This is a genomic window from uncultured Stenotrophomonas sp. (genome assembly GCF_963519925.1).
GTDB classification, from domain to species: domain Bacteria; phylum Pseudomonadota; class Gammaproteobacteria; order Xanthomonadales; family Xanthomonadaceae; genus Stenotrophomonas; species Stenotrophomonas maltophilia_AE.
The window spans coordinates 1-51973 of the sequence record NZ_CAUQPH010000017.1 but is presented as its reverse complement, the minus strand read 5'-3'; the positions used below and the strand labels follow the sequence as shown (position 1 = coordinate 51973).

The 51973-nt window shown below is 64.8% G+C and carries 62 protein-coding genes; 45 read left to right on the top strand and 17 right to left on the bottom strand.

All coding sequences use genetic code 11. From position 1 onward, the window contains the following. The coding region (locus RWO33_RS05725) for an HTH domain-containing protein (protein WP_314103071.1) at positions 1-386 on the bottom strand (386 nt) is incomplete at its 3' end. Positions 387-508: 122 nt separating this feature from the next. On the opposite strand from RWO33_RS05725, the gene RWO33_RS05720 reads away from it, so the two are divergent. Both RWO33_RS05720 and RWO33_RS05715 read left to right on the top strand, forming a co-directional pair. Then, positions 509-784 carry a hypothetical protein gene (locus RWO33_RS05720; RefSeq protein ID WP_145481017.1) on the top strand — a complete coding sequence of 92 codons (276 nt, stop codon included), beginning with the start codon at positions 509-511 and terminating at the stop codon, positions 782-784. Next, positions 751-1548 carry a zinc-dependent peptidase gene (locus RWO33_RS05715; protein ID WP_314103068.1) on the top strand — a complete coding sequence of 266 codons (798 nt, stop codon included), beginning with the start codon at positions 751-753 and terminating at the stop codon, positions 1546-1548. Before RWO33_RS05720 ends, RWO33_RS05715 begins: the two co-directional genes overlap by 34 nt. A 168-nt stretch (positions 1549-1716) precedes the next feature. Here the strand turns inward: RWO33_RS05715 and RWO33_RS05710 are convergent, their stop codons facing one another. The 4 genes from RWO33_RS05710 to dusA form a co-directional block, all read right to left on the bottom strand. Further along, positions 1717-3141 carry a sensor histidine kinase gene (locus RWO33_RS05710; protein ID WP_145481013.1) on the bottom strand — a complete coding sequence of 475 codons (1425 nt, stop codon included), beginning with the start codon at positions 3139-3141 and terminating at the stop codon, positions 1717-1719. A gap of 23 nt (positions 3142-3164) precedes the next feature. Next, on the bottom strand, positions 3165-3848 hold the full coding sequence (locus tag RWO33_RS05705) for a response regulator transcription factor (protein WP_004136763.1): 684 nt from the start codon (positions 3846-3848) through the stop codon (positions 3165-3167). A gap of 72 nt (positions 3849-3920) precedes the next feature. Beyond that, positions 3921-4289 (bottom strand): hypothetical protein, encoded by a 369-nt coding sequence (locus RWO33_RS05700; protein WP_314103004.1) that lies wholly within the window; start codon positions 4287-4289, stop codon positions 3921-3923. A gap of 214 nt (positions 4290-4503) precedes the next feature. Next, the gene (gene dusA, locus RWO33_RS05695; RefSeq protein WP_314103001.1) at positions 4504-5499 is read right to left on the bottom strand and encodes a tRNA dihydrouridine(20/20a) synthase DusA; all 996 of its coding nucleotides are present in this window, start codon (positions 5497-5499) and stop codon (positions 4504-4506) included. Between the two features lie 124 nt (positions 5500-5623). On the opposite strand from dusA, the gene RWO33_RS05690 reads away from it, so the two are divergent. From RWO33_RS05690 to RWO33_RS05675, 4 genes are all read left to right on the top strand, one after another. After that, positions 5624-6691: a site-specific integrase gene (locus tag RWO33_RS05690; protein ID WP_314102999.1), complete on the top strand. Its 1068-nt coding sequence runs from the start codon at positions 5624-5626 to the stop codon at positions 6689-6691. A 27-nt stretch (positions 6692-6718) separates the two neighbouring features. Next, a complete protein-coding gene (locus tag RWO33_RS05685; RefSeq protein ID WP_314102995.1) occupies positions 6719-7306 on the top strand; it encodes a hypothetical protein in 588 nt (195 codons plus the stop codon). Between the two features lie 1119 nt (positions 7307-8425). After that, positions 8426-9391 (top strand): DNA-processing protein DprA, encoded by a 966-nt coding sequence (locus RWO33_RS05680; protein ID WP_314102993.1) that lies wholly within the window; start codon positions 8426-8428, stop codon positions 9389-9391. 10 nt (positions 9392-9401) lie between these two features. Continuing rightward, positions 9402-10622, top strand: a complete 1221-nt coding sequence (locus tag RWO33_RS05675) for a phosphoribosyltransferase family protein (RefSeq protein WP_314102990.1) — start codon at positions 9402-9404, stop codon at positions 10620-10622. Positions 10623-10741: 119 nt separating this feature from the next. Here the strand turns inward: RWO33_RS05675 and RWO33_RS05670 are convergent, their stop codons facing one another. From RWO33_RS05670 to RWO33_RS05655, 4 genes are read right to left on the bottom strand one after another with little or no spacing between them, the layout of a single operon-like run. Further along, a complete protein-coding gene (locus tag RWO33_RS05670; RefSeq protein ID WP_314102988.1) occupies positions 10742-11455 on the bottom strand; it encodes a site-specific DNA-methyltransferase in 714 nt (237 codons plus the stop codon). Continuing rightward, positions 11373-11615: a Com family DNA-binding transcriptional regulator gene (locus RWO33_RS05665; RefSeq protein WP_314102986.1), complete on the bottom strand. Its 243-nt coding sequence runs from the start codon at positions 11613-11615 to the stop codon at positions 11373-11375. The genes RWO33_RS05670 and RWO33_RS05665 overlap by 83 nt, the downstream gene beginning before the upstream one ends. Further along, complete coding sequence (locus RWO33_RS05660) at positions 11612-12625, bottom strand: phage portal protein (protein WP_314102984.1); 1014 nt, start codon at positions 12623-12625, stop codon at positions 11612-11614. The genes RWO33_RS05665 and RWO33_RS05660 overlap by 4 nt, the downstream gene beginning before the upstream one ends. Then, positions 12625-14382 (bottom strand): terminase ATPase subunit family protein, encoded by a 1758-nt coding sequence (locus RWO33_RS05655; RefSeq protein ID WP_314102982.1) that lies wholly within the window; start codon positions 14380-14382, stop codon positions 12625-12627. Before RWO33_RS05655 ends, RWO33_RS05660 begins: the two co-directional genes overlap by 1 nt. 155 nt (positions 14383-14537) lie before the next feature. Here RWO33_RS05655 and RWO33_RS05650 point away from each other — a divergent pair, with 155 nt between their 5' ends. The 24 genes from RWO33_RS05650 (at position 14538) to RWO33_RS05535 (ending at position 32656) form a co-directional block, all read left to right on the top strand. Then, complete coding sequence (locus tag RWO33_RS05650) at positions 14538-15407, top strand: GPO family capsid scaffolding protein (RefSeq protein ID WP_314102980.1); 870 nt, start codon at positions 14538-14540, stop codon at positions 15405-15407. 37 nt (positions 15408-15444) lie between these two features. Further along, the gene (locus RWO33_RS05645) at positions 15445-16458 is read left to right on the top strand and encodes a phage major capsid protein, P2 family (protein ID WP_314102978.1); all 1014 of its coding nucleotides are present in this window, start codon (positions 15445-15447) and stop codon (positions 16456-16458) included. Positions 16459-16462: 4 nt separating this feature from the next. Continuing rightward, the gene (gene gpM / locus RWO33_RS05640) at positions 16463-17170 is read left to right on the top strand and encodes a phage terminase small subunit (RefSeq protein ID WP_314102976.1); all 708 of its coding nucleotides are present in this window, start codon (positions 16463-16465) and stop codon (positions 17168-17170) included. A gap of 104 nt (positions 17171-17274) precedes the next feature. Next, positions 17275-17742, top strand: a complete 468-nt coding sequence (locus RWO33_RS05635) for a head completion/stabilization protein (RefSeq protein WP_249833576.1) — start codon at positions 17275-17277, stop codon at positions 17740-17742. Next, positions 17742-17957 carry a tail protein X gene (locus RWO33_RS05630; protein WP_249833575.1) on the top strand — a complete coding sequence of 72 codons (216 nt, stop codon included), beginning with the start codon at positions 17742-17744 and terminating at the stop codon, positions 17955-17957. Before RWO33_RS05635 ends, RWO33_RS05630 begins: the two co-directional genes overlap by 1 nt. 2 nt (positions 17958-17959) lie before the next feature. Next, positions 17960-18313 (top strand): putative holin, encoded by a 354-nt coding sequence (locus tag RWO33_RS05625; protein ID WP_249833574.1) that lies wholly within the window; start codon positions 17960-17962, stop codon positions 18311-18313. After that, positions 18306-18581, top strand: a complete 276-nt coding sequence (locus RWO33_RS05620) for a phage holin family protein (protein WP_282244850.1) — start codon at positions 18306-18308, stop codon at positions 18579-18581. Before RWO33_RS05625 ends, RWO33_RS05620 begins: the two co-directional genes overlap by 8 nt. Positions 18582-18583: 2 nt before the next feature. Further along, the gene (locus RWO33_RS05615) at positions 18584-19219 is read left to right on the top strand and encodes a glycoside hydrolase family 19 protein (RefSeq protein ID WP_314102969.1); all 636 of its coding nucleotides are present in this window, start codon (positions 18584-18586) and stop codon (positions 19217-19219) included. Then, positions 19219-19740 carry a hypothetical protein gene (locus tag RWO33_RS05610; protein WP_314102967.1) on the top strand — a complete coding sequence of 174 codons (522 nt, stop codon included), beginning with the start codon at positions 19219-19221 and terminating at the stop codon, positions 19738-19740. Before RWO33_RS05615 ends, RWO33_RS05610 begins: the two co-directional genes overlap by 1 nt. Further along, positions 19737-20222, top strand: a complete 486-nt coding sequence (locus tag RWO33_RS05605) for a phage tail protein (protein WP_314102965.1) — start codon at positions 19737-19739, stop codon at positions 20220-20222. The genes RWO33_RS05610 and RWO33_RS05605 overlap by 4 nt, the downstream gene beginning before the upstream one ends. Then, positions 20219-20680: a phage virion morphogenesis protein gene (locus RWO33_RS05600; RefSeq protein ID WP_314102962.1), complete on the top strand. Its 462-nt coding sequence runs from the start codon at positions 20219-20221 to the stop codon at positions 20678-20680. Before RWO33_RS05605 ends, RWO33_RS05600 begins: the two co-directional genes overlap by 4 nt. A gap of 86 nt (positions 20681-20766) precedes the next feature. After that, entirely contained in the window at positions 20767-21657 is an 891-nt protein-coding gene (locus tag RWO33_RS05595; protein WP_314102960.1) for a baseplate J/gp47 family protein, read from the top strand. After that, complete coding sequence (locus tag RWO33_RS05590) at positions 21650-22207, top strand: phage tail protein I (protein ID WP_314102957.1); 558 nt, start codon at positions 21650-21652, stop codon at positions 22205-22207. Before RWO33_RS05595 ends, RWO33_RS05590 begins: the two co-directional genes overlap by 8 nt. 10 nt (positions 22208-22217) lie before the next feature. Further along, positions 22218-24173, top strand: a complete 1956-nt coding sequence (locus RWO33_RS05585) for a hypothetical protein (RefSeq protein ID WP_314102955.1) — start codon at positions 22218-22220, stop codon at positions 24171-24173. A 181-nt stretch (positions 24174-24354) separates the two neighbouring features. Continuing rightward, positions 24355-24831 carry a hypothetical protein gene (locus RWO33_RS05580; protein WP_314102952.1) on the top strand — a complete coding sequence of 159 codons (477 nt, stop codon included), beginning with the start codon at positions 24355-24357 and terminating at the stop codon, positions 24829-24831. Positions 24832-24905: 74 nt separating this feature from the next. After that, entirely contained in the window at positions 24906-25472 is a 567-nt protein-coding gene (locus tag RWO33_RS05575; RefSeq protein ID WP_314102951.1) for a phage baseplate assembly protein V, read from the top strand. Then, positions 25469-25828 carry a GPW/gp25 family protein gene (locus RWO33_RS05570; RefSeq protein WP_314102948.1) on the top strand — a complete coding sequence of 120 codons (360 nt, stop codon included), beginning with the start codon at positions 25469-25471 and terminating at the stop codon, positions 25826-25828. The genes RWO33_RS05575 and RWO33_RS05570 overlap by 4 nt, the downstream gene beginning before the upstream one ends. 14 nt (positions 25829-25842) lie before the next feature. Then, a complete protein-coding gene (locus tag RWO33_RS05565) occupies positions 25843-27012 on the top strand; it encodes a phage tail sheath protein (protein WP_314102946.1) in 1170 nt (389 codons plus the stop codon). 23 nt (positions 27013-27035) lie between these two features. After that, complete coding sequence (locus RWO33_RS05560) at positions 27036-27545, top strand: phage major tail tube protein (RefSeq protein WP_314102943.1); 510 nt, start codon at positions 27036-27038, stop codon at positions 27543-27545. A 219-nt stretch (positions 27546-27764) separates the two neighbouring features. Next, a complete protein-coding gene (locus RWO33_RS05555) occupies positions 27765-28058 on the top strand; it encodes a phage tail assembly protein (RefSeq protein ID WP_314103073.1) in 294 nt (97 codons plus the stop codon). An 8-nt stretch (positions 28059-28066) separates the two neighbouring features. Then, positions 28067-28270: a GpE family phage tail protein gene (locus tag RWO33_RS05550; RefSeq protein ID WP_314102940.1), complete on the top strand. Its 204-nt coding sequence runs from the start codon at positions 28067-28069 to the stop codon at positions 28268-28270. 84 nt (positions 28271-28354) lie between these two features. Further along, positions 28355-31219 carry a phage tail tape measure protein gene (locus tag RWO33_RS05545; RefSeq protein WP_314102937.1) on the top strand — a complete coding sequence of 955 codons (2865 nt, stop codon included), beginning with the start codon at positions 28355-28357 and terminating at the stop codon, positions 31217-31219. Between the two features lie 10 nt (positions 31220-31229). Next, positions 31230-31628, top strand: coding sequence for a phage tail protein (locus tag RWO33_RS05540; RefSeq protein WP_314102934.1), 399 nt, complete (start codon positions 31230-31232; stop codon positions 31626-31628). Continuing rightward, positions 31625-32656 carry a phage late control D family protein gene (locus RWO33_RS05535; protein ID WP_314102932.1) on the top strand — a complete coding sequence of 344 codons (1032 nt, stop codon included), beginning with the start codon at positions 31625-31627 and terminating at the stop codon, positions 32654-32656. Before RWO33_RS05540 ends, RWO33_RS05535 begins: the two co-directional genes overlap by 4 nt. A 386-nt stretch (positions 32657-33042) precedes the next feature. Here the strand turns inward: RWO33_RS05535 and RWO33_RS05530 are convergent, their stop codons facing one another. After that, complete coding sequence (locus tag RWO33_RS05530; protein WP_314102930.1) at positions 33043-33411, bottom strand: XRE family transcriptional regulator; 369 nt, start codon at positions 33409-33411, stop codon at positions 33043-33045. A gap of 130 nt (positions 33412-33541) precedes the next feature. On the opposite strand from RWO33_RS05530, the gene RWO33_RS05525 reads away from it, so the two are divergent. From RWO33_RS05525 to RWO33_RS05470, 12 genes are all read left to right on the top strand, one after another. Continuing rightward, positions 33542-33799, top strand: coding sequence for a DNA-binding protein (locus tag RWO33_RS05525; protein ID WP_314102928.1), 258 nt, complete (start codon positions 33542-33544; stop codon positions 33797-33799). Then, positions 33796-34137 carry an ogr/Delta-like zinc finger family protein gene (locus RWO33_RS05520; protein ID WP_314102926.1) on the top strand — a complete coding sequence of 114 codons (342 nt, stop codon included), beginning with the start codon at positions 33796-33798 and terminating at the stop codon, positions 34135-34137. Before RWO33_RS05525 ends, RWO33_RS05520 begins: the two co-directional genes overlap by 4 nt. Positions 34138-34203: 66 nt before the next feature. After that, positions 34204-34410: a hypothetical protein gene (locus tag RWO33_RS05515; protein ID WP_314102923.1), complete on the top strand. Its 207-nt coding sequence runs from the start codon at positions 34204-34206 to the stop codon at positions 34408-34410. Positions 34411-34754: 344 nt separating this feature from the next. Continuing rightward, a complete protein-coding gene (locus RWO33_RS05510) occupies positions 34755-34994 on the top strand; it encodes a hypothetical protein (protein WP_314102920.1) in 240 nt (79 codons plus the stop codon). Continuing rightward, positions 34994-35287 (top strand): hypothetical protein, encoded by a 294-nt coding sequence (locus RWO33_RS05505; protein WP_314102918.1) that lies wholly within the window; start codon positions 34994-34996, stop codon positions 35285-35287. Before RWO33_RS05510 ends, RWO33_RS05505 begins: the two co-directional genes overlap by 1 nt. Next, the gene (locus RWO33_RS05500) at positions 35287-35550 is read left to right on the top strand and encodes a hypothetical protein (RefSeq protein WP_314102916.1); all 264 of its coding nucleotides are present in this window, start codon (positions 35287-35289) and stop codon (positions 35548-35550) included. The genes RWO33_RS05505 and RWO33_RS05500 overlap by 1 nt, the downstream gene beginning before the upstream one ends. Before the next feature lie 121 nt (positions 35551-35671). Next, on the top strand, positions 35672-38374 hold the full coding sequence (locus RWO33_RS05495) for a toprim domain-containing protein (RefSeq protein ID WP_314102913.1): 2703 nt from the start codon (positions 35672-35674) through the stop codon (positions 38372-38374). Between the two features lie 84 nt (positions 38375-38458). After that, entirely contained in the window at positions 38459-38884 is a 426-nt protein-coding gene (locus RWO33_RS05490; protein ID WP_314102911.1) for a hypothetical protein, read from the top strand. Beyond that, complete coding sequence (locus RWO33_RS05485) at positions 38877-39149, top strand: AAA family ATPase (protein WP_314102909.1); 273 nt, start codon at positions 38877-38879, stop codon at positions 39147-39149. Before RWO33_RS05490 ends, RWO33_RS05485 begins: the two co-directional genes overlap by 8 nt. After that, positions 39142-39321: a hypothetical protein gene (locus tag RWO33_RS05480; RefSeq protein ID WP_314102906.1), complete on the top strand. Its 180-nt coding sequence runs from the start codon at positions 39142-39144 to the stop codon at positions 39319-39321. The genes RWO33_RS05485 and RWO33_RS05480 overlap by 8 nt, the downstream gene beginning before the upstream one ends. Then, complete coding sequence (locus RWO33_RS05475; protein WP_314102904.1) at positions 39318-39542, top strand: hypothetical protein; 225 nt, start codon at positions 39318-39320, stop codon at positions 39540-39542. Before RWO33_RS05480 ends, RWO33_RS05475 begins: the two co-directional genes overlap by 4 nt. A 265-nt stretch (positions 39543-39807) precedes the next feature. Further along, positions 39808-40047: a hypothetical protein gene (locus tag RWO33_RS05470; RefSeq protein ID WP_314102902.1), complete on the top strand. Its 240-nt coding sequence runs from the start codon at positions 39808-39810 to the stop codon at positions 40045-40047. Between the two features lie 69 nt (positions 40048-40116). Here RWO33_RS05470 and RWO33_RS05465 read toward each other — a convergent pair whose 3' ends face one another. Continuing rightward, positions 40117-41595 (bottom strand): SulP family inorganic anion transporter, encoded by a 1479-nt coding sequence (locus RWO33_RS05465; protein WP_314102900.1) that lies wholly within the window; start codon positions 41593-41595, stop codon positions 40117-40119. Positions 41596-42328: 733 nt separating this feature from the next. Between RWO33_RS05465 and RWO33_RS05460 the strand changes: the two genes are divergently transcribed. Beyond that, positions 42329-43285, top strand: a complete 957-nt coding sequence (locus tag RWO33_RS05460) for a cation transporter (protein ID WP_314102897.1) — start codon at positions 42329-42331, stop codon at positions 43283-43285. A gap of 12 nt (positions 43286-43297) precedes the next feature. Here the strand turns inward: RWO33_RS05460 and RWO33_RS05455 are convergent, their stop codons facing one another. Continuing rightward, positions 43298-44128, bottom strand: coding sequence for an AraC family transcriptional regulator (locus tag RWO33_RS05455; RefSeq protein ID WP_314102894.1), 831 nt, complete (start codon positions 44126-44128; stop codon positions 43298-43300). Between the two features lie 111 nt (positions 44129-44239). On the opposite strand from RWO33_RS05455, the gene RWO33_RS05450 reads away from it, so the two are divergent. Further along, a complete protein-coding gene (locus tag RWO33_RS05450) occupies positions 44240-44665 on the top strand; it encodes an organic hydroperoxide resistance protein (RefSeq protein WP_314102891.1) in 426 nt (141 codons plus the stop codon). 195 nt (positions 44666-44860) lie between these two features. Here the strand turns inward: RWO33_RS05450 and mmsB are convergent, their stop codons facing one another. From mmsB to RWO33_RS05425, 5 genes are read right to left on the bottom strand one after another with little or no spacing between them, the layout of a single operon-like run. Then, positions 44861-45751 (bottom strand): 3-hydroxyisobutyrate dehydrogenase, encoded by an 891-nt coding sequence (gene mmsB / locus RWO33_RS05445; protein WP_314102888.1) that lies wholly within the window; start codon positions 45749-45751, stop codon positions 44861-44863. After that, positions 45748-46923 (bottom strand): enoyl-CoA hydratase/isomerase family protein, encoded by a 1176-nt coding sequence (locus RWO33_RS05440; RefSeq protein WP_314102885.1) that lies wholly within the window; start codon positions 46921-46923, stop codon positions 45748-45750. Before RWO33_RS05440 ends, mmsB begins: the two co-directional genes overlap by 4 nt. Next, positions 46920-47720 carry an enoyl-CoA hydratase gene (locus RWO33_RS05435; protein WP_314102882.1) on the bottom strand — a complete coding sequence of 267 codons (801 nt, stop codon included), beginning with the start codon at positions 47718-47720 and terminating at the stop codon, positions 46920-46922. The genes RWO33_RS05440 and RWO33_RS05435 overlap by 4 nt, the downstream gene beginning before the upstream one ends. Further along, on the bottom strand, positions 47717-48883 hold the full coding sequence (locus RWO33_RS05430; protein ID WP_314102879.1) for an acyl-CoA dehydrogenase family protein: 1167 nt from the start codon (positions 48881-48883) through the stop codon (positions 47717-47719). The genes RWO33_RS05435 and RWO33_RS05430 overlap by 4 nt, the downstream gene beginning before the upstream one ends. Positions 48884-48908: 25 nt before the next feature. Continuing rightward, positions 48909-50414: a CoA-acylating methylmalonate-semialdehyde dehydrogenase gene (locus tag RWO33_RS05425; protein ID WP_314102876.1), complete on the bottom strand. Its 1506-nt coding sequence runs from the start codon at positions 50412-50414 to the stop codon at positions 48909-48911. 113 nt (positions 50415-50527) lie between these two features. Here RWO33_RS05425 and RWO33_RS05420 point away from each other — a divergent pair, with 113 nt between their 5' ends. Next, entirely contained in the window at positions 50528-51898 is a 1371-nt protein-coding gene (locus RWO33_RS05420) for a short-chain fatty acyl-CoA regulator family protein (RefSeq protein ID WP_314102873.1), read from the top strand. The last annotated feature ends 75 nt before the right edge of the window (positions 51899-51973 follow it).

Sequence of the window (51973 nt, the reverse complement as noted above, 5' to 3'; positions counted from 1 at the left end):
GCCCACGCCCGTCCACGGCGACCGCGGCCGCCGGTCTGGCGCTCCGCCAGCAGCACCCGGGCACCGCGCTCGGGCGCGCTGCAGCGCAGCAATTCAGAGTTGGTCGAGCCTACGCTCCAGGCCACTTCGAGGCTGTCCAGGCGCTCCGCCAGCGGCGCCGGCAGCGCCCCCAGGATGGACGCAGAGTCCAGCAGTTCCATCCGCTGCTGCAGCTGGTAGCCGTCACCGGCGCGGCCGTCGATCTCCACGCCGGCCGCCCTAAGTCCTTGAATCCGCTTCCAAATGGCGGCGCGGGTCTGGCCGAGCTCACGCGCCAGCGCGTCGCCGGACAGGCGCCCGGCGCCCAGTTTGGCCAGCAGTTGGCGGTCGTCCACGGCAGCTTCCATCGGTTGATGGACAAAATTATGCGGGAAAGCGACCGGGCGCGCTTTGGGGAGGGGTTCCAATTGAGGCCGTGAATCGGGCTAGAATCGAAGATTGACCCCTTTCGCCCTTCCGGATGTTGACGATGCGCCCGTTCGCCCATTGCCTGATCCTGTTGATGGCCCCCCTTGCCGCGCACGCTTCCGATGCGCTGGCCAGCGCGGGCCGGGGCGGCTGCGTGTATTCTGCGGCCGAGAGCGAACGTACGACGCAGACCACCGCGCCGGCGGCCCCTGCCCCGACCACGGTCAAGCCCAGTGCCACGGCACCCGGCAGCACCGGCGGTGGCGGCGACGATGACGTGCTGCCGCGCCTGCGCGCGCCGAAATGGCACAGCTTCCTGCCAGGCATGTTCCGCTGATCCAGTCGTTGTTGCGCTGGCTGCGGTCGGCACCGCGCCCGATTCCCGATACCGCTTGGCAACGCACCTGCCAGCGCAGCGCGTGGCTGCGTGGCGTCCCGCCTGTTCGCCAGCAACGCCTGCGCGAGCTGGCGGCGGCGTTCCTGCACGGCAAGACCATCACGCCGATCGGCGGTCTGCAGCTGGGCGACGATGACGCGGTGCTGATTGCCGCGCTGTGCTGCCTGCCGTTGCTGGAACTGGGCGAGGTGGGACTTCGCGGCTGGTCGCAGGTGCTGGTGTACCCCGAAGGCTTCATCGTGCCGCAGAGCGAGATGGACGAAGATGGCGTGCTGCACGAGTGGGAAGAAGAAGCGATCGGCCAGGTCTCGCACAATGGTCCGTTGCTGCTGTCCTGGCATGACGTGCAGGCCGAGCTGAAGTATCCGCACGAAGGCGCGTGTGTGGTGGTGCATGAGATGGCGCATCGCATCGATGTGCTCGACGGCGTGCTCGATGGCACGCCACCGCTGCCGCGTGACTGGCAGAAGCAGTGGGCGGCGGATTTCCAGCAGGCGTATGACGCGCTGTGCGCGCAGGTGGATGACGGGCAGGAAACGGTGATTGATCCGTATGCCAGCGAAGGGCCGGATGAGTTCTTTGCGGTGGCGACCGAATATCACTTCTCGGCGCCGGATGTGCTTGAAACGGAGATGCCGGTGGTTGCGGGGCATCTGCGGCGGTTTTATGGGGCGCCGCCTTCGGTTGGGCATCGTACCGACTAACAGTCGGTACCTACCTGGGAAGCGTACCGACTGACAGTCGGTACCTACCTGGGAAGCGTACCGACTGACAGTCGGTACCCACCTGGAGGGCGTACCGACCAACGGTCGGTACCTACCGGGAAACGGCCATGCGGGTAGGTACCGACCGTTGGTCGGTACGCTCTGGACTTACGGCCCGGGCGGCAGCTTTACTTCGAACCGGGCGCCGCCGAGTTCCGGCGAGCGCTTCACCTGCAGCTCGCCGCGGTAATCCTTGATCAGGTCCTGCACGATCGACAGCCCGATGCCGTGACCCTGTACGCGTTCGTCGCCACGCACGCCACGCTGCAGCACTTTGGCGATGTCTTCCGGTGCGATGCCTGGGCCGTCGTCGTCCACCGACAACAGCAGGCCGGCGCGGCGCACGCCCGGCGCGCTCAGTGGCTTGGCGGTGAGCAGCACGCGGCGGTTGGCCCACTTGAAGGCGTTTTCAAGCAGGTTGCCCAGCAGTTCCTGCAGGTCGCCCGGCTCGCCGTGGAAGCGCGCCGCTTCGTCGATGTCGAACTCGCACAGCACACCCTTGGACGCGTACACCTTCTCCAGCCCACGCACGATTTCCTCGGCGTTGGACTCGATCGGCAACGGGGCCGAGAACAGCTTGTGGCCGGACGAGGCCGCGCGCGCCAGCTGGTACCCGACCAGGTTGTTCATGCGCCGCAGCTGCACGTCGAATTCCTCGCGCAGGTCCTGGTCGTGCGCACCACTGTCCAACTGCGTGCGCAGTACCGCCAGCGGCGTTTTCAGGCTGTGCGCCAGGTCGGCCAGGGTATTGCGCTGGCGCTCGAGGTTCTCGCGTTCGCTTTCGATCAGCGCGTTGATGCTGTCGGTGAGCGGCTCCAGCTCGCGCGGGTGGCGTTCGCTCATGCGCTCGGTTTCACCGCGCTGCACCTTGGTCAGCTCGGTGATCACGCGCCGCATCGGGCGTAGGCTCCACTGCAGGATCACCGTCTGCAACAGCAGCAGGATCAGGCCGGCACCGCCCATCCAGAACCAGACCCGGCCACGGAACACCCGCAGCTGCGCGCCCAGCGCACGCGAGTCTTCCATCACGTAGATGGTGTACGGGAACTCGGTGGCCGGATCGGCGTCGGCATCCCATACCAGGCCCAGCCCATAGCGGTACACCGAGCCCTCGCTGCCGTCGATCTGGATCATCGGCAACGGGCCTTCGAATACTTCCTGGCGCGGCGCCAGCAGCCCGCCGCCCACGGTAGGCAGCATCGGGCCTTCGGCCGACATGGAATTGCCTTTGCCGTCCGGCATCACGACCTGCAGGTACAGGCCGCTGCCGGGGACGTCGAAACGGGGATCCGGCGGCTGCTCGCGGATGTACAACGAGCGGTCGCGGGTGAAGTCGATGCCGGCCGCATACGCAGTAGCGTAGTTCTTCAGGCGCTCGCGCAGGTTGGCCCGCGCGGTGTCGGCGAACGCGGCATCCAGCGCGTAGCCCGCGATCGCCAGGAAGGCGATCAGGCTCACACTGGCAGCCAGCAGCTGGCGTGCCTGCAGGGAGCGCGGCCGCCAGCGTTTAAAGAACCACAGACGGCCTGACATCATCCCATCGCCGGACTAACGGCTCAGCCCTCGTTGCGCGGAATCGCGAACCGATAGCCGCGACCACGCACGGTTTCGATCGGCTTGAGTTCGCCGTCCGGGTCCAGCTTCTTGCGCAGGCGGCCGATGAACACTTCCAGCACGTTCGAGTCGCGGTCGAAATCCTGCTGGTAGATGTGCTCGGTGAGGTCGGCCTTGGAGACCAGTTCGCCGGCATGCATCATCAGGTATTCGAGCACCTTGTACTCATAGCTGGTGAGGTCCACGTTGCTGCCTGCCACGCTGACCGTCTGCGCAGCAAGATCCAGCGCGACCGGGCCGCATTCGAGGGTCGGCTTGCTCCAGCCCGCCGCACGGCGCAGCAGCGCATTGACGCGGGCCAGCAGCTCTTCGACATGAAACGGCTTGACCAGGTAATCGTCGGCGCCCTGCTTGAGCCCTTCGACCTTGTCCTGCCAGCTCGAGCGGGCGGTAAGGATCAGCACCGGGAACTTCTTGCCCTCGTCGCGCAGTGCCTTGATCAGTTCCATGCCCGACATCTTGGGCAGGCCGAGATCGATGATGCCCACGTCGAACGGCACTTCGCGGCCCATGTACAGACCTTCCTCACCGTCCTGTGCGGCATCGACGGCAAAGCCTTCGCGCTTGAGCCGGGCTGCAAGGGTTTCCCGCAGCGGGGCTTCGTCTTCGACCAGAAGGATACGCATGAACTCTCCCTAGTGTCCTGGGTGTGGCCTGGGGCCAGTGGCTAACAGATGACTGCGGACAACTATCCCCGTTCAGGGGTTATCGCCGCGTAGTGATGACATATCCGAACGCGGCGTGCGGGGCTGTGAACGCGGCTGGGCAGGGTCGTCCATGTAGCGGACCCGGCCCCGGTCATCCATGTACTTCACCCGGTTGATGTCCCGACCGTCGAAAGGCACCCGTTCCGCACCCAGGATGTGGCCACCGGTGCTGCGCTGGACCCGGCGCACCGCGTCGGACAGGGAGCGTTCCTGCGGCGCACCACGGGCGGCCCGCACCATCTCGGCCCGGGCCGGATCCGGCTGCGGAGCCTGCGCGCCGGCGCTGCCGATGGCAGCAACTGCGCAGGTCGCCAGCACGGCGGCAACGGTGATTCGGCGGTGGCGGGTCACGGAGAACATCGGGTCTGATCCTAACGGAGCGCGTCAAAACGTTCAAAAGTTGTGAATCGGCAACCGCCAGCGATGGGCCGGCGCTTTACGAATCTTTCGCAAATTCTTGGTTTTACGCGGTGAATCCGGTCTGAACTTTTCTGACCGCCGCCTCGCTTTGTTCATCTAGGTGAACATTGACGGCTACTTCCCGGGCGATGTCAAGCGCGGTCTCCGGCGCGGTTCATGCAGCGACGCGTTCGGCCTGGTCGCGGGTGATGGTGAGGGCCTGTTCGATCAGGTCCCAATCGGCGCCGGGGCGGTGCGCGCCCTCGCTGAGCACCTGGCGGAACGCGCGGCCGCCGGGCTGGCCGTGGAACAGGCCCAGCAGGTGACGGGTGATGTGCTTCAGGGCCAGTCCGCGTTGCAGCTGGTCCTCGATGTAGGGGCGCATGGCGCGCAGCAGGGCCTCGCGCCGCTGCAGCGCGGCGCCGGTCTGCGCGGCTTCCAGCTGATGCAGCACATAGGGGTCGTGGTAGGCGGCTCGGCCCAGCATGACGCCATCCAGCGCGGGGAGCTGGGCTTGGGCGGCCTCCACCGAGGCCAGGCCACCATTGAGCACGATCTGCAGCTGGGGGCGGTCGGCTTTGAGCCGGTGCGCCCAGTCGTAGCGCAGCGGCGGCACTTCTCGGTTTTCCTTTGGCGACAACCCCTTCAGCCAGGCATTGCGGGCGTGCACGATGAACATCGCACTACCGGCGTTGGCCGACTGATCGACGAAGTTGACGAAGGTTTCGTAGTCGTTGTCCTCATCCACTCCCAGGCGGCACTTGACCGTGACCGGGATGTCCACCGCTTCGACCATGGCCGCCACGCACTCGGCAACGAGGGTGGGTTCGCGCATCAGGCAGGCGCCGAAGCGCCCGGCCTGGACCCGGTCCGAGGGGCAGCCGCAGTTGAGGTTGACCTCGTCGTAGCCCCACTCCTGGGCAATGCGTGCCGCCTGCGCAAGCAGGGCCGGGTCGCTGCCGCCGAGCTGAAGCGCGAGCGGGTGCTCGCTGCCATCGAAACCGAGCAGGCGCTCGCGGTCGCCGTGAATCACCGCGTTGGCGTGCACCATTTCCGTGTAGAGCCGTGCGCCCGGGGCGAGGATCCGATGGAACACGCGGCAATGGCGGTCCGTCCAGTCCATCATCGGGGCAACACAGAGGCGGATACCCTTCATTTCCATAGATTTCATTGACTTATCAAGCATATGAGGTACTCGCTCATTCCCGCAATTGCCCCGTTTTTCCCGCTATTTCCCAACCGGCTGTACCATTACTGTGCCAGCGGGGGATTGGCACAACAGGGAATGGCACAACATGGCAACACTGCAGAACCGCAACGGCCGCTGGCGCGCAATGGTGCGCCGGAAGGGCCACAAAGACCAATACCGCACCTTCCCCACTAAGACCGCCGCGAGAGCCTGGGCCGAACGCATTGAGCGCGAGCAGGCAGACTACGAGGCCCGAGGGGGGACACCAGGTGAGGACATCACCATAGGCGAGCTGATCGACTGGCGGACCAACGAGCTGGCCACCGTCAGGGCCGTCTCCAAAACCCATACCGGCAACATGACGCGGATCCGTGAAAGCCTCGGCGACATCGTGGCAAGCCATCTGACCGCCAACGACGTGATCGAGCATGCCCGCCGGCGGATCCGCGGCGACCATATGATGGCCAACGGGGTCATTATCCCAGCCTGCGCGCCCGCAACCATGAACGTGGAGTTGGGGTACCTCTCCGAGCTGCTGAAACTGGCCGGGCCGATGAAGGGCGTGAAACTGACCAGCGACCCCGTGGCGGAAGCTCGGCCGGTGCTTCGCTTGTTGCGCTTGGTTGGGAAATCGAAGCGTCGCGACAGACGTCCTACCCCCGATGAGCTGCAGCGCCTGCGCGAGCATTTCCGGGCCGCCGCATGGCGGTCGCGCATTCCCATGGTGGACATCATGGACTTCGCCATCCTGACGGCCAAGCGCGAGAGCGAAATCACCCGGTTGCTGTGGTCCGACGTCGACCAGGTGAACCGGACAGCCCTGCTCAGGGATGCCAAACACCCTCGCAAGAAGGCAGGGAATCACAAGAGATTCCCCCTGCTAGGCGATGCCTGGGAAATCGTGCAGCGGCAGGCCAGAGGCGATGCAGACGGACCGATTTTTCCCTACAACGCCAATTCCGTGGGAACCGCGTTCACCCGCGCTTGCACGAAGCTGCAGATCGAGGATCTCTGCTTCCACGATCTCCGCCATGAAGCTACATCGCGGCTGTTCGAACAGGGATACGATATCCCGGAGGTCGCGGCGGTTACGCTCCATGAGTCATGGAATGAGCTGAAGCGGTACACCCAGCTGCGGCCCGAGTCTCTTCATCGAGCCGTACCGACTCAGTAGACCTCATTTCAGCCAACGGGCACCACCATGACCAAATCGTCAATTGCCATTTGGGTCGCTTGTATTGCGGCATTCCTCGCTCTCTCCGTCGCGCTTGCAGTAACGATGTCGTCGCGGGCAATTACGTACCTGGGCCTTCTGACGGTAATTGGGTCTGCATTGGTGTCAATGCGTGCAGCCTTAGATGGCATAAAAGCAGCTCAGGCGGTATCCCACCTGCAAGTGGCCGACTTCACCGCGAGCGAGCCGCCTGAATCTCATTCTTTTGATAGCACGTACGGCCTGCGGGGAAAGAAGCATGATCGCGTCGAAGAGCTCGAGGACCACGTTGCGTCACTGCAAAACGAGGTCTTGCGCCTTAGGTCGGACTTCCGCCAGAGACAGAGGTGGACTGATGCCCGCATGGAGGTCTTCTTAGGTCTGTTCCGGCATCACAAGGAAGTCGCTGTCCCCACCTCCATCGCCGAAAGCGCGAGAACGGTCGTGATGTCTTCGTTTCTAACCATCGCGGGGTCTGTATTGCTAGCAGATGCGAACGCCGCTCACAGCACACTCGCCCATATCGGACGCGGGATAGCTGTTGCAAGTAAGGCTGCGATGAACACGATGCTCTAGCGCGGGCCATTTCCGACTACAACCAACGTCTATTGTCATCGCATCATCGGCCCCTTCGCCGCTCTCACCCGCAATAGATAGCGGTCGACTCACGGCGCCGCGTGCGGCTCCGCAGCCTGCCCCGTGAGACCCGGAGCCGTAGGATTCGCCACCATGCTCCCGCCCGACTTCCACTGGCACGCCGTCGGCGGCGCCACCTTCGAACGCCCCTACTCGTTGCTGCTCGACGGGGTAGAGGTGGCGCGCCTTTTTCGGCGCGTTGGGGAGGAGACGTGGTGGATAAGCCTCAACACGCCCTGCTCGTAGCTGCTGCAGAGCCGATGCCGCCGATGTTCACTTGGTCGCTCCGGGTCCCACTCCGGGCCCGAGAGTGTTTCAGCCACGTCGGACGATGCCATGGCGATGCTTCTGGCTAGCGAACCTCCAACCTTGGAGGCCTACCGCGTAAACCGCGCCGTCAACTCGCCCCGGACCAACGCCGAAGAGCTGCTGCAGCCGGTTGCATGAGCGAGTGTGGAGCGCGCGGCAGTGTGGCGGCGAACCTTTCGGCCCCTATTCCGGAATTTTTTGGATGACCATCGGAAACAGGTAACTTAGGTAACCACGTCACCCGAAAGCCAGCTAATCACTTTTAAATCAATTAGTTATAGAGACATATCAAAGGTAATTTTAGGGTAACGTCGAGGTAATCTGATTACCTTTTCAGGAGGTAACCCAAGTCAAATACAAATTCCTTTGAAATCAATGACATTACTTCTTTTGAGCTCGGGCGTTACCTCAAATTACCGCTAGAGGTAACGCCCCGAAAGCCTTGGGGCACTAGGCGTTTGGAGTGATTTTTGAACACCGATTACCCCGTTACCTACTTCCGATGGGACTTCAAATAATTTGCGCCGGCATGGACCCTGCCAGCGACCGCCCCTGGGCCCCCGCACAGGCCGATGGGGCGCAGGATTTCGCAGGGTTCAACCCAGCTCGCGGCGAGGCACTAGCGCAAGCTGCGGCGGCCTCTGGCGGGGTGCTGAGGGGGTGCAGAAAAACAGGGGTACGAAGACCGCAGGCGTGGCGGGGAGACGAGTGCGCGCGCCCAGGGCAGCGAGTTCGGGCTAAGATCGTTAAATGATCAATCCTGTTCATCTTCGATCTCACACGTTGTTCCTTGGCCTAGCCCAGATGAAGGGCATTGGGTTCAAGACCATGCGTGAATGGGGTGGCCCCTTGGGTGTGGCCGACATGCAGGCTGAAGGCTCGCTACTTCCTCTGGTGGCATCCACCACAGGGATGGAGACTGGGGCGATCAAACGTCAGGCTATGGTGAAGGGGGTTGCTACGCATCGCCGCCTCCGGGAGTCGGCGGTCCATCTGATCACTCAAGCTGATGAGCGATATCCAAGGACGTTCCGAAACCTGCCCTTGGACAGCCAACCTTTGTGGCTCTTCTGCAGAGGCGATCTAAGCCTTCTTCAGCGACCATCAGTGGCGGTGGTAGGCACCAGGGATCCGTCTATCGAGGGAATTTTCCTGACCCAGTACGCCGCCCGCGCAGTGCAGGAAATGCATTCGCCACTCGTAAGTGGCTTAGCCTTGGGGGTAGATGCCATAGCGCACGAGACCGCGCTCTCTGCCAGCGTCCCCAACATTTCTATACTGGGCACGGGGATCTTGCGTCCTTATCCAGCGCGCAACTCGTGGATGGCGGATGCAATCGTCGCTTCGGGTGGGTTGCTGATTTCCGAATACTTCCCCGACGCGGAACCTGCAGCGGAGCAGTTTGTCTGGCGAAACAGGCTGCAAGCTGCGCTGGCAAGCTGCGTGATCGCTACGCAGTGGAAGAAGTCCTCGGGAACGGCGCACACCATCCGCTACGCCAAAAGCTTCGGGCGCCAAACGATCAACCTCGTACCGAACGGCATGTCCATCTCCCCAGAGCACGGGGTTGCCCAGACCTGCTTCGAAGTCCCGAGACAGCACACCGATTTTGTGCAATGCATGTCAGACGCCCTATCGCAGTGGCCGGACTTCAAGGCTACAGGGGCGAAAGAACGTGAAGCAAAGGTAGTGGAACAACCTCAACTCTTTGGGTGATCGAATGGCATTGAAGCTGATCCTGGTATCGGTCAAAGGAACGATCGTCAATCCAGAAAAAAAGGTTGTAATCCAAGTGGCGAAGCAACTCGGCGCGCTCGCCGCTGAACTTCATCAGCACGGGGTGAAGGTCGCGCTTTGGTCTAATCAAGCCTGGACATGCAACGGCCAGCCCTTGCACGAATACATCGCATCGATAGCTGGCGTTCCCATCTATGCGCACGGCTATCAATGGGACAACTCACCTGCGCGAAAGCGAAAGGATTCCGCCGCATCCATCCTTAACGTGCACGGCGCCAAGAGATACGAGACGATCCTACTGGGTGGGGGTGACGACGATTTCATTTGCGGCGTCAACAACAAGCTTCTACATATCCGAAGCGATTGGTACGGCCAGAATTCTGACCATGGTTTCCAAGTCAAGTCGGTCGAAGAATTTCGCCGGTTCTGTGTGCTCTTCGGTCTCCGGCAGCACAACCTGTTCTGGCAAGCGTCGGGATCTGATTGGAGCGCATCTACTGCCGGACCATTCTCAACGCAGATCCAAGCCTATGCGCTGTTCGGATTTGACGCCCGGGATGCAGCAAAGAAGGGCACTGGCCACCCGGATTTTTGGTTCTACATTACCGTGGCGTCGCTGTACTTCTCTGGGCTCATGGAGGATGTCGACTACATCTGCACCTACCCTGGCCACGACGCCGCTCCAAAGGTAATCAGCAATAGCGGGCTAGAGAGCATTCTTGCGCGACTCGGCAAGTGCACCAGGGCCGATTACTTTCACGATCTTGTAGTGCGGCACACGACCGCCCCAAAGAGCCAGTACACGAAAGCCGCGGATAGACTGTTCACCAATCAGCTGAGTACGATCAAGTTGAACAAGTATCCACACAGAAACTTGTCCGACACCCCGCGAAAGACACCGATTAGCCTGAAGGGGAAGAGGGTTCTGATTGTCGATGACATGGTCACGTCCGGACGAAGCATTGAGAGTGCTCGCGCCTACATCGCAGCGGCTGGGGCGAGCTCAAGGTTGTTTGGGTGGTTGAAGACGATTTCCACGTCGTATCTGGAATTACCCACGCCGCCGAAGAGTTTGAAACCTTTCGAGGCAAATACCTTCTCAAAGGAGCCACCATCTACTACTCATTCCTACGCAGGCGGAATCGTAGCGGCTGGCGCACCCACGGAGCTTGACGACATCTTGAAGCGATTTGTTGCTTGGAAACTTTGACGCCACTCGAAAGATGAGCCCAGCGCAGACTGTTCTCTGCACCCAAGTACCCCCGGCTGGATGTTGACGCCATAAGGAAGAAGGCTGCCCGGAGGCGGCCTTCTTATCGAGTGGATAACCTAGATCGAGCCTGGGAGACGGGCTTCCGCCACGCCGTGGTAGTGAGCGGTCATCTCAATGCCCGTCCACCCATACCCTTCAAGATCTGCTGCTAGGAGGGTGGTGCCCGAGCCGGCAAATGGGTCGAGAATCCGCCCCCCCTTCTCGCAGATCTGCACCAACTGGCGCATCAGCTCGGTGGGCTTGCCCGTCATGTGATGCTTGTCGGCCTTCCTCACGGCTTCGCGGATAACGCCCGGCAGCACAGGTGCACGTCGTGCGAGGGGCATGTTGCCCTTGCTGCCCCACACCACGTACTCGGCTTGGTTGCGGAACCGTCCCAACTGCGGCCGCACTCCCTCGGTCTTGTCCCACACCGCCACACCGCGCCAGGTGAACCCGGCGCACTGCAGCGCGTCGGTGGTGAGAGGCAGCTGTCGCCAGTCGGTGAACAGCAGGACGGGCGCGCCGTCCTTCAAGACGCGGTTGCACTCGGCCAGCCACAACCCCATCCATGCCAGGTGCGAGCGCTGGTCGCGTTCATCGCCGACGAAATCAGCGTGCAGCTGCTCCTTGCCGCCCTGCATGTACTTCACCTGCGGTGCCTGCTGCCGCGACGATGCGTGCGTGCCTCCGCTGGCGTACGGCGGGTCAGTGATGAGGGCGTCGAAGCTGCCGGCCGGCAGGGTCGGCAGGACGGTCAGGGCATCGCCGTGGATCAACTCGTTCTTCATGGGTAGAGCCTTCTTGGGGTCGCTCGCGGCGATCCGAGGGGAGGCTCTCGGCCTTCATGTGGTTCAGCACCCCGCAGCGGGGGCACTTGATCTGGATCTCATAGACGCCGCCGGCCTTGGCCAGCAGCTTGGCGCAGTCGCCACAACGCAGGTTCTTCATGCCACCGCCGGTGCAAGTTCAAAGGGAGCGAAGCGGATCACCTCTTGGCCCAGCCAGTCGTTGATCGCAGTGATTCGCGTCTGCAACGGTGCCAGTTCCATCGCAGCCCAGACCGTTGCCGCGTCGCGGATCGAGCCGAACCCCCCGCTATTCTGCGGCACTATGCCGAGCAGCTGCGGCGGCACGCGAAGCGCGGCCAGCATGTCGTCGCGTGTCACGCCTTTAATGTTGGCGAACTCATCCTTAGCCGCGACCTCGCTCACCGGGATGATCTGCAGGCCGTCCTTCTTGCCGTTGGGCGAGTGCACGAACAGGTTCCGGAAGTTACCCGGGCCACGCGCCGCCTTGAGCGCCTCGCGCAGGCCGGTTACGTCGGACGATTCCGCTTGCGAGTCGGTCAGGTACAGGATGAAGCCGGCGTGGGAGCCGTTGTTGTAGTACTTGCGGCGGAACAGCGTGGCCGACTCGTTGAGCAGCGCGGCCTGCACGGCCGGCATCCACTCGGGCAGGCCGTACACCTCTTGGTCTGCATCGGACTCCCGCAGCTGGTACACCTGGCCGGCCGGGAACTCATGCTCCATGCGGCCTGCACGCACCTGAAAGAACTCACCCTCCACGACCCCACGGCGCACGTACTGCGCCAGCGGCACGGCCAGGCTGTGCGCGGCGCCTGACAGGGCCTTGCGCCGCTCGACGTAGGCCATGCCAAAGGTGGTGTAGTCCAACGCCAGTTGCGCGAAGGTGGCGCGGCTCATGAGCTTGTGGGGGACGAACGTGCGGACCAGCATGTTGCGTTTGAAGGTCAAGCCACTCTGCAGATAGGGGTTGGCGCGGGTGGTGCGTGACAGCCCCTGCAGGTCGACCGGCGGCTCGTAGTAGCGCCCGTTGCGCCAGCATTCGAGGTAGTCGAGGATGCCGCGCGATTCAAGCACCGGCGTCGGCTCCCCGAACGTGAACGCTTCGATGGGCCCTGCCGGCGCGGTGACAGCGCTCTGGTCGGTGTCGATCATCAGAAAATCTCCATGGTGCTGCGGGCGGCGGCGCCGCCTTCGAGCGGTTCGTTCTGCAGGGCATGCAGCAGCGCCCACGCCAGATCGGCGTGGCCGGTCGTGCGCGAGCGCCCCGCCGTGTAGGTGGTCTGCCGGCCGCTGGCCGTGCTGGTCTTCTGGATGGCCAGCAGCGACTGGGTCATGTCGGTCCAGCCGGCGTCGTATTCCAGACGCTCGTTCTTGATGACATCGAACGCCTTGAGCACCAGCCGCGTTTTCACCTCGGGCGAGTAGCTGAAGGTGGTCAACCCGGGGAAGAACTGGCGGACCAGCTGGGCCACACCGGTGCCCATGCCGGTGGCGTCGATCCCGATGTAGGTGACCCAGTAGCGCTGGGTGACCTTCTGGATAAACGCCGCCTGGTCAGCGAAGTCCATGCCCTTGAACTGGTGACGCTCCAGCACGCGGAACTTGCCGCCTGGCACCTGCGGGGGCGCAACCACCACGATGCCGGCACTGTCGCCCGTCTCGGCCGGGTCGTACCCGATCCAAACCGCGCGGTCGCCATAGGGGCGCATGGCGAAGGGGCTGAAGTCGCCGGCCCATTCCACCCAGCTGTCGACCTGGCACGGCTGCAGCATGGTGAGTGGGAACACGCTGGCGCTGTCGTCCACGAATTCGCACATCAGCAGGTTGGCGAATTCCTCGGCGCTGTAGTCGCGCCGCAGCTCGGCCACGTCGAACAGGTCGCAGCCTCGGTCGGCTGCGTCGAGCACTGTGACGATCTGGCGCCAGATGGCGTCCTCGCACTGCCGGCCACTGCCGAGCCGCCCGTGGCTGACATCGATCGATACCTGCTGGGAGGTCGGCTTGCCCTTGTTGAAGCGCTCGCCCGTCCAGAAGTCATAGGCTTCGTGGGCCATAGTGGACGGCGTGCTGAAGTAGGTTTTCCGCCACTTCTTATGCATCGCCATGCCGCTGGCAACTTTATTCAGCTGGTTGAAGCCGTAGGTCCAGAAGAATTCATCGAAGTAGAAGTTACCGTGGTAGCCCTGCGCGGTTCGTGCGTTGGTGCCCAGGAAGAACAGCTCAGCGCCGTTGGCCAGTACGATGGGATCGCCGGTGAGGTCCCGATCCAGCACCTCGCGCACGAAACCACGCATGTAGCCGAGGAAGATGTGCGCCTGACTCTTGGATGCGCTCAGGAAGATCTGATTGCGGCCGCTGATCAGCGCGTCGATCAGCGCCTCGCGGGCAAAGTAGTAGGTGGCGCCGATCTGCCGCGACTTAAGGATCACGCGCGTGCGCTCGCTGCCGGCGCGGTACCAATCGTGCTGGTAATCGAAGCACCCGTCGAGGAACGCCTGCTGCAGCCGTTCCACTTCCTCTTCGCTGAACTCGTTCTTGCGGGCTTTCTTCTTCGGGCTGGCGTTGCGGTTGGCGACCGCTGGGTTCAGGTCCGTCTCGTTGCCACCGCCTTGGTAGCGCTGGATGCGGGCCTGCCGCTCCAGCTGCCGGTGCAGCAGGTCGATCTCTTTGAAGTCGCCGCCGGTCTTGCCCTCCTTGTGGATCAGGATGGCCAGCCGCGCCTCCAAGGCACCGCCGACACGCTCTACGGTATCGGCACGATCCCATTCGTCGCGCGCCTTCCAGCTGTGAACGGTCTTTTCCTTCTCACCGATCAGCTCGCAGATATCGCAGATGCGCCACCCCATCCAGTACAAGAACTTTGCCTGGCGACGGGGATCCACGTTGAGTTTTTCGGCTACGCTTTGCACCTCTACAGGTTGCCTGTCGCCTCGCGCGCGCGACAGTGAAAAACCTACGTAGATCATGTGCTTACACGCTCTTCGCGTTGCCGCAAAATTTTCCTCACCCGACCATGGGTCATCGCATCGACAACCGATGCGCACTGATACCAGCCGAGGGCGAGATGGCCAGCAAGACCGACAAGAAGCGTTCCCAGTTCTTCCGCGTGGCTGTCGAAGGCGCCACCACCGATGGCCGCGTCATCGAGCGCCAGCAGATCGTGGAAATGGCCGAAACCTACGACCCGGAGGTCTATGGCGCCCGGATCTGGATGGAGCACTACCGCAGCGCGTTGCCGGACAGTCCGTTCCGTGCCTACGGCGACGTGGTGGCGGTCAAGGCCGAAGAAGTCGAGATCGCCGGCAAGAAGAAGATGGCGCTGTTCGCCCAGGTGGACCCGACTGCTGACCTGGTCGACATGGTCAACGTGCGCAAGCAGAAGGTGTTCACCAGCATCGAAATTGCCCCGGAGTTCGCCGACAGCGGCAAGGCCTACCTGTACGGCCTCGGCGTGACCGATTCGCCCGCCAGCATCGGTACCAACATGCTGGCCTTCTCGGCCAAGAACCCGGAAGACAGCCCGTTCAAGGACCGCAAGCAGGCCCCGGGCAACCTGTTCTCCGAGGCGGCCGAAACCCAGATCACCTTCGCCGACGTGGAGCAGCCCGAGGCCCGACCCGGCCCGCTCGCCGCGCTGCTGTCCAACCTGGGCCTGGGCGCGAAGGCGAAGCCGGCGCCCGAGCCGAAGAAGGAAGAGATCGACTTCGACGTGGCCCAGTTCGCGAGCCAGCTGTTGGGCGCAGTGAGCGAGCAGGACGCGGCCATGGCCAAGCTGGAGCAGGACAACCGCAATCTCGGCGCCCAGGTGCAGAACCTCTCGGCACAGGTTGCCGGCTTCCACAAGAAGCTGGACGAAACCGCGCAGCCGAACACGCCGCGCCCCGTGGTCGCCGGTTTCAACGGCGCCAAGGCCAGCGAAGCAACCGACTGCTGATCGACCCCCACCCTTTTTCAAGATTCCCGGAGCAACCATGCGCACCGAAACCCGCCTTCAGTACGATCAGTTCACCCAGCGCGTCGCCCAGCTGAACGGCGTCACCAGCGCGGCAAACACCTTCGCCGTCGAACCCGGCGTCCAGCAGACGATGGAAGCCCGCATCCAAGAGAGCAGCGCTTTCCTGACGTCCATCAATATGCCCGGTGTGATCGACCTCAAGGGCGAGAAGATCGGCGTAGGCGTCAACGGCACCATCGCTGGTCGCACCGACACCAGCGGCAACGCCGAACGCCAGCCGGCCGATGTCACCGCGCTGGACAGCAATGGCTACGAGTGCGTGCAGACGAACTACGACACCGCTATCCCGTACGCCCGCCTCGACGCCTGGGCGCGTCAGCCGAACTTCCAGACCCTGCTGCGTGACGCGATCATCCAACGCCAGGCGCTGGACCGCATCATGGTCGGCTTCAACGGCACCAGCATCGCCAAGACCACCGACCGCGCAGCCAACCCGCTGCTGCAGGACGTGAACAAGGGCTGGTTCCAGAATTACCGGGAGCATGCCCCGAGCCGCGTCATGTCCGGCGGCGACACCCCGGGCACGGTGAAGGTGGGCGGCGCCGGCGCGGACTACGCCAACCTGGACGCGCTGGTGATGGATGTGGTGTCCACCCTGATCGAGCCGTGGCACCAGCAGGATCCGGGCTTGGTGGTCATCCTGGGCCGCAACCTGGTGCACGACAAGTACTTCCCCATCATCAACAAGGACCTGGCGCCGACCGAGCAGCTGGCCGCGGATCTGGTGCTGGGCACCAAGCGCATCGGCGGCCTGCAGCCGGTAATCGTGCCGTTCGTCCCGGCCAACGCCCTGATGGTCACCTCGCTGGACAACCTGTCGATCTACTGGCAGATCGACGGCCGCCGCCGTTACCTCATCGAGCAGCCGCAGAAGAACCGCGTGGCGAACTTCGAGTCGTCCAACGACGACTACGTGGTCGAAGACTACGGCCGTGGCGCCCTGGTCGAGAACATCGTGGTTCAGGACTGACGCCATGGCCAGCAGCCCCGCCAAGCGTCACCTGCAGCGCGTCCTGGCCGAACAGGCTGCGACCGCCGCTGCCGGCACCAACCTGATGGCCGGCACCACCATCTACCAGCAGATGCAGCTGCAGCTGGCCAGCGACCGCGCCCGCCTGAAACAGATCCAATCGGGCGAGGGCAAGGCCAAGCTCAAGGCGGTGCTGCTGCCGGAGTACTCCGACTACGTCGACGGCGTCTTGGCCGCCGACCAGGGCGGTGCAGACGACGTGGTGGCCACGGTCATGCTGTGGAACATCGATGCCGGCGACTTCGACCGTGGCTTGGACATCGCCGCCTACGTCCTGGCACACCGCATTCCCATGCCGGACCAGTTCAGCCGCACCACCGGCTGCCTGGTCGCGGAGGAAGTGGCAGTGGCAGCACTCAACGCCCAGAAGACCGGCGGTGAGTTCGACCAAGGCGTGCTGGATCGCGCGGTGGCACTGACCGAAGGCCACGACATGCCCGACCAGGTCCGCGCCAAGCTGCTGCTGGCCCGGGCACGTGGCCTGCTGCAGACCGACACCGAGCAACTGCCGCTGACGGCCGAGGCAGTCGATCTGGCCGTTACTGACTTGGTCCGCGCCATCCAGCTGCACGATTCGTGCGGCGGCAAGAAGGATCTGGAAGGCGCCCAGCGCCTGCAGAAGAAACTCGCGGGCAACCAGTCCAACGACTGACCCGCACAACGAGCGTCCCCGCGACCCCGCCGGCTCGGGGCCGATCACCAGGCTTCTCTCCCCTGGTGTGACGCCCCGACCACCGGCGACTTATTGAGGCCACCATGAGCAGCTTCACCGCCAACGCATCCCCCAGCCCGCAGCAGCATCCGATCACGGCCGGCCCGTTCTGGCCGGAGATCGACGTGTCGGCGGTGCGGGAGGCGATCCGCATCACCGGCGATGTCACGCCGGCGCGCATGCGTAGCGTGGTGGTTGGCGCCGTGATGTCCGTCACCCGTGAGCTGGTCGACTACCGGGTCGCCCAGGAGAAGGCCGGGCACGCGCAGCTGTCGGACGTTCCGTCCGACCAGGTCGATGGCGTGTCCCAGCTGGTACAGCTCTACCGGCAGGCGGTGTACTGCGCCACCGCAGTTGTGCTGCATGAGCGGTACCGCTCGTACGACGCCACCGCACAGGGCAACCAGCGCGCCGATGACCTGACGCCAACCATTGATGAGATCCGGCGCGACCAGCGCAATGCCATCAGCGACCTGTTGGGGCAGCGGCGGGTAACGGTGGAGCTGATCTGATGCGTGTGGTGGCCATGCAAGGCGACACCATCGACGCGCTGTGCCACCGGCATCTGGGCACCACCGCCGGCATGGTTGAACAGGTGCTGGCCTTGAACTACGGGATCAGCCTGCATGGGCCGGTCCTGCCACAGGGGACCGTGGTGGTCCTCCCCGATGTACCCACCCCTTCCGCCGGCGCCGTGACGCGCCCCTTGATCCAGCTCTGGGACTGATGATGACCGAACCCACCTCCACCGGAAGCATGGTTGCACTGGCCACTGGCGTCGGCCTGGCATCGCTGCTGCCCGGCATTGATGCAGACGCCTTCATCGGCGCCTTCGCTGGTGCCACGTTGTTCGTTGTGTCCGCCAAGGATCTGTCGATCTGGAAGCGGCTGATCTACCTGGCCATCAGCGTGGTGGCCGGCTACCTGGGCGGTACCGAGGTCATGCGTCGATTCGATGTCGCCTCCAGCGGTCTGGCGGCGTTCTTCTGCGCCGCCACGATTATCACCCTGACCTTGGCCCTGATCGAGCGCAGCCGCACCGCCGATCCGGCCCGCCTGCCGCGTGGAGGCACCGATGGCTGAGTTCCTGAGTACCGGCACCTTGTTGTGCTGCCTGGCCATCTGCGTGCGCCTGCTCACCTACCGCCCGGCGGAGGGCGCGCGCCACCGCCACGGCGTCGCCTGGTGCGCCTGGCTGCTGATCGCCGCCACGGGCGGCCAAGCCCTGCAGATCATCCTGCAGGGCGCCAAGGCGCCCACCAGCGGCTGGCAGCTGATGCTGCTGGTCGTCCTGCTGGTTACGACCTACCGGGCGCGCGGCAACGTGGCCCACCTGTTCGGAGTGGATTGACGATGATCACCGCCGCCCAGCTCGCACAAGCGATGCAGTGCCCGCTCACCCGCGCCCAACGTTGGGCGGAGCCGCTCAATGCCGCCATGAAGCGGTTCGGGATCTCCACCCCGCTCCGTGCCGCCCACTTTCTGGCACAGCTGGGCCATGAAAGCCTGAGCCTGAGCCGCGTGGAAGAGGGGCTGAGCTACAGCCGCGAGCGCCTGCTCGAAGTGTTCGGCAAGTACGTCAGCCCGAGCGAGGCGGCTGGGTTCGTCCACCAGCCGGTCAAGCTCGGCAACCGGGTCTACGCCAACCGCAACGGCAACGGCAGCGAGTCCAGCGGCGACGGGCACCGCTATCGCGGGCGCGGCCCGATGATGCACACCGGACGCGGCAATTACCGGCGAATGGGCCTGCTGATCGGCCAGCCGCTCGAAGAGCAGCCTGCGCTGCTGATTGAGCCGGAGACCGGGGCCATGGCCGCAGCCGCATTCTGGGCGGACAACGGCCTCAACGCCCACTCTGACCAGCGCGACGTGCTGGCTGTGAGCCGGGTGGTGAACCTGGGCAACGCCCGCTCCCGTGCCACGCCCAACGGCTTCGCCGACCGCACGGCCCGCCTGCAGCGCTGCATGACCGCCTTGGGGGTGCGCTGATGCTGTACCGAGCCATCGCCCTGGTCGCCTTGGTGCTGGCCGTTGCCGGCTTGGCTACCTGTCAGCAGCAGCGAATTGGCCGCGCCATCACCGAACGCGACGACGCCAAGGCCGACCTGGCCGCTGCCGAATCCACCAATGCCGCCCTGGTGCGCAAGCTTCGGCTTGCCCAGGACACCACCCGCACCGTGACCGAGTACGTGGATCGCGTGCAGGTGGTCCGTGAGCGCGGCACCACCATTGTCAAAGAGGTTCCCGTCTATGTCACTGCGAATGCTGATGCTGCCTGTACTGTGCCTGTTGGCTTCGTGCGCCTCCACGACGCCGCAGCGAGCGGCGACGCCCTCGCCGGAGCTGCCGGAGATCCTGATGCGCCCGCCGCCGGCGTTACGCTCTCTGCCGTCGCCGAAACCCTCGCCGACAACTACGCTACCCACCACGCCACCGTCGCCCAGGTGACCGGCCTGCAGCAGCTGGCGCGGCAGCTGCAGAGCGCGCTGCAGCAGTGTGACGCGCGATGAAGAAGCCGCAGCAGCTTCGCGATCACCTGATCGCCGCGATTCCGGCACTGGCCGACAACCCCGACCGCCTGCTCATCTTCGTGGAAGGCGGCGGCTTGACTGGCACCTACAGACCGGGACTGTGCTTCGAGTACCGGTACACGTTGGAGCTGGTGTTGACCGATTTCGCTGGCGCTCCGGAGGCGGTGATGCTCCCGCTGCTGCAATGGCTCACCCGCCATCAGTCCGAACTGCTGGCCAACCCTTCCAACCGGGAAAAGCTCAGCTTTGAAGTCGATGTGCTGTCCGATGACCTGGTCGATCTGGCGATCAAGCTTCCGTTGACCGAGCGGATGAAGGTCCACCGCGATGAGCAGGGCAACCTGCAGCTGCAGCACCTGGCTGAACCTGCCACCGAAGGCGAACACGCCGACACCCTCGCGGGCGGTGCGTTGTTCGATGCTGGCGTGCTGGTGGCTACTCTGCCCGCCATCACCGCATGAGCGAGGACCTGCAGCAGCTGGAGACATGGGCCGCACCCCTGCTGCAACGCTTGCAGCCGGCCGAACGCAGCCGCCTGGCACGTAAGGTTGGCTTGGGGCTGCGCCGCGCTCAGCAGAAGCGCATCGCCGCCCAGCAGAACCCTGACGGCTCCCCTTACGCCCCACGTCGCACGCCCACGCCACGCCGCGCGAAGGCCGGCCGGATCAAGCGCGGGGCCATGTTCGCCAAGATCCGGCAGGCGCGGCATCTGCGCGTCCGCACCAGCCCCCAGGAAGTGACGGTCGGCTTTGCCGGCCGCGTCTCGCGCATCGCCCGGATCCATCAGGAAGGGCGCTCGGATACGGTGGGCTCAAACGGACTGAGGGTCACCTATCAGCGTCGCCTGTTGCTGGGCTTTACCCAAGCCGATGAGCAGCTGGTACGCGACCTCATCCTTGACCACCTGGCCGGGCAATAGCGTAGACGCAGCCGCTACACGTCACCCCCGCCGGACACGCGCGCGCGCGATGCGAAGCTGGAATTACCCCTCCAGCCGGTGCCGCCGTGTCTACGTTTACCGCCATCGAAGTCGACAAGCTGCCGGCACCGGACATCTTCGAGCAGCGAACCTTCGAGTCGATCTACGCCGAGCGCCTGGCTGAGTTCCGACGACTCTGCCCCGAGTACACCGCAATCGTTGAGTCCGACCCGGTCATTAAGATCCTGCAGGGCAGCGCCTACCGCGAAATGCTGCTGCGTGAGCAGTTTAACCAGCGCGCACGTGGCCTGATGCTGCCTTACTCGCAGGGCGCCGACCTGGACAACCTTGCTGTCCCCTACGGCGTGCAGCGAAAGCTCGTCACGCCCGCGGATCCGGAAACCGGCGCACCGGCGCGGTACGAGAGCGACGAGGATTTCCGCCGCCGGATCCAACTCGCTCCGGAGGGGCTGTCCGTGGCCGGGCCGGAAGGCTCCTACATCTTCCATACCCTGTCGGCGCACGTGGACGTGTTGGATGCCAGCGTGCACAGCCCGTCGCCGGGCGAAGTGGTCGTAACCGTGCTGTCCCGCCTCGGTGACGGCACGCCTGATTCCACCCTGCTCGCCTCCGTCGAAGCCGCGCTGCTCAACCGCAACGTTCGACCGCTGACCGATCACGTGACCGTCGCCGGCGCCCAGGTGCTGCCGTACGAAATCCGCGCGGAGCTGACCACGTTCAATGGCCCTGACAGCGGATTGGTCATCGCCGAGGCCAACAGGCGCGTGGAGCAGTTCCGCAGCCAGTCTCAGCGCCTTGATCGGGACGTGCCCCTGTCGGCGCTCTACGCGGTCCTGCATGTCGAAGGCGTACAGCGCGTGAGGCTGATCAGTCCCACCGCCGACATCGCCGTCAATGCGCAATCTGCGGCCTTCTGCACCGCCGTTTCAGTTGAGCACGTGGGCACCAATGACTGAGCACCGGTCCCTGCTGCCGCCCAATAGCACTGCGTTGGAGCGGGCGCTTGAAGGCGCCGATGCCCAGCTTGGTGACATTCCCATGGTCCACCACATGCTGTGGAACCCGTGGACGTGCCCGGCGCAGTTCCTCCCGTTCCTGGCGTGGACCGTCTCGGTCGACACCTGGAGCAGCGATTGGCCTGAACACATCCAGCGTGCGCGCATTGCCAGCTCCTTCCAGATCCAGCGCCACAAGGGCACCGCCCAGAGCATCGCGGATGTTGTGGCCAGCTTCGGCGGTCAGGTCCAGATCCGCGAATGGTGGGAGCTGGACCCACCGGGTCAGCCACACACGTTCGAGCTGCTGCTGACCCTGAGCGGCCAGAGCGGCCAAGAGGCCACCGCCGCCTTCATTGACCAGGTAATGGCCGCAGTCAACCGCGCAAAGCCCGTCCGCTCGCATTTCACCTTCACACAGGGCATCAACGCCGAGGGCGCCATTGGCGTGCTGGGCGTGGCCCGCCTGCTCACCTCCACCCGCCTGCAGTTGGCGGCGAGCGAACCGTAGGAACCACACCATGCCCGTGCCACAGATCACCATCACGCCTGCCGGCTTCGCCGCCATCGTCAACGCCGAGCACACTGGCACCGCGCCGGTGAAGCTCACCCACGTGGGGCTGACCCCGCAGCACTTCGACGTTGTGACGGTGGCCACGACGCTGCCCGGGGAGGCAAAGCGCCTGACCACGTTCGGGGGCCAGGCCGTCTCGGCCGATACGCTGCACCTGAACGTCCGCGACGACACCGCCGATGCCTATACGCTGCGCGGCTTTGGCCTATACCTGCAGGACGGCACGCTGTTCGCCGTCTACTCGCAGCCGGCGCCCATCATGGAGAAGGCGGCAGCGGCCACCATGCTGCTGGCTACAGACATTCGGTTCGCAAAGGTCAACGCCACCAGTATCGAGTGCGGCGATATCGACTTCGTAAACCCCCCGGCTACGACCACGCGCGCCGGCGTAGTCCGGCTGTCCACGGATCAGGAAGCCGATGCAGGAAGCGATCCGGCTACCGCGCTGACCCCGCGCGGCCTGGCGGGGTACATCAACCGCCGGTTTGGCAACGGCGCCCCGAGCGTCTTTGTGAAGGGGCTTCTGGGTCTGGCCACGGCCGCGCTGTACCGGACAGAGCTCGGTTTGAAGGGAGCGGCTTTGCGGGACGAAGGCCACGGCAACTGGCTCAACGCAGACCTGCTCGACGGCGCGCACGGGGACTACTACCTCGACTGGCGTAACTTCACCGGGGTTCCCAACCTGTTTCCGCCCAGCCCACACAGCCATCCATGGGACGGCATCACCGACAAGCCGAACACCTTCCCGCCGTCTGCGCACACGCACGCGGAGTACTTCAACAAGCAAACCGGTGACACGATCAGCGGGATCCTGTCGTTCTCCGTGCCGGCCTCGGCGGACATCGATGCGGCGCGCTTTATCTCGGTGGGCGAGCGCGGCTCGACCGGCGAAAACCGACGTTTGGATGTCTGCCTGGCGGCCGGCACGGGTGTGAACGGCCGTGAGATTGTTTTCCGTGGGATCCTGAACTCGAAATTCCGCTTCGAAACGCCCCTTGCGGAGTTCAACGGATCCATTTCTGCCGGTGGCAACTTGAGCGCCGCTCACATAGGCTCTACTGGTGGCATCGCAGCTGCGACCAGCGTAACGGCCGGTGGCGTGATGCAGGCCGGCAGCGAAATCGTTTCGCTTGGCAATGGCGTCACCTCGCGCGGCGTTGGCTCTGGCTTCTCGATGGTGGAGCGTTCGGACTACGGCGTGACCTGGTCGTTATACGCCAGCGGTGGTTCGATCAACCTGTGGAACAGCGTCTACGGCAATGCACTCTCCGTTACGCGAAACGGCAACGTAGCTGCGGCCGGCGAGGTGACCGCAACGAGCCTGAAGACGCCCGGCGATCTAACTGCCGGTGGCAGTGCGCACTTCGCCCAGGCGTGCGTCCGCGCAACCGCCGGCACCGCGACGAATGCCGGCTACGTTGCGTTCTACACAACGGACGGCACGCGTCGCGGTTATGTCGGCTGGAACGACGGGGTAAACAAGATTCAGTACAGCGCTGAGAACGGGTTTGGCGGACATGCGTTCGTCGGCACCGTCTCCGCTGGCGGCGGTTTCGACTTTGGTTCGTCGCTGAAGCTGAAGGAACGTATAGGCGAAGTCCCCTACACCCTCGATGACCTCGCGCGCATCGACGTATTCATCGGCACGTACAAGGCCGAGTACAACGATGACGGCCGGCAGCGCATCTTCCAGTCTGCTGAATCCCTCGCCCAAGCCGCACCGGAAACCGTTGACGAAGAGGGCGTGTACTTCCGTGGCGAGAGTGTTGCGTCGCTGAAGATCGATCAGGTTCAGGCGCTGCAAACTCACTTCCTCCAGCTACTGGATACGGCTCGGCGCAAGCACGATGATGAAATCGCCGAGCTGCGCGCAGCCTTCGAAGCCGTAAAGCGGGGCCGGTGATATGACCAGTGGGTACCGATTCCAAGGCGCTGATTTCGATGACCTGTTCGACGCTGACGTGATGGGGGACGGGCCTACTGCCGCCGGCCTTCGGCGACAGGGAGGCTCGCCGCTGCGCTACGCCCATGTCCGGTATGGTCAGAGGCGTCCAGATGTCGGCTATCGAATCGGGGGGCAGGACGTGGCAACCCTGTGGGCCGCGAAGGGCACGGCGGCCTACTCGCTGCCGTTTAACGGGATCCGTTTTGCAGCGCATGCTGCGGCAAAGACCAACAGTTCAGGCTCTGCTACTGCCTCGATTCAGATCGTCCTGGCGTCTGACGGCAACTACACCATCACCTCGTCCGTAGTTGGCGGCGGCCTGGGCAGCAACACGGTTGTGGACCAAGGCCGATGGCTCCCGACCGGGGCATCCGCAGCTGAATACCAGGTCCAGTTCGCGGCAGATGGTCTCGGTAGCGCCAACTTCTCCACGAGCGCAGGCGGCTTCACCTCACTGACAAGCAGTCAGTCTGGAAGCGTGTCCGTATCTGTCCCCGCTGCCTCCGCCGAATACCGGAATGCGGTTGCGAACGTCTACGTGAGGCTGGTGCGCGCAGGGGGTGCAGTGCAGCAGACGGTGTTCTACGCGTCGGTAACGGCAGTGGGCTGGTACTAGCCCGCGCCGTGTAGCTCTTGCGGCTACATCTTGGCCCACGTGCGCGCGCGAGGCGTCGCAAGGACCATGGGCGCATGGATAGCGCTCTGCCCCAACAGCTCAACAACATGCTCCGCGACGGCGTGGTTACTCAGGTCGACCACGACGCTCGCGTGTGCCGTGTGCAGACCGGCGAGGCCCATACCGACTTCATTCCCTGGCTCACCACGGCCGCAGGCGAGATGCGTGTGTGGGCGCCACCCAGTGTTGGCGAGCAGGTGAAGCTGCTATGCGGCGACGGCGACTTGGCCAACGCGGTGGTGCTGCGCGGGCTGTACAGCTCCCAGTACGCGGCACCGTCCTCCAATCCAGATGTCGTGCTGAGCCATTTCAAGGACGGCGCGGTGATCAGCTACGACGCCGCTACCCACGCCTTGTCGGCAGTCCTGCCCGGTGGCGGCACGGTCGCTGTGCAGGCGGACGGGGGCGTCACCATCACCGGGCCGGTCACCATCGTTGGCGATACCGAGATCACCGGCCAGGTCAAGGTCAACGGCAAAGCTGTGGTGTCCGAGGACGTGGTGGGTGGCGGTATCAGCCTCAAGCAGCACAAGCACAGCGCCGTGCAGCCCGGCGGCGGTACCTCTGGTGCGCCGCAGTGATCGGCATGGACGCCCGCTCTGGCGCGTTCAGCGACGACACCGCGCACCTGCGCCAGTCCATCGCAGACATCCTCACCACCCCCATCGGATCGCGCATCGAGCGCCGTGAATACGGCTCGCTGCTGTCGGAGCTGATCGACCAGCCCTTCAACGATGCAACCCGGCTGAAGCTGTTTGGCGCCGCCGCAACTGCGCTGCTGCGTTGGGAGCCTCGAATCCGGCTGACTCGCATCGGCCTCACCCGCGCAAATGAGCCCGGCACGTTCGTGCTGGATCTGGACGGCCAGCGCGCCGTTCCCACCGGCGCATCCCGCACCACCCGTCTGTCCGTCCCGCTTCGTTTCCGCACCCCATAACCGCAGGAGTCACCATGGCCACCGACTATCACCACGGCGTACGTGTCATCGAGATCAACGGCGGTGTCCGCCCGATCCGTACCATCGCTACCGCCGTCATCGGCATTGTTTGCACCGGCGAGGATGCCGACGCCACCCTGTTCCCGCTCGACCGCCCGGTGCTGCTGACTGACGTGCTGGGGGCTATCGGCAAGGCCGGCACCGCCGGCACCCTGCGCCCCACGTTGCAGGCCATTGCCGACCAGGCTAACGCCATCACGGTTGTGGTGCGCGTGGCCGAGGGCGTGGACGACAGCGCCACCACCGCCAATGTCATTGGTAAGAAGGACGGTGCGACCTACACCGGCCTGCAGGCGCTGCTGGTGTCCGAAGCCCAGGTCGGGGTACGGCCGCGGATCCTCGGGGCGCCGGGGCTGGACACCCAGCCGGTGACCGCTGCGCTGGCCGTGATCGCCAAGAAGCTGCGGGCAATGGCCTACGTCAGCTGCGCCGCTAGCGCCTCGGTCCCGGAGGCAATCGCTTACCGCGCGCAGTTCAGCGAACGAGAGCTGATGCTGATCTATCCCGACTTCGTGGCCTTCAACACCGCCGATGCGACCACCGGCATGGCCTTCGCCACGGCGCGTGCGCTCGGCCTGCGCGCCATGATCGATGAGCAGCAGGGCTGGCACAAGTCGCTGTCCAACGTGGCCGTCGCCGGCGTGACTGGCATCAGCCGGGACGTCCATTGGGACCTGCAGGATCCGGCTACCGACGCCGGCATGCTCAATGCCGCCGATATCACCACGCTGATCAACTCCAACGGCTACAAGTTCTGGGGATCGCGCACCTGCAGCGATGAGCCGCTGTTTGCCTTCGAGACCTCCACCCGCACGGCGCAGATCCTGGCCGACACCATCGCCGAGGCGCAGTTGGTCTACGTCGACAAGCCGCTGCACCCCTCGCTGGTGCGCGACATGCTCGAAAGCATCAACGCCAAGTTCCGCGAGCTGGTGAACGCCGGATACCTGCTCGGAGCCACGGCCTGGTACGACGAGGGCGCCAACCTGCCCACGCAGCTGTCCAGTGGTCGCCTGGCCATCGACTTCGACTACACCCCGGTGCCGCCGCTGGAGAACCTGCTGCTGAACCAGCGCATCACCGACCGCTATTTCGCCGATTTCCCGACCCGCATCAGCGGCTGACGCCGCACTGAGGAACCTGTCACATGTCCATGCCCAGCAAACTGAAGAATCTCAACCTGTTCAACGATGGCGAGAGCTATCTCGGCCAGGTGACCGAGTTCAAGCTGCCGACCCTGACCCGCAAGATGGAGGAATACCGCGCCGGCGGCATGCTCGGCCCCATCGACGTGGATCTGGGTCAGGAGAAGATCGAGGCCGAGTGGAAGTGCGGCGGTCTGATGCGGCAAGTGCTGCGCCAGTACGGTGCGATTCGACACAACGCCGTCCAGCTGCGATTCGCCGGTGCGTATCAGAGTGAAGACAGCGAAGCCGTCGATTCAGTTGAGATCGTCCTTCGCGGCCGGCACAGCGAAGTCGACGCCGGCACCGGCAAGGTCGGTGACGACACCGAATTCAGCGTCAAGACCTCGGTCAGCTACTACAAGCTGTCGATCAACGGCCGCACCGAAATTGAAATCGACATGGTCGGCATGGTCTTCATCGTCGACGGCGTCGACCTGCAAGCCGCGCAGCGCCGCGCCATCGGCTACTAATCCTCGGCCCGACAGACGCCGGGCCCTAACCCTGAGAGAGATCCCGTGAACGAACTCAACGCCTCCCTGCCCACCACCGAATCGCTTGACCGCGCCACGCTCGCCCTGGGCGATGGCCTCGCCGGCGCCCTGCATGTCGCGCAGACCGCCCCGCGCGACGAAGTCCACGCTCGCGTAGGCGAAACGCTTGCAGCTGCCGTGGCCGACTCGGTGAGCCACATCAACCCGCAGCCGGGGGTCATCGAGCTGGAAAGCCCGATCCGTCGCGGCGACCAGGTGATCAGCAGCCTGACCTTGCGCAAACCGGACGCCGGCACCCTGCGAGGCATCAAGCTGGCCGAACTGCTGCAGATGGACGTGGGGTCGCTGACCATGTTGCTGCCGCGTATCAGCACGCCCACTCTGACCGCCGCCGACGCCGCCAAGCTCGACCCTGTCGACCTGGTGTCCATCGCTACCGAAGTGGGCAATTTTTTCTTGCCGAAGGCGCAGCGGGAATCCCTGTCTGCGTAGAGGACTTCATGGCCGATATCGCGGTGGTGTTTGCGTTTTCGCTCACCGAGCTGTCGGCCATGTCCCTCGCCGAATTGGTCGAATGGCGCGAGCGCGCCGAGTACGTAGCGGAGCAAACCAGTGATACAGTTCGCGCATGGCCACCCTTATCGCCACCATCTTTGCCCTTTGCCTGCTGGCTGCGGTTGGCGTGCTGCTGGTGTGGGCACTGAGCGCGCTGTGTCGCTTCCTGACCGCGCTGCTGCCCGATCCCAGCGAGAATCCCTCGCCGTAAGCGGCCATCAGGTTGTCATCGCATGAGCGGTGGCAACCTTCGCCTGCATGTAGTCCTGCAGGCCCTCGATCAAGCCACCGGCCCGTTCCGCAAGGTGCTTGCCGGCAGCAAGGGCCTGTCCGCAGCCCTCCAACAGCAGCAGGCTACTCTGCGTCGCCTCAACGCCGCCCAGCGTGACGTAAGCGCCTTCCGCCAGCAGCAGGAAGCCACGCGCGGCACTGCCTTGGCCCACCGCGAGGCGCAGGAGCGGGTCCGGCAGCTGGCCACGCAGCTCGCTGCTACCGCCGCGCCCACGCGAAAGCTCAACAACGAATTCAAGCAGGCCAAGGCCGCTGCCGGCCTGCTCAAAACCCAGCACCAGCAGCAGGCCGTAGAGCTGCAACGCCTGCGCGGTGGCTTGGAACGTGCCGGCATCAGCACCCGACAGCTGGGCACCCATGAGCGCAAGCTGCGCGGCGATATCGCCGCCGCCACTACCCAGATGGAACAGCAGCGCGCCCGCCTGGCGTCGCTGGACGCGGCTATGGCGCGTAGCCGGAAGGTCCACAGCGCCGGCATGAACGCAGCCGCCCACGGAGCGGGCATCGCGTTTGCCTCCATGGCCGCGCTGCGGGTGCAGGGCTTCCCCATCGCCCAGGCCATGACGTTCGAGTCGGCGATGGCCGATGTGAAGAAGGTGGTCAACTTCGACACGCCTGAGCAGTTCCAGCAGATGAGCCAGGACGTGGAGGATCTCTCGCGTCGTCTGCCCATGGTGCCGGCCGATATCGCCAAGATCGTTGCTGCCGCTGGCCAGGCGTCGATCCCGCGCGAAGAGCTGGTGCGCTTCGCCGAGGACGCGGCGAAGATGGGCGTGGCCTTCGACACCAGCGCCGAAGAGGCTGGCCAGACCATGGCCACCTGGCGCACCGCCTTCAAGATGGGCCAGGACGATGTGGTCGTGCTGGCCGACAAGATCAACTACCTGGGCAACACCGGTCCCGCCAGCGTCCAGAAGATCAGCGAGGTGGTGAACCGCATCGGCGCGCTCGGTGAGGTGGCTGGCCTGGGCAGTGGCCCGCTGGCCGCGCTGGGCGCCACCGTGGCCGGCATGGGCATCGAGTCCGAGGTGTCGGCCACTGGCATCAAGAACATGCTGCTGACGCTGTCCTCCGGCGACGCTGCGACCAAGAGCCAGATCACCGCCTTCAAGAAGCTCGGCCTCAACGCCAAGGACATGGCCAATGCCATGCAGAAGGATGCAGGCGGAGCGATTGTGGGCGTGCTGGAGAAGCTGAAGACGCTGCCCAAGGCCGAGCAGGCCGCGACGATGACCCAGCTGTTCGGGCGCGAGTCCATCGGCGCCATCGCCCCCCTGCTGACCAATCTGGAGCTGCTTAAGGGCAACTTCGACAAGGTCACCGACGCCCAGAAGTACGGCGGCTCGATGGGCGCCGAGTACGCCGCGCGTGTGGCCACCTCCGAGAACGCGCTGCAGCTGCTCAAGAACAGCGCGCTGGTGGTGGCGCAGTCCATCGGCAAGACGCTGCTGCCCGACTTCAAGGCGTTGGTGGACCGAACCGCCCAGGTCATCGGCAAGGTCACCGAGTGGGTGCGCGCCAATCCGCAGCTGGTGGCCACCATCGCCAAGGTCGTGGTGGTCGGCACCGCGCTGGCCACCGTCCTGGGCGGTCTGCTGGTCGCCGGCGGCGTCGGCGCCATGGCTCTGACCCAGATCCACAAGGCAGTGGCACTGCTCAGCGGCGGCGGCGGCATTGGGCGCCTGGTTGGCCAAGTGGTTTCGCTCGGCGGCCGGGCATTCCCGATGCTGCTCAACGTCGGCCGCATGCTGTTGCCGCTGCTCGGCGGCGTCAGCGCGCCGGTGCTGGCCATCGGCCTGGCCATCGGCGTGGTGGCGGCGTTGGTGTGGAAATACTGGGGGCCGATCAAGGCTTTCATGGTCGGCGTGTGGCAGGGCGTGATGGACGTGGTCGGCCCGATCATGACCGAGCTGATGGCCGCGCTCGAACCACTGGCGCCGGTGTGGGACATGGTGTCCAGCGCCATGGGCCAGGCTTGGGGGTGGGTGCAGAAGCTGTTCGCACCCTTCGCCGCCACCAGCGAGCAGTTGCACGGTGCAACCGACGCCGGCCGCGGATTCGGGCAGATCCTGGGCACGGTGTTGACGGTGAACCTGCGGATGGTCGTCAAGGCCATCGGCTGGCTGGTCGCCGCGTTCACCACGATCCTGCCGATCATCCAGAACGCGGTCGGCGGCGCCTGGCAGTACCTGCAGGGCGCATGGAACATGATCGTAGGTCTGTTCACCGGCAACGGCGACCGGATCCGCACCGGCCTGACCATGATGTGGCAGGGCATCAACCAGGTGCTGATGGGCTGGCCAGCCAGCATGATGCAGGCCGGCATCGACATGATCACCGGTCTGGTGGGCGGCATCACCTCCATGGGGGGCGCGGCGCTGGACGCCGTGTCCGGGATCGCTTCGGGCATCACCAGCAAGTTCAAGGGCATGCTCGGGATCCACAGCCCGTCGCGTGTCTTCGCGCAGTTCGGCGACTTCACCATGCAGGGCCTGGCCGGCGGTCTGGACCGCAGCCAAGGCGAGCCGCTGCAGCAGGTCACCAGCCTGGGCGACCGAATGAAGCAGGTAGGCGCCGGAATCGCGCTGGGCGCCGCTTCCATGCCCGTCGTCGCCGGCGGTGCGCCGGTGGTCGCGCCGGGGGCTGGAACGGCCGCAGCGGCAGGCTCCGGCGCTGCCACCTACCACATCAACGTCACGGCTCCGGCCGGCGCCGACGCTCAAGCCCTTGCTCAGCTGATCCGGCAAGCCATTGATGACCACGAACGCAGCAAGGCCACGCGCCAAGGCTCGCGGCTGAGCGATTGAGATTCCGCCCATGATGATGACCTACGGCACCTTCGTATTTTCCTTGTCCACCGCCGCCTATGAGCAACTGCAGCGGCAGATGACGTGGAAGCACGCCTCAAGCGAGCGCGTGGGCGCGCGCCCTGCTCGGCAGTACGTCGGCCCCGGCGATGACACCATCACCCTGCAGGGCACGATCAGCGCTGAGCTGACCGACAACCTGCTGGTACTGGACGAACTGCGCGAGCTGGGCGACGAGGGGCGTCCGCATGCCCTTGTGGAAGGCACCGGCCGCGTCTATGGCGCCTACCTGCTCGTCAGCCTCAACGAAACCCGCAAGGAACTCTTCGGGGACGGCGTCCCGCGCCTGATCGAGTTCCAGCTGCAGCTGGAGCGCGTGGACGATAGCTCAGCCGAGGCCAGCGCGTGAGCGGGGCGCCCTATCCACAGGTCGCATGGCGCGTAGTGCTCGACGGCCAGGATCTGACCGAGCGGATTGCACCCCGGCTGTTGGATCTGACCCTCACCGAAAGCCGGGGCGATGAGGCTGACCAGGTCGATCTGCGCGTCCACGACCATGACGGACGGCTGGCCCTGCCCCGGCGCGGCGTGACATTGGAGGTCGCCATCGGATGGCGCGATAGCGGCCTGTTCGAGAAGGGCACGTTTGTCGTTGATGACGTGGAGCACAGCGGCGCGCCTGACATTCTCACGATCCGTGCGCGCTCTGCCGACCTCACCGGTGCCGTCCGCAGCCGGCGCGAACGCAGCTGGCACGACACGACCCTGGGCGCGATCCTGGGCACCATCGCCGGCGAACACTCGCTGCGCGCATCCATCGCCGAGGATCTGGCCAAGGTGCGTGTACCCCACCTTGACCAGGCCAACGAGAGCGACATCAACCTACTGACGCGCCTGGGCAAACGCTTCGACGCTGTGGCCACGGTCAAGGCTGGGACGTTGGTGTTCGCGCCCATCGGTTCGGGTACCACGGCCAGCGGTCAGCCACTGCCTGGCGTAACCATCGTGCGCGCATCTGGCGACCAGCACCGGTTCTCGGTATCTGACCGCGATACCTACACCGGCGTGCGCGCCTACTGGGGCGACCGCAGTGCGGCACGGCGCAAAGCGGTGCTGGTCGGTACCGACAAAAACGAGAAGAAGCTGCAGCCGACTTACGCCACGGAGAGCGAGGCCCGGCAGCAGGCGCAGGCAGAGTTCCAGCGCTTAGGGCGCGGTACCGCCCAACTGAGCTACCGACTGGCGCTGGGGCGCGCAGACATCTACCCAGAGCAGACCGTCAACGTGAGCGGGTTCAAACCGGAGATCGACGGCACCGACTGGCTGGTGGTCAAGGCGACCCACACCGTCGACGGCAGCAGCGGTTTCGTCACCGCATTGGAGCTTGAACGCGGCGGCGGATCCACTGAAGAATCTTCGGCTTCACGTAGCGCGTGACGACTCCGGCCACCAGGAACAGGGCCGCGTGGGCAAGGGTCGACCCACAGGCCGACTCGACCGCAGGTGAAGGATAGGTTGCCTGCCAGATCGCCACAGCAATGAGGGCAGTGGACAAAGGGCGCCCCGTTTCCGTGGGCGCCCTTCTTGGTTCTTCGATGCAGGCGGCGCGCGGTCGCTCTGCGAGGGGGCACTGCATCTGCACGTCACCCGTGAACACCTGGCCGATCACGGCCCCTTCAAACACGGTTTGACCGCTGCAATCGCACGTCACCGCACCACGCTCCACACCCGCACTGCAACCCATAGTCCTTCACTCCCTATCGCGCGCCACACCGGCGCCACATGCGCGGGTAATAGCGGCCTGAGTAGAGGTTGGGGTGAGGCTATGCGTGCGGCTTTTTCGCTGCCTTGGCGGGCTTGACCACGATCTTCTGTCCACGCAGGTCAACGTCGCCGCTCAGCTGCTGGCCGATCGTTGCATTGGGGAAATTGGTACGGGGGGCTGCGCCGACCTCCTGAGCGTCGCCAGACAACGCCGCCAGGGCAGCAACCCGCGCATGCGGTGTCGCTTTTCGCCACATCGCGAGCAGATCTGCGTCGGCCTCGCTCACGCGGTCGCGGCGCCCCACCAGCAGGTAGGTCACGTCCACGCCCAACTTGTCGCCCTCAACGAAGTAGGCGCCGCCCGGGAGGTGTGCGTCCTGCTCGAACAGGATCTGGGTCCGCTTGGCCACTCCGCAGGCCGCTGCCATGGCTTCCTGAGTCAGACCCAGTCGCTTCCTTTCTTCCTTCAGCCTTGTACCCACAGACACTTGAAAACCCCCTTGACAGGTGCAGTTAACTTCACCAAGATTCACGCAGCTTTTACACAGGGGAAACGGAATGAAGGCCAAACGGACCGCCAAACCGAAGCTGCGTACGCCGGACCAAGCCCGGCAGTGGCTGCGCGATAACGGCATCACGGTCATCGCCTTTGCCGAGCAGAACGATCTCTGCCGGCATGCGGTGAATGACGCCTTGCGCGGTATTGGCAAGGGGAACTATGGGAAGTCCCACGCTGCTGCTGTTGCGCTTGGCATCAAGCCCGACCCCAATTCTTGCACAAATCCCAGCAAACCCGCGCGTAGGAAAACCCCGTGAGTTCGCCGCTGGGAGGCCGTGCCGTTTTCTCCTGCGAGGCCTGCGGGAGCCGTCTCATCAAGCGCACCAGCTCGCTGGCGCACAAGTTCCTGCGCAACGACGCCTACGTGTGTGAGAACCCTCTCTGCGGTGCCAGCTACAGCGGCCATTCCGAGCTGACAGGGATCGCCAGCCCGAGCGGCGTGCCCAGGGCGCTGCCCAGCGAGTTGCCGCCCACGCCGGGCTTCCTGCGTGCCCAGCTGCATCAGGCATGGAAGCAAGACCGGGGATGCAACCAGCTCGATCTGCTGGATGCGGTAGAGGCTGCGACCGAACGCGGCGCGCAACACAGCGCCTAAGAGAGGCGTACCGATGTCCTACACAACCAACCCGGCGGCTCAGCCGCCGGTGCAGGAGCACTGCGCGTGACCATTCAGAAAACACATCGAGACGGCTGGGCGACGGCAATGGCCCCCGTGCTTGTTGCAACGTCTGCCAGGGAAAAGCACGTCTCGTTCGCCGAGAAGCAACGCGAGGCTGCTGAGCTGCGGGCGGACGTTGACGCGCACATCGCCGCCGGTGGTGCCTTTGAGGTTTTGGCTGGCTACGCCTCCGCCGTGGTGCGCGCATGAACGCTCACACCCTATCGCCCAACCCCAGCAAATCCCATCAAATTCCCTTGACACCTGCCCACGGACGGAGCAACTATTCACACGTCGCCGCCAATTCGGCGACCGGGATTGGTCTCCCGAACGAAATGCGCGCGAAAGCGCCAATGTCACCAGCAGGCGCTTTTTTCGTGCCCGAGCTGCGTGCCGGGCGCGTGTGCCCCCAGCCTTCTTATGGTGGGCGGCGCGGTGGGAGCCTCGGCTCCGCCGGGTTGCGCATATCCCCGGTAGACCAACTCCGCGTCGTCCACCACCCCCGATTGGTCTCGGCGGTGGCGGACTCCTCGACACGATGGAGTATGCGCACCATGAGTAATGACGCCCCAACTGCGTCCAGCGACAGCCCCCTGCGGCAGCTCGCCTTCGTTATCGGATTTATCGCTGACACCACGGAGTGGCGCCACGATGAGTATCAGGTCCTCACCGCCCGACTGCTCGCCAACGGCAAGCCCGTCCTCGCGCTCACCTTGGGCGATGTGCTCGACGCAATCACCGCCACCATGGAAGCCGGTCGCACGCCGCCCACCGACAGCACGGGGGCGCAGTGATGGGCAAGCACGATTCAGCCTCCAACCTTCGCCCGGTAATCGACCTGGTCTCGGCCAGCCCCGGCATCGTTGTCCGCGCCTCCACTGACAAGAATTGCGTGTACGTGTCCTGCGTACATGCCGAGTCCGATGTGTGCGTTTCTATGGTCGCGGCGTACTCCCATGTGATCCGACCTGCAGCCGAGCACGCGCTGCAAGTTGGCCAATCGATTTTCCTGCTCGCCCACGGCGAAGCCCAGCGCTTCTTCGCATGGCTGCATGGCGACAGCGAAAGCGCACCGGGAGTTCACTGATGCCGAACAGAAACAGCCACCTGCCAACCGAGCCCAATCCGGGTCCTCCAACGGCCGCCGATGACAGGGACGCGCAACTGATCGCCGGTGCGGACTATCAGCGCCTCTGGCGCGCCGCGTATGCATGCCGGCTCCTTGCGACGATCACCGAAGAGGTGGCCAAGGCACACGGCATCGACCCCAACGATACCGCCGCCGTCGCCGAGTACATCCGCGACGACATGTATCTGATTCTCAGCCGCTCCAAGCCCGCCGACGAATAACTCAGTACCGCTCCGACCCAGCGGCGCGCCAACGCCGCTGGGTCGGAACCCCCTGCTCAGGAGAGAGCTATGTATTACCCCAACACCACCGCCTCATCCGCGGCGAAAGGCTGACCTGGCCATGCAAGAAGACATCCGCCAGCAAGTCCTGCAGCGCGTGGAGCGGGACTACGGCCTCAAGCACCGCAGCAGCACCGACTACATGCGTGGGGGAAAATGCCCTCATTGCGGCAAGAAGGAGCTCTACACCAGCTACTCGAAGCCGTGGGTGCTGCGCTGTGGCCGGCAGGCAAAGTGCGGACAGGAGGTGTTCGTCAAAGACCTCTACGACGACCTGTTTGACGACTACTCCAAGCGCCATGTGCAGACCGAAGCCAAGCCGAACGCTGCGGCCGACGCATACCTGCAGACCGCGCGTGGGTTCGATCTGCGTGCCCTGCAGGGCCTGTATACGCAGGACAACTACTACGACCGCCGCATCTCCGCCGGTACCGCCACCGTGCGCTTCCCGCTGGCCAAGGGGGGCTGGTGGGAGCGCCTGATCGACCGCCCGCATCGGTTCGGTAAGCAGAAGGCCCGCTTTGCACCCGGCCAGAGTTACGCCGGCGTGTGGTGGGCGGCTCCGGCTGCGCTGTCCGCCATGCGCGACGCCCGCGAGGTATGGATCGTGGAGGGCATCTTCGACGCCATTGCCCACCTCCAGCGCGGCAGCTGCGCCGTGTCGGCGATGTCGAGCAACGCCTACCCGGAAGCCTCCCTGCGCGAGCTGGCAGCGTCACGCCCTGGCAACCTCCCCACCCTGATCTGGGCATTGGACAATGAGCCCGGCGCGCGCGCCTACATCCAGCGGCACGCAAAGCGCGCGGAGAAACTTGGCTTTAAGTGCAAAGCGGCCCAGATCGTCCAGCGCGACGGGAAGAAGACCGACTGGAACGACCTCCACCTGCGCGCACTGGCGGCAGACGACCAGCAGGGCCAGTGGGACGCTGACCTGGCCGAGGCCCGCTACCAGGGCGACCTGCTCATGGCACGCACTGCCATGGACAAAGGCCTGATCATCTACGGCCACGACAAGCAGTCAGAGTTCCATCTGGAACACCATTCGCGCCTGTACTGGTTCGAGTTCGACGCATTGCGTTTCGAGAAGCTTTGCCGCGAGCGGTCCAGTGACCGTGACCTGGCCGAAGACGAGGCGTTGGAGGACGAGGAGATCGCCAAGATCCAGCGCGCTTCTGCCTCCGTGCGCCAGATCGCCAACTGCTACCCCGAAGCACTGTACTTCCAGCGCCATGAAGCCACCGACGAAAGCTGGTACTTCTTCCGCGTGGATTTCCCCCACGATGCGCCCTCGGTCAAGGGCACCTTTACCGGCCCCCAGGTCGCCAGTTCAACCGAGTTCAAGAAGCGCATCATCAGCCTGGCCCAGGGCGCGGTGTTCAGCGGATCGGGCCACCAGCTGGACCGCATGATGGAAGACCAACTGTTCAACATCAAAACCGTCGATACGGTCGATTTCGTGGGCTACAGCCCTGACCACGGCGCCTACATCTTTGGCGACATCGCGGTCCGCAATGGTGAGATCAGCCTGGCCAACGCCGAAGACTATTTCGAGTTCAGCAAGCTGCGGCTCAAGACCACGCAGAAGTCCATCCGGATGGACATTCAGCGCGACCCAGAGGCGTTCCGCACAGAGTGGATGGAATGGCTGTGGTTGTGCTTTGGTACGCACGGCATGATCGCCCTGATCTTCTGGTTCGGCTCGTTGTTCGCAAATCAGATCCGCAGCGCCCATAAATCCTTCCCCTTCCTCGAAGCCACCGGCGAAGCCGGCGCCGGCAAGACCACGCTGCTGACGTTCCTGTGGAAGCTCTTGGCCCGCAGCGACTACGAAGGCTTTGACCCCGCCAAGTCGTCCAAGGCCGGTCGTGCGCGCGCGATGGGCCAGATTTCGGGCATGCCCGTCGTGCTGCTCGAGGCCGACCGTGACACGCCGGACAAGGCGCATTCAAAGTCCTTCGAGTGGGATGAGCTGAAGGACTACTTCGGCGGCGGCACGCTGGCAACGCGTGGCGTCCGCAACGGCGGCAATGACACCTACGAGCCGCCCTTCCGGGGCACCATCGTGATCAGCCAGAACGCAGCCGTGGATGCCAGCGAAGCGATCCTGACCCGTATCGTCAAGCTGCACTTCCGCAAGCCTGTTGTAACCCCTGAGAGCCGCATTGCGGCCGACAACCTCAACGCCCTGCAGGTGGAAGACCTGAGCCACTTCCTGATCAAGGCGGTGCGCTCGGAAGGCCAGGTGCTGGCCAAGTTTAAAGAGCGCGTGAGCTACTTCGAGGCCCGGCTACGCGAAAAGACGGATCTGCGACTGGAGCGTGTCATCAAGAACCACGCGCAGATGCTGTCGCTGCTCGACTGCCTGCGCCTGGTGATCGACGTGCCCGAGCACATGGTGGTGGCCACCCGTGACGCGCTGGTCGCTGCAGCCATGGAACGCCAGATGGCCATCAGCGCGGACCACAAGATCGTCAACGAGTTCTGGGAGACGTACGAATACCTCGAAGGCTTGGCCAACGGCGAGCGCCCAATGCTCAACCACTCGCGTGACCCCAACAAAATCGCGATCAACCTCAACGAGTTCGTGGCGAAGGCCGGCCAGCATGGCCAGGCGGTTCCAGACCTGGTCGACCTCCGCAAGCATCTGCCCGATTCGCGGCGCTACAAGCTCATCAGCGCCAACACGGCGGTCAACAGCAACATACGCAACACCATGCTCGGCAGCAGCTTCACGGTGAAGTGCTGGGTATTCAAAGCGAAGTAAGGCGACGTGCAACAAAGCGGTCCGGCGGGCGGTGCGCCAACACCACCCCAAGGCCATCTACCAACAGAAGCTCAGGAGAGAGCAATGCAAAAGATGAACGGCGAAGCCGCAACCACCCCCACATCTCCGCTGGATTCCAGCACCGGACACGGGGCGGAGGCTACCACGGGTGCGGGGAATGTGGGGATTGAAGGGGGAACGGCCGAAGAGTGCAGCGCCACGCTGGTGCTGCATGTCACCCACAACAAGGTGATCGCCACGGCGACCCTGAACATGGGGAGCACCAAGATTGCCCAGCGGGTGTTGGAGCGCCGCAAGGGGAACAGGAGCGGCTGGGTGCTGACCAAGGGCAGCGAAGAGTTTGACCAGGACCGCGACTGGATTTCGGCCGAGCTGGCTGAGCTGGCTGACCGCCTGCCCTTCCCGTTCGAGCTGGCCAACATGCTGCCGGGGCGCAGGGCCTCCACAGGCTCGGTCGCCCAGGCTGCGCAGGAGGTGGCCAATGGCTAAGTCGGTCGTCGTTTACGGGCCGCAGGGCAGTGGGAAAACCCTTCATGGCCGTGCCATCGCCGAGAAGCACGGCGTGAGCCGGGTGATCGATCTGGAGGACGTGCAGCTCATGGGGGAACGCCTGCAACGGCAGGGCTTCCTTTACCTGTCCTGCAGCCAGAGCTACGCGGAGCGAGCCGCCGGGCTGCTCGGCACCGAGGTCATTCACATTGACCAGGCACTGGCCAGCGTCGGCATCACCAAGGCGGGAGTTTCCCATGGCTGAGCTGCTCCTGATCCTGCTGGCCCCCGCCGCCGGCGGTGCCTTGCTGCACCGCCTCTGGATCAACCGTCCCGCGCCTCGGCGCCACAGTGGCTTGGCGGTCGGGCAGATCCCGCAGCGGCTGCGCCGCCGCCGCCCGCAGATGGCAGTGCGCCGCGTAGGGGGTGCCGCGTGAACCTTGACCGTGTGATCAACGTGGCGTTGTATGCCAAGCGCCGAGGCAACACCGGGCCGCTTTCGACGGGCGAGGCCCTGACGGCTGCTCTGGTACTGAATCGGCACGACTGGTTAAAGGAGATGGACTACACCATCGCCCAGGCTCTCGACCGCATCGATCAGGACACCATCCTGCACCTGGCCGATGCTGCATGTAGCGTGGCGGAGGCGTCTGCATGACGCAGCGTGAATTTACACCGCCCCGAGCGCTTCCGAAGTGCAAGGAGGGCCACCACCCACGCTATATGGTCGACGGGCGCCGTTTGGAGGCAAAGGGCGGACACTTCGTTGAATGCCGCTGTGCGCGAACCCCGAAGTGCGCCACCTTCGACCTGGCTTGGGCACACTGGCACAAGATTCACGGTACCCATCCCGTCTCCGCCCCGCATGTAGCCCACGACGCCGTACCGCAGTTGCAGTTGCGGCTGGTTGGAGGGACGCAGCGATGAGCGCCCAAGCAACATTGCGCGGCGGAGGGTTTGGAACTTTCTGGCTGTTGTTCGGCCAGTTCGGACCGACCATGACCGTCGAGCAGCTGCGCGATGCGTACTTCCCGGGTAGCAAGATCAAGACCATGGCCAACAAGCACAGCGCGGGGCTCCTGCCGGCGCGGACCGGAGAGGTCTACGACACGCGCGACGTGGCCAGTTGGTGGGACGCTCAGCGACAAGAACGCGCCTCATGACTCGTAACGAAAAAGGCCGCCGCAGGGCGGCCTTCTTCATATATATACGAGCCAACGCAGCGGATCTAGTCAGTGTCCTGACGAGAGTGTGGCCCCGGGCGTCCGGTGCTTTCCAAGGCGGTCCACGAGCGTCTCGCTGGCGTCATTGAGGCCAACAACTTCGACGTAGGCACCATGTTGGCGCAGCTTCATCACTGTCCGGTCAAGCGCATCGACCGCCGTCAGATCCCAGAAATGCGCGTCCGTGAGGTCAATGGTCACCTTCTTCGGCACAGCGAGATAGTTGAAGCTGCTGACAAACTGCCCTGCGGACGCAAAGAAAACCTGTCCCTTCACCGAGTACGTAACGGAGTCTGCATCTTTCACAGACTCGACCACAGACAGCATCCCACCGACCTTACGCGTGAAGAAGACCGCCGACAACACGACGCCAGTCAGCACGCCCTTGGCAAGGTCATGGGTGGCCACGGTCACGATAACCGTGCCAACCATCACTACCGACGAGCTTTTCGGATGGATGGCGAGCTCGCGCAGCGAACGCCAGCTGAAGGTGCCGATGCTGACCATGATCATCACGGCCACCAGAGCTGCCATCGGAATCTGACTCACCAAGCCGGACCCGTACACCACCAGCAGAAGCAAGACTACGCCAGCTACCAGGCAAGAAAGCCGGCCACGCCCTCCCGACGTGATGTTGATCACCGACTGGCCGATCATCGCGCAGCCCGCCATGCCGCCGAAGAAGCCCGTGACCGTATTGGCCAACCCTTGGCCTGCACATTCGCGGTTCTTCTGGCTGGGCGTATCGGTCATGTCCTCTACGATCTGCGCCGTCATCAGCGACTCCAGCAGGCCTACCACCGCCAGCGTTGCCGACACCGGCAGAAGGATCTGCAACGTTTCCCAGGTCAGTGGCACGTCGGGAATCAGGAAGATCGGAAGACTGTCTGGTAGTTCGCCCATGTCGCCCACGGTTCGCACCTCGAACCCGAAGTACATCGAAGCGGCAGTCAGTACGACTATGGCCACTAAGGGCGACGGAACCGCTTTGGTCGCAAGCGGGAACAGATAGATGATCGCCAGGCCCGCCGCGCAGATTGCATAAACCAGCCAAGGCATGCCGATCAATTCTGGCAGCTGTGCCAGAAAGATCAGAATGGCCAGCGCGTTGACGAATCCGGTCACTACAGAGCGTGATACGAACCGCATTAGTGAACCCAAACGCATGGCACCCGCGAGCATCTGGAGAATGCCCGCGAGGATCGTTGCAGCAAACAGGTACTGAATGCCGTGTTCCTTAACCAGTGTCACCATCAGCAGCGCCATAGCGCCGGTCGCTGCTGAAATCATGCCAGGTCGACCACCGGCAATTGCGGTAATAACGGCGATACAGAAGGAAGCGTACAAGCCAACTTTAGGATCTACGCCAGCGATGATAGAAAATGCAATCGCTTCGGGGATAAGCGCCAATGCAACCACGATGCCCGAAAGCACATCGCCTCGAACGTTGCCGAACCATTGCTGGCGCAGGGGAAAAATAGCAGACATGGATAGTGATCTCCGCGCACAGCCGTGCGCGCCAAAACGAAGGGACAAACAGGCACCCATTCCAGACATCGTCGTCTGGATCGCTTCCATCAAAGCATTAGGGTGGAGTCATCAACCGAGGTCTTGGGATTCGTAAGCTGAGGATTGTAGCCGAATTTGGAATTACAGGAGGCAGTGCGAGGCAAACGCTCGCTGCAAGAGCGCTGGCAGCGAACAAACGTGCCATTAATGTGCCAAGCGCCTGGAAAACCCTGCTACACAAGGATGTCGATCCAGTCCATCATCGGGGCGACGGACAGGCGCAGGGAAGCGGCGTAGCGGTCTGCGGGGGTGGCAGGCTGGGTCATTGGAATCTAGGCAGGCAGAGATGGCTGGCTTTGCCAGCGCGATCAATAGTTTACCTGTGCCGGATGAATGCTGCCCGTGGGGCCGGAACGAGTGTTGGAGGGGTGGATGCCCCCAGCCCAAGGGATTGCCCACCACGGGGAGGAGGCCTTGGTAGGGTTGGTCGTCAGACAACTGCCGATAACGGTGATCGGCCCTTTAGCGCATGACCTTTCTGGCAAGGTCGCGCTTGCTTCGTTGAAGGTCATGCGCCACCGCGCCGATCATTCGTATCGGCAGTTGTCTGGCGACCAACCCTACCGGCGTCGTGCCATTGCCTTCGTCAGCGCCAGCGTCACCCACGCACGGTACTCTCGACGGACTGGTATTCGTTGCCAAAACCACACCTATGCGTTTCCTGCACCCTTCCACCTTCGACAGCACCACCGAACAGGGAGTGCTGCGCCTGTCGATCGCCGCCTCTTTCGGTGTCGCGGCCATTGCCGTCGCCTTCGGGCTTTATGCCAATTCGTCGTTGATCATCTTCGACGGCATCTATGGCCTGATCGATGTGGTGATGACCTGGCTGTCGCTGCTGGTGGTGCGGCTGATCAGCATGTCCACCAACGTGGATGCGTTGCAGTCCCGCTTGAACCAGCGCTTCACCATGGGCTTCTGGCACCTGGAGCCGATCGTGCTGGGGGTGAGCGGTACGTTGATGATCGGCGCAGCGTTGTATGCAGCGGTCAACGCGGTGGATGCGCTGATGTCCGGCGGCCGCGAGATCGCACTGGGACCCGCCATCGTATTCGCGTTGATTTCCATCATCGTCGAAAGTGGCCTGGCGCTGTTCGTGCGCCGTGCCAATCGCACGATCGGCTCGGAGTTCATCGCGCTGGATGCGAAGAACTGGATGGTGGCCGCAAGCATGTCGGCAGCGTACCTGGTCGCTTTCGGTGGCGGTTGGTTGCTGCGCGGCACCGAATGGGCATGGCTTGTGCCCTACATCGACCCGGCCATCCTGCTGCTGGTCTGCCTGTTCGTGGTGGTCGCGCCGCTGGGTACGGTTCGCCAGGCGCTGTCGGACATCCTGTTGATCACGCCCGTCGAGCTGCAGGCGCATGTGGATGAAGTCGCACGCGGCATCGTCGCCAAGTATGGCTTCATCGAGCACCGCAGCTACGTGGCCAAGGTAGGACGTGGCGATCAGATCGAACTATTCTTCGTGGTGCCGGCAAATGACCCGCCGCGTCAGCTGGTTGAATGGGACCAGCTGCGCGATGAGATCGGTGAGGCGTTGGGCGAGGAATCGACGGACCGGTGGTTGACGATCATGTTCACCACAGATCGAGAATGGACGATCTGATTGCTCAGAGCATCATGCCGCCTGCAGCCCCTGCTTCCACTGCCGCGGCGACTGCCCGGTCTGCGACTTGAACGCGCGCGACAGGGCTGCTTCACTGCCATAGCCCACATCAATTGCAATCCGCTTGAGCGGTTGTCCTTTACGCAGCGCCTGCTGCACCAGGCGCGTGCGCCAGCCCTGCAGGTAGTGGCCGGGGGTGCTGCCGATGGTGTCGCGGAAGCTGTCGGCGAAGGCGCTGCGCGACATGCCGGCACGCTGGGCGAGCGATTCCAGGGTCCATTCCTGCGCGGGCTCTTCGTGCATCGCTACCAGGGCGTGACGCAGGCGCGGGTGGGCCATGCCGGCCAGCAGGCCGACGCGTAGCTGGCCGCTTTCCATCAGCGCGCGCAGGATCTGGATCATCACCACTTCGAACAGCCGGTCCAGAAGCGCCTGGCGACCGCAACGCTGGGCGAAGGCTTCTTCGAACAGCACCGAGAGGATGGGCTGGCCACCGTACAGTTCGGCGAGCGGCAGGCAGATCACCGGCGGCAGTGCGGCGGACACCGGGTTGTTGCCGCCGCCTTCGAACTGGAGGTGGGCGCAGGCGAAGTCGGCGCCAGTGTCCGGGTCGGTGACGAAGCGGTGGGCGAGCGGGCGTGGGTATACCAGCACGCTGGGCTCGGTGATCTCGATGACGCTGCCGTCGGCGTGCTCGACGCGGACCTGGCCGTCGCGGATCAGATGCAGCTGGCCACGCTCGCCGTCGGCTGCGAGGTCGTTGATGCCGCACAACGCGCCGGCGTGGAAGACTTCGGCATTGACCGCGAAGCGGCCGAGCAGGGATTGCAGGCGGTCGACCATTTCGGACTCCAGATCAAGTTTGCTGGATGATATGTTGCCACACGTCCGACCCGGTGGCGCACAGTACACCTCACCAACCGGTCCATTCCTTACACAGCCAGGAGCATTCCCATGTCGATTGAAAAGGTTCTTTACACCGCACACGCCACCGCCACCGGCGGCCGCGAAGGCCGCGCCACCTCGTCGGACAACGTGCTGGACGTGCAGCTGTCCACCCCGCGCGAGCTGGGCGGCACCGGGGGCCCGGGTACCAATCCGGAGCAGCTGTTCGCGGCGGGCTATTCGGCCTGCTTCCTGGGCGCGCTGAAGTACGTGGCCGGCCAGGCCAAGGTTGCGCTGCCGGCCGAGACCAGCATCACCGGCAACGTGGGCATCGGCCAGATCCCGACCGGCTTCGGCATTGAAGTGGAGCTGCAGATCAGCGTGCCGGGCCTGCCGCGCGAGCAGGTGGAGGAGCTGGTGCAGAAGGCGCATGTGGTGTGCCCGTATTCGAACGCCACGCGCGGCAATATCGATGTGACGTTGACCATCGTTTGATGGCGGAGCGTGCCGACCAACGGTCGGCACCTACCGTCATCGACATGTCGGTGGGTCACGACCGTCGCTGACGTGTCGGTGGGTCAGGACCGTTGGTCGTGACGAAAAAAATGGGCGGATGCCGGTCGCGTTGACCGTGCATCCGCCCATCCCACCGCGGTGGATCCCGTTTCCGGGATGCATTCGTTGTCCCGGTTATTTTTCCGGGGTTACCAGCTGCACTACGCTGGAGAAGTCGAGCTTGCCGCGGCCGGCCTGGTGGTTCATCGAGTACAGGTTGCGGGCCAGTTCGCCCAGCGGGATCGAGGCGCCCACGCTCATGGCCGCTTCCACGGCCAGGCCCATGTCCTTGAGCATGAGGTCGCTGCCGAAGCCGCCGCTATAGCCGCGCGAGGCGGGGGCATTTTCCAGCACGCCCGGCCACGGGTTGCACACTTCGGTGGCCCAGCTGCGGCCGGTGCTGACCGCCATCATCTGCGACAACACCTTCGGGTCCAGGCCGTGCGCCACGCCCAGGGCGATGGACTCGCCGGTCACCGCCATGATCACGCCCAGCGCCATGTTGTTGCACAGCTTGGCGACCTGGCCGGCGCCGCTGGCGCCGACGTGGAAGATGTTCTTGCCCATCGCCTGCAGCAGCGGGCGCGCGCGCTCGAGTGCGTCGGCTTCGCCGCCGACGATGAAGGTCAGGGTGCCGGCAGCAGCGCCGGCGGTGCCGCCGGAGACCGGTGCGTCCAGCATCTGCAGCCCGCGTGCGGCAGCGGCTTCGGATACCTTGCGCGCGGTCGCCGGGGCGATCGTGCTGCAGTCGATGACCAGCGCGCCACCAGGAATGTCGGCCAGCAAGCCGTCGTCGCCCAGGTACACGCTTTCGACGTGACGGCTGGCCGGCAGCATCGAGATGACCACTTCGGCGTCGGTCAGCGTATCCAGCGCCGAACTGGCTGCGGCGGCGCCGGCGTCGACCGCGGCCTGCACGGCGGCGGGCACCAGGTCGAACACGCGCACGGCGTGGCCGGCCTTGGCCAGGTTGGCGGCCATCGGGCCACCCATGTTGCCCAACCCGATGAATGCAATACGGCTCATGCAAGGCTCCTTTCAGGAACGGTGGCGCCGAGGTCGGCCAGCGGATGCGTGGCGGCGTTCCAGGGCGAAACGAAGAAGGTCTGCGCCCACTGCGGGGTCGCTTCGGCCAGCGTGGCCGGCTGCCAGCGCGGGCTGCGGTCCTTGTCGATCAACAGCGCGCGGATCCCTTCGGCGAAATCGCCGTGGCCGGCGCTGTGCAGGGCGGCGATGTACTCGAAGCGATAGACGTCGGCCAGCGACGCACCGGCGGCACGCTGCTGCAGTTCCCAGGCCAGCCGTGCCGAACCCGGTGCGCCGGCGGCCAGCGTCGCCTGCGCGGTCTGCAGCCAGGCATCGTCGGTCTGCAGCGCGCCGATCGCATCGACCACGGCGGTCACGTCGTTGCCTTCGCACAGCGCGTCCACCGTGGCGGCATTGCGCAGCAGCGGGCCGGTGGCCGCGTCGCTGGCGTGCTCCTGCAGCAGGGCGCTGAGTTGTTCGTGGTTGCGCTTGGCGTCATCGTTCCAATGCACCTGCGCCAGCGCACTGAACACGTCGGCACGCTGGGCCTCGGCGATGTGGATGTCGGCCAGGCCGGCGTAGATGGCATCGCCCGCGTTGAGCGGTGCGCCGGTGAGCGCGAGGAACAGGCCGCCCTTGCCCGGTACGCGCGGCAGCAGCCAGCTGCCACCGACATCCGGGAACAGGCCGACGGTGATCTCGGGGAACGCCAGTTTCGAGCGCTCGCTGACCACGCGATGGCTGGCGCCGGACATCAGGCCGATGCCGCCGCCCATGACGATGCCGTGGCCCCAGCACAGGATCGGCTTGGCATAGGTATGGATGAGGTAATCGACGCGGTATTCCACGTCGAAGAACTCGGCGGCATACGCGTTGTCGCGCACGTCGGTGGCGCCGGCGTCGCGGTAGGCGCGCATGCTCTGGTACAGGCTGTGCAGGTCGCCGCCGGCGCAGAACGCCTTTTCGCCAGCACCCTGCAGCACCACCAGCGCGATGCCGTCGTCGGCCGCCCACGCCGTCAGGCGCTCGTGCAGCAGGTGCGCCATGGGCAGCGAGAACCCGTTGAGGGTGCGCGGTGCGTTCAGCGTGGCGATGCCGATGCGCTTGCCGTTGGCGGCGGGCTGTTCTTCGAACAGCACCGGCGCCTCAACGGGGGCCTCGGGAGTGCTCATGCGTTCTTCCACTGCGGTGCGCGCTTTTCCAGGAAGGCGTTGACGCCCTCGGCCTGGTCGGCGCGGTCGAACAGGTCGACGAAGGCCTCGCGCTCGGCGACCAGCGCCGACGCATGGCTGATGCCACTGCGGGTGGCCTGGACCAGGGTCTTGCAGGCCGCCACGCTGGACGGGCTCTGCTTGCCGGCCTTGTTCGCCCACTCGATCGCCAGCGCCCTCGACTCGCCCTTGCCGACTTTTTCTTCGGCCAGGCCAATCCGCACGGCGGTATCGGCGTCGATGCGCTCGCCCAGCAGGATCAGGCGCTTGGCCCAGCCCTCACCGACCAGGCGCGGCAGGTTCTGGGTACCGCCGGCGCACGGCAGCAGGCCGACGGTGGCCTCCGGCAGCGCGACCTGGGCGTGTTCTTCGATGATGCGCAGGTCGCAGGCCAGGGCGCATTCCAGGCCGCCGCCCATCGCGTAGCCGTTGATCGCGGCGATGGACACGCCACGGAAACCGGACAGTGCTTCGAAGGCTTCGCCGAAGCGTCGCGCAGCCTCACGGGCCAGCGCCTTGTCGCCAGAGGCGAACTGCTTGAGATCGGCGCCGGCGGAGAAGAACTTCTCGCCGCCACCGGTGATCACCAGTGCGTAGATGCTGCTGTCGGCATTGAGCGCGCCGACCAGGTCGCGCAGCGCGGACAGGCTGTGCACGGTCCAGGTATGGGCCGGCGGGTTGTCCAGGGTCACCACGGCGGTGTGGCCGTCGGCCTCGACCTTCAGGCCCACGTGTTCCTGTTTGCGCCAATCCATCATCGCAGTTCCTCTTCGGTGTTGAGCAGGTGGCGGGCCACGATCACACGCATGATCTCGTTGGTGCCCTCCAGGATCTGGTGCACGCGGCTGTCGCGCAGCAGGCGTTCGATCGGGTATTCGCGGATGTAGCCGTAGCCGCCGTGGATCTGCAGGGCATCGTTGCAGACCTGGAAGCCGGCGTCAGTGGCGAAGCGCTTGGCCATCGCGCACCACACGTTGGTATCGCTGGCACCGGCGTCGAGCTTGCGCGCGGCGGTGTGCACCATCTGGCGTGCCGCCACCAGCTGGGTGGCCATGTCGGCCAGCTTGAACTGCAGCGCCTGGAAATCGGCCAGCGGCTTGCCGAACTGGCGGCGCTCGCCCATGTAGCGGCGCGCGGCGTCCAGCGCACCCTGCGCGGCACCCAGCGAGCAGGCGGCGATATTGATGCGGCCGCCGTCCAGGCCCTTCATCGCCAGCTTGAAACCGCTGCCCTCTTCGCCCAGCAGGTTGGCCACCGGCACGCGCACGTTCTCGAAAGTGATGCCGCGGGTGGGCTGGCTGTTCCAGCCCATCTTCTCTTCCTTGCGCCCATAGCTGATACCGGCCAGGTCGGCCGGCACCGCGATGGCGCTGATGCCGCTGGCACCCGGCCCCCCGGTGCGCGCCATCACTACCAGCAGTTCGGTGGCACCGGCGCCGGAAATGAAGGCCTTGGAGCCATTCAGCACGTAATGGTCGCCATCGCGCACGGCGGTGGTCTTGAGCGACGCCGCATCCGAACCGGCACCCGGTTCGGTCAGGCAGTACGAGGCCAGCCTGCTGCCCGAGGACAACGCCTGGCCCCACTCGGCGCGCAACGCTTCGGTGCCCCAGCTGGAGACCATCCACGAGGCCATGTTGTGGATGCTGACGTAGGCCGCGGTGGACGGGTCCACGTTGGCGAGCTCCTCGATGACGACGGCGGCGTCCAGACGGCTCAGGCCGCTGCCACCGACTTCAGGATCCATGTACAGGCCACAGAACCCAAGTTCCCCTGCCTTGGCGATCGCCTCGCGCGGAAAGATGCCCTCCGCATCCCATCGCGCGGCGTGCGGCGCCAGTTCTGCCTGGGCGAAGTCACGCGCGGCCTCTCTATAGGCCTGCTGCGCTTCGTCGAGTTCCGTCGTCATCGAGTTGCTCATAAACACTCCGTGCCTTTGCAGGCGCTTACTTCAGGCTGATCGTGGTGTTGACGCCGTGACCCAGGGTCTCGTCATCGAACCAGCGCGCGGTGATGGTCTTGGTCTGGGTGTAGAACATGACCACCTGCTTGCCATACGGACCCAGGTCGCCCAGCTTGGAGGCGCGCGAACCGGTGAACGAGAACAGCGGCACCGGCACCGGGATCGGCACGTTGATGCCGACCTGGCCGACATCGATTTCTTCCTGGAAGCGACGGGCCGCGGCGCCGGACTGGGTGAACAGTGCGGTGCCGTTGCCGTTGGGGTTGCTGTTGATCAGGTCGATGGCGTCGTCCAGCGTTTCCGCTTCCAGGATCACCAGCACCGGCCCGAAGATTTCTTCGTCATACACGCGCATGCCCGGCTTGACGCCGTCGAAGATGGTCGGGCCGACGAAGTTGCCCTTCTCGAAACCGTCCACCTGCGGGTTGCGGCCGTCGAGCACCAGCTTGGCGCCCTGCTCCACGCCCGAGGCGATCAGCGCTTCAACGCGCTCGCGGGCGGCGCAGGAAATGACCGGGCCGACGTCGGTACCGGCCACGCTGCCGGCGCTGACCTTGAGGGTCCTGGCCTTGGCGACCAGGTCCGGCACCCACTCGCGGGCTTCACCGACCAGCACCAGGGTGGAGGCGGCCATGCAGCGCTGGCCGGCCGCGCCGAAGGCGGCACCGACCATGGCGTTGAGGCTCTGTTCCTTGTTGGCGTCGGGCAGCACCACGGCGTGGTTCTTGGCGCCCATCATGCACTGCACGCGCTTGCCGGCCAGCGAGGCGCGGTTGTACACGTGGGTGCCGACGCGGGTGGAACCCACGAACGACACGGCCTTGATGTCCGGGTGGTGGCAGATCGCATTGACCACTTCCTCGCCGCCGTGCACGACGTTCAGCACGCCCTTCGGAATGCCCGCTTCCAGCGCCAGTTCGACCAGGCGCATGGTGACCATCGGGTCCTGTTCGGACGGCTTGAGGATGAAGGTGTTGCCGGTGGCGATAGCCATCGGGAACATCCACAGCGGGATCATCGCCGGGAAGTTGAACGGGGTGATGCCGGCGCACACGCCGAGCGGCTGCAGCAGGGTGTAGGTGTCCACGCCGTTGGCCACGTTGTTGGCCAGTTCGCCCAGCTGAAGGTTGCCGATGGCGGCAGCGTGCTCGACCACTTCCAGGCCGCGGAACACGTCGCCTTCGGCGTCGGGCACGGTCTTGCCCTGCTCGGCGCTGAGGATGTGGGCCAGCTCGCTCATGTGCTCGCGGATCAGCTGCTGGTACTTCAGGAAGATGCGCGCGCGGGTGCCGATGGGGGTCTTGCGCCAGGTCTTGAAGGCTTCCTTGGCCGAGGCCACGGCCGCGTCCACTTCGCCCACGGTGGCGAACGGCACCTGGGCCAGGACGTCCTGGGTGGCCGGGTTGACCACGTTCTGCCAGTGCGAGCTGGCCGATTCGACGAACTGGCCATCGATCAACATGCGGATACGGGGCGCTGCAACAGTCATGGCAATACCGGCGGGGTGCGAAAGGTGATTGGCATTATTCACAGGCAAGCCCTCGATTTCCGGGCTGTCTGCGCTTAATCTGGCCAACGCGAACTACGATTCTTGTTAATTCTGTGAATAGCCAGCCTCCCCAACGCCAGATCGGCCTGCGCCTGCTCCGCCTGCGCGAGCAGCGCGGCTACACCCAAGCCGAGCTTGCCCGGGCGCTCGGGCTATCGGCCAGCTACCTGAACCAGATCGAGCGTAACAAGCGCCCGCTGACCCCAGCAGTGCAGTCCAGGCTGCGCGAGGTGTTGGGCGACGTTTCCGGCCTGTTCGATGTAGATGAGCCCGGGGCGCTGCAGGAAGCGTTGGGCGAGACGCTGCGCGACCTGGGCCTGGATGAGGTGAGCAGCACCGAGCTGCGGGCGATGGCGGGCAACCTGCCGCAGATCAGCCGGGCCCTGCTCGACCTGCACCGCCGCCACCTGCTGCTGCGCGAACACGCCGCCGCGCTGGAGTTCCAGCTGGGCGACCCGCAGGCCGGGCAGGCGCTTCCGGCCGGCGACCAGGTACGCGACTTTTTCAACCGCATGCACAACCACATTCCGGAGCTGGACGACTTGGCCGAGCAGCTGTTCGGCGAATGGGGGTTGGTGGCCGGGCACGTGGCGCCGCGCCTGCGCCAACTGCTGGCCGACCGTCATGGGGTGCTGGTGGAAGTGGCGCCGCTTCAGGCCGGGCGCAAGAAGCGCGTGTATGACGGCGGCAGCCGCACGTTGTGGCTGCCCGATTATCTGGAACCGGGCCAGCAGGCGTTCCAGATGGCCGCCGAGCTGGCGCTGCTGGGGTATGCGGCGCAGATCGATGCGGTGATCGCGCGCGCCGGTTTCCGCGAGCCGGAGCAGATCGCGCAGGCGCGCATCGGCATGTCGAATTACTTCGCTGGCGCGTTGGTGATGCCGTATGCGCAGTTCCTGCGCGCGGCCGAGCACAGTGCCTACGACATCGATGCGCTGGCGCATCGCTTCGGGGTAGGGTTTGAAGCGGTGTGCCACCGGCTGAGCACGTTGGCGCGGCGCAGTGCGCCGGGGCTGCCGTTCTTCTTCATCCGCGTGGACCGCGCCGGCAATGTGTCCAAGCGCCACTCGGCCACTGATTTCCACTTTTCGCAGGTGGGCGGTTCGTGTCCGCTGTGGATCGTGTATGAGGCCTTCAACCAGCCGGGGCGCGTGTTGACCCAGACCGCGCGCATGCCGGATGGACGGAGGCATTTCTGGCTTGCCCGGCAGGTAAGCAGCGGTCCGGTTGGCCACGGCCAGCCGCGCAAGACGTTCGCGGTGGCGTTGGGTTGCGACCTGCAGCACGCCGAGCGGTTGATCTATTCGCGCGGGCTGGATATCCAGAGCCCAGGCAACTCGGTGTCGATCGGCCCGGGCTGCCGGGTCTGCCCGCGCGAGGACTGCATGCAGCGCGCGTTTGCGCAGTTGCCCGGGCGTGCGTGACCGGGTCCGGGTAGCGCCGGCCGTTGGCCGGCCCTCGGGATGCCGCAACGTTCATGAGGGCCGGCCAACGGCCGG

Bases quoted from the DNA above. Each gene is read 5' to 3' on its own strand.
- mmsB (WP_314102888.1), bottom strand. From the start codon at position 45,751: ATGAGCCGTATTGCATTCATCGGGTTGGGCAACATGGGTGGCCCGATG.
- RWO33_RS05635 (WP_249833576.1), top strand. From the start codon at position 17,275: ATGAGCAGCTTCACCGCCAACGCATCCCCCAGCCCGCAGCAGCATCCG.
- RWO33_RS05705 (WP_004136763.1), bottom strand. From the start codon at position 3,848: ATGCGTATCCTTCTGGTCGAAGACGAAGCCCCGCTGCGGGAAACCCTT.
- RWO33_RS05575 (WP_314102951.1), top strand. From the start codon at position 24,906: ATGGATAGCGCTCTGCCCCAACAGCTCAACAACATGCTCCGCGACGGC.
- RWO33_RS05690 (WP_314102999.1), top strand. From the start codon at position 5,624: ATGGCAACACTGCAGAACCGCAACGGCCGCTGGCGCGCAATGGTGCGC.
- RWO33_RS05685 (WP_314102995.1), top strand. From the start codon at position 6,719: ATGACCAAATCGTCAATTGCCATTTGGGTCGCTTGTATTGCGGCATTC.
- RWO33_RS05545 (WP_314102937.1), top strand. From the start codon at position 28,355: ATGAGCGGTGGCAACCTTCGCCTGCATGTAGTCCTGCAGGCCCTCGAT.
- RWO33_RS05485 (WP_314102909.1), top strand. From the start codon at position 38,877: ATGGCTAAGTCGGTCGTCGTTTACGGGCCGCAGGGCAGTGGGAAAACC.
- dusA (WP_314103001.1), bottom strand. From the start codon at position 5,499: ATGAAATCTATGGAAATGAAGGGTATCCGCCTCTGTGTTGCCCCGATG.
- RWO33_RS05505 (WP_314102918.1), top strand. From the start codon at position 34,994: ATGGGCAAGCACGATTCAGCCTCCAACCTTCGCCCGGTAATCGACCTG.
- RWO33_RS05470 (WP_314102902.1), top strand. From the start codon at position 39,808: ATGAGCGCCCAAGCAACATTGCGCGGCGGAGGGTTTGGAACTTTCTGG.
- RWO33_RS05645 (WP_314102978.1), top strand. From the start codon at position 15,445: ATGCGCACCGAAACCCGCCTTCAGTACGATCAGTTCACCCAGCGCGTC.
- RWO33_RS05715 (WP_314103068.1), top strand. From the start codon at position 751: ATGGCACAGCTTCCTGCCAGGCATGTTCCGCTGATCCAGTCGTTGTTG.
- RWO33_RS05720 (WP_145481017.1), top strand. From the start codon at position 509: ATGCGCCCGTTCGCCCATTGCCTGATCCTGTTGATGGCCCCCCTTGCC.
- RWO33_RS05670 (WP_314102988.1), bottom strand. From the start codon at position 11,455: ATGAAGAACGAGTTGATCCACGGCGATGCCCTGACCGTCCTGCCGACC.
- RWO33_RS05590 (WP_314102957.1), top strand. From the start codon at position 21,650: ATGACTGAGCACCGGTCCCTGCTGCCGCCCAATAGCACTGCGTTGGAG.
- RWO33_RS05460 (WP_314102897.1), top strand. From the start codon at position 42,329: ATGCGTTTCCTGCACCCTTCCACCTTCGACAGCACCACCGAACAGGGA.
- RWO33_RS05680 (WP_314102993.1), top strand. From the start codon at position 8,426: ATGATCAATCCTGTTCATCTTCGATCTCACACGTTGTTCCTTGGCCTA.
- RWO33_RS05525 (WP_314102928.1), top strand. From the start codon at position 33,542: ATGAAGGCCAAACGGACCGCCAAACCGAAGCTGCGTACGCCGGACCAA.
- RWO33_RS05530 (WP_314102930.1), bottom strand. From the start codon at position 33,411: ATGGCAGCGGCCTGCGGAGTGGCCAAGCGGACCCAGATCCTGTTCGAG.
- RWO33_RS05490 (WP_314102911.1), top strand. From the start codon at position 38,459: ATGCAAAAGATGAACGGCGAAGCCGCAACCACCCCCACATCTCCGCTG.
- RWO33_RS05650 (WP_314102980.1), top strand. From the start codon at position 14,538: ATGGCCAGCAAGACCGACAAGAAGCGTTCCCAGTTCTTCCGCGTGGCT.
- RWO33_RS05550 (WP_314102940.1), top strand. From the start codon at position 28,067: ATGGCCGATATCGCGGTGGTGTTTGCGTTTTCGCTCACCGAGCTGTCG.
- gpM (WP_314102976.1), top strand. From the start codon at position 16,463: ATGGCCAGCAGCCCCGCCAAGCGTCACCTGCAGCGCGTCCTGGCCGAA.
- RWO33_RS05615 (WP_314102969.1), top strand. From the start codon at position 18,584: ATGATCACCGCCGCCCAGCTCGCACAAGCGATGCAGTGCCCGCTCACC.
- RWO33_RS05585 (WP_314102955.1), top strand. From the start codon at position 22,218: ATGCCCGTGCCACAGATCACCATCACGCCTGCCGGCTTCGCCGCCATC.
- RWO33_RS05630 (WP_249833575.1), top strand. From the start codon at position 17,742: ATGCGTGTGGTGGCCATGCAAGGCGACACCATCGACGCGCTGTGCCAC.
- RWO33_RS05625 (WP_249833574.1), top strand. From the start codon at position 17,960: ATGACCGAACCCACCTCCACCGGAAGCATGGTTGCACTGGCCACTGGC.
- RWO33_RS05425 (WP_314102876.1), bottom strand. From the start codon at position 50,414: ATGACTGTTGCAGCGCCCCGTATCCGCATGTTGATCGATGGCCAGTTC.
- RWO33_RS05465 (WP_314102900.1), bottom strand. From the start codon at position 41,595: ATGTCTGCTATTTTTCCCCTGCGCCAGCAATGGTTCGGCAACGTTCGA.
- RWO33_RS05540 (WP_314102934.1), top strand. From the start codon at position 31,230: ATGATGATGACCTACGGCACCTTCGTATTTTCCTTGTCCACCGCCGCC.
- RWO33_RS05600 (WP_314102962.1), top strand. From the start codon at position 20,219: ATGAGCGAGGACCTGCAGCAGCTGGAGACATGGGCCGCACCCCTGCTG.
- RWO33_RS05500 (WP_314102916.1), top strand. From the start codon at position 35,287: ATGCCGAACAGAAACAGCCACCTGCCAACCGAGCCCAATCCGGGTCCT.
- RWO33_RS05665 (WP_314102986.1), bottom strand. From the start codon at position 11,615: ATGAAGAACCTGCGTTGTGGCGACTGCGCCAAGCTGCTGGCCAAGGCC.
- RWO33_RS05700 (WP_314103004.1), bottom strand. From the start codon at position 4,289: ATGTTCTCCGTGACCCGCCACCGCCGAATCACCGTTGCCGCCGTGCTG.
- RWO33_RS05610 (WP_314102967.1), top strand. From the start codon at position 19,219: ATGCTGTACCGAGCCATCGCCCTGGTCGCCTTGGTGCTGGCCGTTGCC.
- RWO33_RS05605 (WP_314102965.1), top strand. From the start codon at position 19,737: ATGAAGAAGCCGCAGCAGCTTCGCGATCACCTGATCGCCGCGATTCCG.
- RWO33_RS05710 (WP_145481013.1), bottom strand. From the start codon at position 3,141: ATGTCAGGCCGTCTGTGGTTCTTTAAACGCTGGCGGCCGCGCTCCCTG.
- RWO33_RS05495 (WP_314102913.1), top strand. From the start codon at position 35,672: ATGCAAGAAGACATCCGCCAGCAAGTCCTGCAGCGCGTGGAGCGGGAC.
- RWO33_RS05565 (WP_314102946.1), top strand. From the start codon at position 25,843: ATGGCCACCGACTATCACCACGGCGTACGTGTCATCGAGATCAACGGC.
- RWO33_RS05455 (WP_314102894.1), bottom strand. From the start codon at position 44,128: ATGGTCGACCGCCTGCAATCCCTGCTCGGCCGCTTCGCGGTCAATGCC.
- RWO33_RS05440 (WP_314102885.1), bottom strand. From the start codon at position 46,923: ATGAGCACTCCCGAGGCCCCCGTTGAGGCGCCGGTGCTGTTCGAAGAA.
- RWO33_RS05660 (WP_314102984.1), bottom strand. From the start codon at position 12,625: ATGATCGACACCGACCAGAGCGCTGTCACCGCGCCGGCAGGGCCCATC.
- RWO33_RS05450 (WP_314102891.1), top strand. From the start codon at position 44,240: ATGTCGATTGAAAAGGTTCTTTACACCGCACACGCCACCGCCACCGGC.
- RWO33_RS05430 (WP_314102879.1), bottom strand. From the start codon at position 48,883: ATGAGCAACTCGATGACGACGGAACTCGACGAAGCGCAGCAGGCCTAT.
- RWO33_RS05435 (WP_314102882.1), bottom strand. From the start codon at position 47,720: ATGATGGATTGGCGCAAACAGGAACACGTGGGCCTGAAGGTCGAGGCC.
- RWO33_RS05560 (WP_314102943.1), top strand. From the start codon at position 27,036: ATGTCCATGCCCAGCAAACTGAAGAATCTCAACCTGTTCAACGATGGC.
- RWO33_RS05480 (WP_314102906.1), top strand. From the start codon at position 39,142: ATGGCTGAGCTGCTCCTGATCCTGCTGGCCCCCGCCGCCGGCGGTGCC.
- RWO33_RS05510 (WP_314102920.1), top strand. From the start codon at position 34,755: ATGAGTAATGACGCCCCAACTGCGTCCAGCGACAGCCCCCTGCGGCAG.
- RWO33_RS05620 (WP_282244850.1), top strand. From the start codon at position 18,306: ATGGCTGAGTTCCTGAGTACCGGCACCTTGTTGTGCTGCCTGGCCATC.